The organism is Kitasatospora sp. NPDC008050 (genome assembly GCF_042957465.1).
GTDB lineage: Bacteria > Actinomycetota > Actinomycetes > Streptomycetales > Streptomycetaceae > Kitasatospora.
In genome coordinates this window covers 1-54382 of the sequence record NZ_JBIBIJ010000006.1, presented here as the reverse complement: position 1 = coordinate 54382, position 54382 = coordinate 1, and the positions used below count along the sequence as shown (strand labels likewise).

Genomic DNA, 54382 nt, shown 5'->3' with positions numbered 1-54382 from the left:
CGAGCTGCTCGGGGCGGCGGTGGCCGGGCGGCTCGGGGTCGCCGAGGTCACCGGGGTGGCCGAGGTGCTCGGGCTCGGGGAGTGGGACGGGGCGACCTGGCAGTTGCGGATGCCCTGGAACTCCTGCTGGCCCTTGGGGCCGGTGACCTTGATGTCGTAGGCCGCACCCTCGCCGACCGGGACGACCTCGGTCTGGGTCTGGCCCGGTGCGACCGTGAGCGACGGCATGCCGCTGCCCTCGTCGGTCACGCCGACGGTGAAGGCCTGGTCACCGTTGTTGGTGGCCGTGACAACGACGCCGTTCTTGGTGCAGTCGACCATCGCCGAGAAGGCGAGGACCGGGCCGGCCGGCGCCCAGGTGGCGGTGGTGCTGGCGGTGACGGTGTCGGTCTGGGTGCCCGCCAGGATCAGCGTCTGGCTGTGGTTCTGGGGCGTGTAGCCGAGGCTGGTGAACGCCCGGCCGACCTGGACGTCGGCCGACGCCTTGGCGCTGACCGTTGCCGTACCGGCGTTCGCACCGGCCGGAGCCTTCACGAAGAGCTCGTCGCCGCTCTTGGCAGGCGCGGTCAGGGCGCCGCTCTTGTCGGACAGGACGTTGCCGCTCTTGTCCGTGAGGACCACGCCGGCCGCGCTGGACGCGGAGTCGAGCGAGGCGCTGACGGAGTTGCTCGTGCTGCCGACGGTGATCGGGCCGAGCAGCGCGCCGCTCTTACCGGAGACCGAGGACGGGGACAGGGTCAGCGAGGGAGCCGGCTCCTTGACGTCCTGCACGTGGCTGATCAGGTAGCTGGCGAGGGTCGCCGCGCCGGCGTCGACCGGGACCGCCTTGACGTGGTCCGAGAAGTGCCAGATCGCGGCCTGCGTACCAGCGGCGGCCTCGTCGGCGGTGAGCGAACCGACACCGACCTCGCTGCCCAGCTTGCCGAGGTCGGAGACCTGCGGGTACGAGTTCTGCAGGATCCAGTTGATCTTGCCGGCGTCGGGGTTGGTCGCGAGCGAGGTGCCGGACCAGGCGGTCTCCTGGTACTTGGCGTGCGGCTTCGTCTCCATGTTGAGATCGATGCAGTACGTGTCGAACTCGGTGCCGTCCGCGTTCTTGAGGACGATCAGACCGCCCCCGGCGTTCCAGTCACCGTCATTGATCTTGATCTGGCCGCCGACCTTCAGGCCGTCCTGAAGTGTCGCGGTCGCCCCGGAACCGGTGCCACCGCCATCCGCGACGGCCGCACCCGCCAGAACGAACCCGCCGCCGACCATCACGCTCGACGTGAGCATGACAGCAGCTATGCGGGAGATACCCCGCCGTTGCATGTGGTACATGAATGACCCCTCCGGGCAGGGCCGCGCCCATGACGGCCCGCCGCGCAATGCTGCGCCCGATGTGGCGCTGCCGCACTTGTCTGAACCAGACGCATCATATTGAGAACCCGAGGCGCGCAAACCGAAATTCCTAGGGTTGCAACTTCCGTATCAGAATTGTTATCAAGCCGCTTGCCTGCCCGGCAGACTGACGGGTCGACAGATATTCGTCACTTTATCGACTCTCTGACCTGCCATTGCACGATGGCTGACGACTAGTGTCGATGAAAGCTCAACTAACGCTCAAGAGCTAGAGCCAGTGTGATCGATACCGCCGATGTAGTGGTTGTTACCCGCACTAGCCGCCCATCCCATCGCCCACCCGCACTTCGGAGCTTCGGAGTTTGGGGCCGCACTCGCTCCGCGACCCCGGCGCGAGGGTGGGGGGAGAGGGTGGAGTGGAGCCCCGCGCGTGGACTCGTGCCACCTCTCCCGTCCGACGCCCGTCGACCGGTCGACCCGTCGACCCACCCGTGGACCCACCCGCCGACCCGCCCGACGACCCGCCCGACGCTCCCTCAAGCCCCGCCCCTCCCCGACCTCTCACCTCTACCGCCACCTCCGTCACGCACCCCTCCTCACCACCACTTCCTCACATTGGCCCCACCTCTCCCTCCCACCCCGCCCCGCCCAGCTCCCCGGGCAGCCGCGCTCCGACCCGCGCGTCCGCCTCCGCTTCCCCGACCGGCCCACCAGCAGCGCGACTTGACCGGACCGCCCTAGCCGAGCGGGGCGGTCGCTCCACACCGGCACCATGCGTACTCCGAGCCCAGCGGGCGGCACGCGACGCCCCTTCCGCCGCCGACGCTGCCGCTCCCGCCACCGCTCCCGCTCCCGCTGCCGAGGAAGGCGCAGGCGGCGGCCCGGCCTCCGCAACCCCACCCACTCCGCCAACTGCCCCCGCTCCGACCGGCGCTCGCCCCGCCGACCCGCCCTGCTCGATCGCGGCCCGCCGCGACGGCGGTGCCAGCGCGGCCCCGCCGCCCGCGGGGCCCCCAGCAGCAGCCCCCAACCCCGCCAACTCCCCTGCGACGACCGAACCTCCCGCCGCCACCGGCTCCGCCCGGTCACCACCCGCCGCAGCCACCGCACCGGCCACCCGATGCGCTCGGACCGCCTCCACGATCCACTCCGGCACCGCCTCACCGACCGGCTGCGCCGACGTCAACTCCGCCCTGCCACGGACCGCCCAGCGGAAGGCCGAGGTGCCCCGACCGAGGTCGTGCCCCACCACCCGGGCATCGATCTCCACCACCGATCTCCGCTTGCCGCCGTCCTCCCACTCCCGCACTCGCAGCCGCCCGCTGACCACCACCGGATCGCCCTTGCCGAGCGAACTCACCACATTCGCCGCCAGCCAGCGCCACGCGTTCACCGTGACCCAGTTGGTCTCTCCGTCGACCCACTCACCGCGCGCCCGGTCGTAGCGTCGCTCCGTCGCCGCCAGCCGGAAGTTCGCCATCGGCACCCCGGCGGCGGTCTGCCCGTAGCTCACCGTCGAGGCGACATTTCCGATCATCGTCACCAGAGTCTCGTTCACGGCATGCCCTCGCATTTCTCGTGTTTCTCCTGCATCGGGAGAATTGACCTGCTGTCGACGATGATGCTCCGCCCCACCACAACTCCGGAAAATGGATTTGATTTCTGTGGATAACCGGCCCCTGTGGATAAATTTGCCATCCCTTGGTGATATTATTTCCGGAATTACCTATCGAAATCCTCTGCGTCCATGACAAAAACCCCCGACCCCTCCCCCGCCCACCCCTGAACGAGTGGCCACAAGGACGCTCTGTCCACGTCATCCGACCGGAGGAACCGAAATCTCACCCCGCGCCGCCCCTGCTCAACCGTCACGTTCCCAGCACACCCCGCTACCAGCGCGGCAGGTCCATAACGGGTGAGGAGACATCGCCGTAACGACTGCACAACGTCCGGCGGCAACACCCCCCACAATGCTGCACCCTGCCCCTCCACCTGCGATTATCAGACCGCTCTCGCGAGGCCGACACACCCATCCCGGCGATGGAAAGCCAAGCAAGGCAGCGCCGCCCCCTTATCCTGTCCCCGGCAGGGCAAGGGACTCACCAACCCACCCCCAGGGATTGGGCACCGGACGCCCGCAAGGCCCCACCCGCCCCACCCCGGGCCCACCGCCCGCCCCGCCCCCGTAGCTCAGCGGATAGAGCAGGTGCCTTCTAAGCACTTGGCCGCAGGTTCGAGTCCTGCCGGGGGCACCGCTGCGCCCCGTCGGTCCACACCGGATCGACAGGGCGTTTTCGCAGGTCAGGGCACTGGAGGTGACCCGATTCACTAGCAATACCCCCAGCCACCTAGCAGAACGAACGTCCGGCCATGTACGGCTATGCACGGCTCAGAACGGCTGTCCACGGCACATTCACGGACGCGACAGGCGTGGCGGAGAGGACTCGGACAGCAGTGTCAAGAGGTGTCCTGCTTCGCCTTCGGCCCCGCGGCTTCCCAATGGAGGTTGGCCTCGATCCGGCGCCGGTACTCCGCCTGCTGACCGTCGATGCACAGGGCGTAGTTCCGAAGCAGGACCTCAACGCTGTTCCCTGCCCAAGCGGCCACCTCGGCCGGCGGGACGCTGGCGTTCAGCCACTCCGTCAGCCGGGTGTGCCGAAGGTCGTACACCCGCTTCCCCATGGGTGAGGCAGCCTCCTCGGGGAGCAGAACCTGTGCCCGGGCCCGGTGCCAGGCGCGCCGGTAGACGGACCCGGACAACACCCCGCCGCCCTCCCCTTGAAAGAGCAGATCCCTGGGCTTCAGCCCCTCGTCCTCGATGTGCTGGAGGAGGATCCCCGCGAGCAGGGGTGAGCACGGCACCGGCCGCACTTGCTTCTCCTCACGCCCCTTCAGGTGCCGACGGTCGTGACGAGTCCCGGAATCAGTCCAGCGGCGCCCAACCTCCGGCGTCGCGACATGCACCAGCAGCTCACCCCACTCCCCTTCGCGAAGGGTCACGTCCCCGACGCGCAGGGCGACCGCCTCCTCCGGCCGTGTCCCCGCATAGCGCACCGTCGCAAAGAAGGGGTGAAGCCGGCTGCCACCGCGCGGACGGTTGCGGATCCAGTCGAAGAGGAGAGCGGTCTTCTCCGGCCCGATCAGCGAGCGCTTGTCGATCACGTCACTCGTCTTGACGGCCTTCGCACGCGGCTCGTTGGCCTCCTGGACCGGATTGACTGTCAGTGCCTTGGAACGGACCGCAAAGTCCAGGGCGTTGCTCAGGATCCGGCGGTTCCGGCTTCGCGAGGAGGCCGCAGCGCGCTTGCCGTCGAGCTTCGTCGTGATCGCGGTCATCACCAGCGCGAACCGGGCGCTGTCCTCGATCTCGCTGGCCGGGCGGCTGTGCTGCTGGACCCACCGCAGGATCCGCCTGACCTCCCGCGGCGCCTGGTCCCGGTGCTCCTTGTTGAACGCCCATTCCCGAAGGGCCGTACGGACCTCCACCGGGTCGAAGGTCCCGGGAAGCTCCCGCTTCAGCATCGCCACGGTGACCGGCACCAGCGCCTTGGCGATGTTCTGCCGGTTGTTCGCGGACGCATCGGGCCACTTCATGTCCACGTACGACAGCGCGAGGTCGTACCAGGTCTTGGAGGACGCGGCCGGCCGGTGTGAGACCGGCAGGCCGGTCTCACACCGGAACGCCTCCCCTTTATTGATCGCAGTCTTCAGTTCGGCGTGGAACGACTCGGCCAGCCCGGAACTGGTGAACGTCTCGTTGAACTCCTCTCCTGCGACGATCCACCGGACCTGATGCGTCGTACGGGTCTTGCGCTCCAACGCCCTGATCTTCCAGAGCCGAACGTCGAAGGTGGTCCTGTCGGTCATCAGGCGACGTCCTCGCAGTCGTCCAGCCAGTCATCCAGGTCCATGCGGCGGATCCTCAACTCACCGTTGGGGAGCTTGATGCAGCGCGGGGCCCGGTTCTTCTGGCGCCAGTCGTAGAAGGTGGAGCGGGAGATTTGAAGCTCGTCACAGACCTCGGGCAGCGTCAGCATGTCGCGCGGCCTGCTCTTGATCGTGGGGTTGGGCACGACAACTCCCTTGGGAAGCAAAAGGGCGGGCCGTGGGGTCGGCTCGCCCTGTCTCTGAGCAGCCGCTACCGCCGCTACGCCGCTACCTCCCAGGTCAGCGGCGGTGCGGCGGTAGCGGGAGGGGTAGCGGTAGCGGCTGGGCGGGGTCAGCCGGTGGTGCTGAAGTCGGCCGGTTCGTGCGTGGGGTGGGGCGGGACTTCGTCCGCTACCGCTACCCGGTCCGCTACCGGGAACAGGGGCCTGACCTGGGCGGTAGCGGCGGTAGCGCTGGTAGCGGACTCCTCGGACAGGTCCTCTGAGAGGGGCGGGCAGTACCTGGTCCACGCGTCCGTGAGGTCGGTGGCGTAGTAGCCCTTGAGGACGGATCCGGCGATCTTGATGTTGCGCGGGCGGATGGGGTCGTTGTCGGCGGTGACGTAGTCGCCGAGCATCCGGGCCAGACCGCGGGCGTTGAGCGGTCGGCCGTCGAGGTCGGCCCAGGGGGCGTCGTCCATGGCGAGCAGGCGTTCCAGGATCGAGACGCTGGTCATCCGCTCGGCGCCGTCGAACACGGCGCGCAGGTCGGCGAGCAGGCGGATGCCGATGCTGCCCTTGTCGTTGGCCTTCGCGGCGTTGACGAGGGTGAGGCAGGCGGCGCGGGCCCGCTCGGGCCAGTGGCCGCCGGCGGCGTCGGCGACGGCGATCAGGGGTTCCCAGACATCGGCTGGCCGGTCGGTGATGCCTTCGGGCATTTCGGGCCAGGCACCGTCGATCTGCTCGCGGATCGTGTCGGCCCAGGCGGCGAGGCGGTCGCGCAGCGCGTGGCCCTCGGGCTCGTTGATGCGCTGGCGGAACCCCTCGACCTGCTCGTTGGGGGCCCGGCGGCGCATTCGGATGACCACGGCCCGACTCATGATGGTGTCGGGCAGGTCGCCGAGCCCGGCGGTGGCGAGGGCCGCGTAGACGGGGAACTTCACCACGCGGTGGTTCTCGCCCTCGCGGACGCTGCGCAGGATGCCACCGGTGCGCCGGTACCCGGAGTTGATGAGGCTGCGCAGGTCCTCGTTCCCGGCCGCTTTGGCTCCGAAGATCGCGTCGATCTCATCGAAGAGGATGGTCGGCCGGCCGCCGCTCTCGTCGGAGATGGAGCGGAACAGAGCGGAGGGGCTGACGTCCGTGGTGATCAACGGCCGGGGCGTGAGGGTCTGGATGATCTCCAGCGCGCGGGTCTTCCCGCTTCCGGGCTCGGGGCTGAGGAAGGCCAGGCGCGGGGTGCACTCGAAGGCGTCCATGAGGTGGGTGTGGGCGTCCCACAGCACCACCGCGACGTAGGCGGCCTCGCTGGGGAAGACGTTGAAGCGGCGGTGGTGCCGCTCGACTTCGTCCAGGAGGGCGGCGCCGTCCTCGGGGTCCTGGCTGGGGGTGGGGGTGGGGTGGTTGGTCATGCGGCGGGCCTCGCGGTGGTGTGGGTCAGGCCCCAGTCGAGGCCGGAGCGGATGGTGCGGGCGGCTTCCTTTTCGTGGAGGCCGGCGGCGTGCGCGGCGTCCATGAGGCGGTCTTCGACCTGGTGGCGGGTGAGGGTGTGGGTGGCGATCATGCGGGCCAGGGAGCGGGCGGCGCCGAGCAGGGCGTGGTTGCGTCCGCCCTCGCCGGTGGTGGCGACCTTGTCGCACTCGCGGTCCAGCGCGGCGTTCGCCCACGCGGCGGGATCTGAGATCCGCCCCGGCGTGGGCGCGGGTGCGGGACCGGCGGGGCCGCGCTCTTTGCTGATCAGCAAAGAGCCGGGCAGGGGCAGGGGCGGCAGGTCCAGCTCCACCAGGTAGGACACGCCGTCCACCTGCGAGCCGGCGGCGACGACGTATCCGCCTGTGGCGCGGGTGTCGATCGCCCAGCCGAACGTGCCGACCGTGTTGGGCTGGGCCGGGTGTTCGGGGGCGCGGTAGTAAAGGTGGCGTCCGCCGCTGCGGGTGCGCACCCGGAACGTCTGGTCCGGGACGGGCTGGCCGGCACGGTGGAACAGCTCGGCGAATACGTCGGTGCCGTCGGTGATGCCGGGCTTGTCCCACTCGGCCGGGGGGTGGGTGCCGGGCTTGGGGATGTCGAGGTCGGCGACCACCAGGCGAGAGGGCCCACAGGCGATGGCGATGTTGAACGGGCCGGTGGACCAGCAGCGGCGGATGCGGTCCGGGTCGGTGGTGGCGCGCTGCTCCCAGGCGGCGACGGCCGGGCGCTTGCTGTCGGGCAGCAGCGGGAAGACCTGCCAGCCGCGCTCGGCCGCAGCGAGCGCGGCCGTCAGCAGGTGGGGTTGAGTGGTCATCAGGGCCTCTCAGAGGGCGATGCGGCCGGGGCACCGCCGTGACGGGCGGCGCCCGACCAGGAAAGGTCAGATCTTGAAGAGGGCGTCCGGCTCGACCGGCGGGACGGCGGCCTGCCAGGTCTTGCGGGCGGCGGCGAGGGTCGCCTGGTGGCAGTCGGGGCACCAGGCGGCCAGGGCGCGTTTGGGCAAGGCGGCCTGTCGGTGGTCGGGCAGGAGCATGTCGGCCGGGTCGGCGGGAGCGGCGACCAGGTGGACCAGTCCGCCGCCGTGACGGTGGCGGTAGCCGGCGTGCTCGCGCGGGCAGCGTCCACCGTCCTTGGCGTGGTTCTTGCCGCAGGTGCCGCGACACTGGCAGCGGCCGGCGGCGGCAGCGATGACCTGCTGCCACAGGCCGGTGGTGTCACCCAAGGGCGGGGTCCGGTTCGTGCTCACGCGGCCACCTGCCTGGCTTGGTCGGTGGTGGCTCGGGTGAGGAGCAGGCGCAGCGCGGCCTCGGCTTGGGTGGGGATGACGCCGTTGCCCAGGGCTTTGAGTTGGGCGGTGCGGGACAGGCCGGGTACGGCGGTGACCCAGCCTTGGTCCAGGCCCATGAGCCATTCGACGAAGGCGGGGTTCAGGCGTCCTCGATCGTCAGTTGGCCCGGGAGCGGGTCGGCCGATCGTCGCCTGCCACCGCTGGATCGCGGCCCGGTAGGGGCCCCAATCCGGGCCGCCGCCGAGGGCAGCGTCAGGTCCCCCTTGCTGCCCCGCTGGTTCGGGCCGCCCTTGCTCCCGTCCGTCGCCCTGGGTGTCGGCAGCAGAGCCCCGGCCAGGGTGGGGTTGCCCCGCCCGTACGTCGGGCTGGTCCGCTCGCCGTCGGCGACGACGGGGATGGGCAGCAGCGAGATCGTGTGTCGCGGGTCTATCCCGCCGCCGGCCGCGTGCCCGATCCCGGTGGCCTCCGAGACCGTTGGGGTCGGGAGCAACAGGCCGTCCGGGAAGCCCCGGCCACGCGAGTCGCAGGCCCTGGGGGTGGGCAGACCAGGCGGTGAGGAAGACGCGGGTGCGCTGGTGGGCGGCGCCGACGTCGCACGCTCGCACACTCGCCCATTCCGCATCGAACCCGAGCCCGGCCAGGTCCGCGAGAACGGTGCCAAGTGCCCGCACAGCACGTTCCGCTCCGGTGTCTCCCAGACACCACGGGCAGGGCTGAACGTGGCCGTCAGCGCGGGCGGAGAGGAGCCCTTCGACATTCTCGATCACCACCAGATTGGGAGTCAGTTCCTGGATGGCGCGCTCGACCTCGAACCACAGGCCCGAGCGGGTCCCGGCCGTCAGGCCCGCGCGGTTGCCGGCGCTGGAAACGTCCTGGCACGGGAACCCGGCGGTCAACACGTCGACCGACTCCACCTCGCCCCAGCTCACGGCGGCAATGTCACCCAGGTTCGGCACGTCGGGGTGGTGGTGGGCCAGGATCGCCGAAGCGCCGGGGTCGTTGTCCGCAACCCACGCAACTTCCCCGCCGAGAACGCGTTGGACAGCCAGGTCCAGGCCACCGTATCCGGTGCACAGCGACCCGATCCGCGGCCTGCTCACCGGACCGCGCCCGTCAGGTCATTGATGATCCAGGCGCAGTCGTTGAGGACGCGGAGGAGGGTGTGGACAGTGTCCTTGGCCTCGATCAGCAGGAGGCGGCCGGGTCCCGTGGCGGCCGGCTCGATCAGGTCCTCATGGGGCACCGGCAGGAGCAGGGCGGCGGTGGCGAGCAGCGCGGGGCGGCCCAGCTGATACGGCTCGACCAGCGTCAGCCAGATCCCGGTGTCCCACGGGGCGGGGCGCTCGCGGGTCCAGTCGGCCAGGCCCGCGGGCCGGGAGACGAGAGCGGTCTGACGCAGCGGCACCTCGACTCGCAGGAACAGGTCGCGGTCGTCGGTGAGGTGCGGGGTGATGCTGGCCAGGTCGGGGCGGATGCGCACGTAGCCGGGAGACATGACCGGGCTGGTCGCCACCCGCCACGCGGCGATGGCGAACTCGCCGACCTCCAGCGGGTGGCCGTCCTCGTTGAACCAATGGGCGTGCTGGTCGAGGTAGGCGCCGTACCGCGAGTTGCCGTTACTGGCGTTCTCACGGTCGTAGGCATCGTCGGTCAGGGCGAGCGTGTTCGTGCTGAACTCGGGCATGCTGGTTCCGTTCTCGTATGGAGTGCGGGATTGAGAGGGGCCCCACAGCAGCCCGTCCGTCACCCGGCAAGGTCGACGGCTGCTACGGGGCCCCGTGCTGTGCCTCCGGGGGCGAACCGGCCCTAGAACGGCGGCTCTTCGGCGTAGCTGCCGACAGCCGGGGCGGGGCCGGGGGTGGCGGTGGACCACGGGTCAGCAGCCCGGCCAGTGGCAGCGGTGGCGCCGCCGTTGGCGCGTTGGGCGCGGGTGACCTTGGCGGTGGCGAACCGCAGGCTTGGGCCGATCTCGTCGACGTCCAGGCCGAGCATCGAGCGGTTCTCGCCGGTCTCGGTCTTCCAGTTGTGCTGGACCAGGCGGCCGGTCGCGACCACGCGCATGCCCTTGGTCAGGGACTCGACGGCGTGCTCGGCAAGGTCGCGCCAGGCCGTGGCGCGCAGGAACAGGGCGTTGCCGTCCTGCCACTGGTTGGTGGTCTTGTCGTAGACGCGAGGGGTGGAGGCGATGGTGAAGCGGGCCATCGCGGCGCCGCCCTGGGTGAACTTGAGCTCGGGGTCGTCGGTCAGGTTGCCGACGATGGTGATCGGGGTGTCTCCGGCGGACAACGGAGCCTCCAAGGGCTGGTGTTTGGTCCGGGAGCGGATCCTGTCCGGTCCCCCGCACCGCCCGGGGCCGGCCGCTGGCTGCGGTGGGTCCGGGCGGCGCGGCCGGTCGGGCAGGTGGCGGTGCTGCTCAGGGCGGCCATGAGCCGCCCAGGTGGCCGAGCCAGAGCAGAACGGTGAGCGCCGGCCAGGCGGGTAGTACGAGGTGGAGCAGCAGGTTGCCGAGCCACGCCACGGCCACCAGGGCGATCGCGTCGCAGGTGATGGACTCGGCCAGATCCCACCAACTCCCGCGGGGCGGGGCCGTGTCTCGGGGCCGGCCAGCCTGGGGCGGGTGGTCGATCATCAGTGGTGCGGCCCGTCGCAGGGCGACTCGGGGCAGGAGCAGCCGTCGCACTCGTTGCAGATGTCGTCCTCGCACTCCTCGCACAGCGCGTGGCCCTGGCAGTCGTAGGAGCAGCACTCGTCGCAGTACGTCTCCTCCTCGTCGTCGTAGTAGCTGTCGTCCTGGTCGTACTCGGTCTCGTCGTCCATGGCGTCTCCGCTGATCAGAGGTGGTTGATGAAGGTCGACTTGCCCTTGGAGATCTGCCTGCCGATCGAGGTGGTCTTGGTCGTGGTGTTCTCGGAGTGGAAGAGCGACAGGGTGGTGCCGCTCTTGCCGCTGCGGACCTTGACGGCGGCAACGGCGGCCACGACCAGGGCCACGAAGACGACCATCCACTTGAGGACGTGGACGATGCCGTCCATGGCGGGGGCCATCTGGGCCAGGCCCGCGCCGACCATCCAGAACGCGCCGCCGCCCGCGATGGTGATCAGCGAACCGTAGAGGGCGTACTGCCGCACCGCGATCGACAGGCCGGGGTCGGCCCGCTCCGGGTCCGCGGCGGGTTCGGCCGGCTGCTCGGCGGCCGCGGCGACGGTGGGGGCGGGTTCGGCGATGGGCAGGGCGACGATCCGGCCGTCGGCGGTGAGGGTGGCGATGTAGCCGGGCGGCATCAGGTAGGCGTCCGGGTCGGCCGCAGGCGGGGTGGTGGGGGTCTCGTAGACGCTGTCCACGGGGCAACTCCTGGGAGGCGGAGGGGTAGGTGGCGTACTGGGTGTGTGGCGGCCCGTGGGCGCCCACGGGCGGCCGCCGGGCCCCTGGGTGGACCGGGGGCCCGGCGGCGGGGCGCAAGCCGCAACAGGCGGCTTCTGGCGATCCCTCAGGCCGCTGCGGTTTCGGGGTGGTTGGTGGCCCAGTGGCCGTGTCCGAGGTCGGTGATCTCACCCGCAGCGGCAGCGCGCTTGAGGGTGGAGGAGACGGTGGACAGGGACAGGTTCAGGCGGGAGGCGAGGATGCCGGTGGTGGCTTCGCCTTCGGTGGCGAGCAGGGCCAGGACGGCCCGCTTCTTCTCGCCGCGGGCCGGGGTGCCGGCGGCGCTCGCGCTGACCTGCTGCTCGAAGCCCGAAGCGGCGGCGGAGGGCTTGGCGAACGAGACCGCCACCGGGACGACCTTGCCGCCGGCCGCCGTGGTGAAGGGCTTGCGGGTAGCGGGCTTCTTTCCGCCGCGGCCGCCGGGGGCCGCGGACTCGAAGTCCGCCTCGAAGCCCTCGATCTCGGTCTCGGCCTCGGTGACGCCGGGCACGGGCGGGATCTCACCGCGCCGCCGGGCCGCGAGGCGCTCGCGCCATTCGGTGTAGGCGGGGCCGATGGCCTGGGCGGCTTCGGGGCTGATGGTGCCGGGGGTTCCGGTCTTGGCCCAGCGGGTGGCGACCCCGCGCGGCTCGGGGGTCCAGGTGCGGAACATCGCGGCCCGCTCCTCGGTGCCCTTCAGGTAGCCCATGCCGGAGGTCGGCACTCCGGGCTCGTCCGGCCAGACGGCGGGGATGTCGTTGGGGTCGGCGGGCAGGTTGACCACGTAGCCGGCGGAGCGCTCGGTGGTGCGGAACGCGATGTTGTTGCCCGCGGTGAGCGGCTGGCGCAGCTTGGCCGAGCCGAGCGATTCGAGGGTGGGCAGGTGGGTCATCAGGCGCAGCTTGATGCCGACCTTGCGGCCCAGGATCGCGATGCGCACCGCGTAGTCGATCGCCTCGGGGTAGGCGCCCCAGACTTCCTGCCACTCATCGATGGTGATCGAGATCAGGGGCTGTTCGACGGTGGGGGTCCAGTCGGTCTCGCCCCACATGGTGTCGCCGTCGTCGTCGGTCCAGGTGCTGCTGGCGCGTTGCTTGGCGCGCCGGGTCAGCTCGGTGTCGGCGGCGATCAGCATGCCCATGCACTCGTCCACTCCGGGCGCGAAGTAGGACAGGTAGTCCTGCCAGAACCCGAACGAGGCCCCGTCCTGGGGGTCGCCGCCCCAGGAGGTGATCAGGCCGCCGGAGTGGCGTTCGATCGTGAAGCACTGCCGCAGGAAGGCGGACTTGCCCGCGCCGGTGGCGCCGGAGCCGTGGGTGTGGACGGCGCCCCAGCCCGGCCGCCACATCTGGTACTGGGCGGGCAGGCCGTCGATGTGCAGGCCGAGTTGGGCGATCCCGGTGGTCAGGTCCAGGGCCTGCGGGCCGGGGAAGACCGGCACGGACTTGAGCGGGTTGCGTTCGAAGACGAGAAGCTTGGCCCGGTCCTCGGCGCCGCCGGGCAGGCGGTCGATGGCGATGGAGGAGACGGGCAGGCTGTAGGCGGAGGCGATCATCGTGGTGGCGTTGACCGCCGCGGCGGCGTTCTGCCGGCCGCTGTCCAGCTCGACCAGGGCCTGCCAGGCGCCGTCCTCGGGGCGGTCGACCAGCTCGACCAGCCGAGAACCGGGCAGCGCGCCGCGCGCCGCCCCGACCTTCTCCTCCCAGAGCGCTATGCGCCGATCCGGCCCGGCCGGTGCGGTCTTGGCGCGGATCCGGCGGCGCCACCACCACGGCAGGGCGGTGGCGGGGGTGAGCGCCAGCCACCACAGGCCGGTCATCGGTGCCTGGAACGGGCCGGTGTGGGTGATCGCGCCCGCGGTGAGCAAGAGGCCGGCGGCCCCCGCGGCGGCGCTGGTGCGGATCGTCTCGGCGCGGCTCATGGGCCGGTTCGGCGGGGTCGGCAGTGCCCGGTGGGTGTACAGGAACTTCGTCGCCTTGCCGGTGTAGGGCTTGGTCCGCCGCCAGGCCCGCGCGGCGAGCACCGCGGCCGGCAGGGCGGCGTCCATCGCCAGGGCGCCGCCGATGCCGTTGGGCAGGGCGCTGATGGCCTGTCCGTAGGCGCCCAGGACGAGGCTGGCGGCCAGCGGCGGCAGGTGCCTGCGGTTGCGGTACAGGCGCCGGTAGGCGCCGTGGGCGACGCGCACCGACAGCGGGCCGCGCTCAACGCCGGGTCGCGCGGGCACGGGGGTGGGGGTGTCCGCCTGGCCGGGGGCGGTGGCGAAGGTTCTCAACGTTCTGTCCTCCGGAGCGGTCCAAGGGGCGGCTTGCTGGGGTGGGTTGGGTGCGGGGTGGCACCTCGGCCGGACACCGTCCCGCCCGCCCCCAGGAGCTCGGTGGGGCGGGCGGGACGGTGTTCAACCGGGACGTCACCTCCGGTTGTAGGCCTCGCGGTTGGCGGCCGGGACCGGGGCGGAGGCCACCGCGCGGTCGATGCCGCCGTGGCGCTTTTCGATCTCACGGCCGGCCGTGATGGCCAGGCCGTTCAGCTCGATCGCGCTGTTGGCCGCGGCGGCCACCTTCTCGCCCTGGCCGACCAGGGCCTGACCCACGCTCTGGAAGTCGTTGCCGCTCAGCGGGTCGAAGCCGAGCCGGATGAGGGCGCTGTAGGCGGCTTCGGCCTCCACGACCTTCGCGGTGATCCGGGCGAAGCGCTCGCGGGCGGCCTGCTCCTCGGCCTTGGTGGCCGCAGCGAGCGCCACCAACTCGGACTGGACCTGGCGGTAAGTGATCTCTGCCATGGGTGTTTGGGGTCTCCTGTCGCTGGTGGGCGGTCAGTCGCCGTACGTGGTGGACTCGGCCATCTCCACCGAGGAGGCGTCCACGGCCTCCTGGATGCCGCCGTGGCGGGTCCACACGTTCGCCGACGCCTGCCTGGCGTTGCTCTCGGCCAGGTCGGAGGCGTGCAGGTCCTCCTGACGGGCGGCGCGCAGGGCGCCGAGCCGCTCGGTGATCGCCGCGAGCCGGCCGAGGGTGTCCTTGTCGTACTTCGCGCCGACGGCGGCGGTGTAGGCGGCCTCGGCCTTGACCTCCAGCTGCTTGAGGCGGGCGATGGCCGCCGCCGCGTCGTCCTTCTCCATCCGGGCCCAGCGCGAGAGCTGGGCAAGGTACTGCATCAGGGAGACCACGCCGGTCACCTCGGTGACCCGCGTCGCGGTCGTGGGCAGGGTCGTCATGCTGCTCCTCGGTGCGGTGACGGTGCCACCCGCCGGGGCCGGGCCCACGACGCCGGCAGCGGGCTTGCCGCTGCCGGCAGTAGGCGGGGCGGTGGTGGCGGCGGGCGGGGCGGTGATGGTGTCCTTCACCAGGCGCAGCCTGGGCGGTTCGGGCCTCGGCGGGGCCGCGCTGGCGGACGCCGGTGGGGGTTTCGGGCCACCGCGCGGCGCGGTGGTGGGGCCGGTGCCGGCCGGCGGGTCGGTGGTGATGTGGATGCGCACGGTGGCGTCCGCGCTCGCGGCCGTCGCCCCCGCCTCCCGGGCCGCGCGGGCCACGGTTTCGGGGTCGGGCGGGCGAGGGCCGCCGGTGTTGAGGGGTTCGTCCTCCACGATCTCGGCGTCGATGATCTCCGGCTCGCTCGCGCCCCGGGCAGTGCCGCTAGCGGTCCCGGCGGCGGTCTTGGTGTGGTCGCGGGCGGCTTTGCGTTCGGCCTTGTCGGCCTTGACCTTCGCTCGGCGCTCGCTGATCACGGTCTTCGTGTCGGGCCAGGTCTTGCGCCATCCCTCGCGGGCGCCGGAGGTCCAGGTGTAGGCGCGGGCCACGGTATTGATGGCACTCTGCGCGGCCCGCTGGCCCTTGTCGGTCCAGTCGATCGGGCGCGGTTCCTTGGCGAGTTTGGTCTTGGTGTGCTGCTGGGCGGTCGCGTGCCCGGCGGACACGCCGCCGCCGAGCGTGTAGGCGAGCGCCATCAGGATGAGCCACTCCATCGGGCTGACTCCTCAGCTGCTAGGGCTACTTGACGCCGAAGGCGGAGCCGATCAGGTGGGCGACGCTGGTGACGACCCAGGTCACCGCCATCGCGCAGACGTGCCCGGCCGTGCCGGGGATCGCGGTCAGCAGGCACGGCAGCGCCAGCGCGAGGGCCAGGGTGCGCGGGCCGGCCTCGCCGTCGCGCAGGTCCTTGATGACCACCACCAGCGCCGCCCCGGATACGAGGAACCCGACGCCGCCGCCGACCCACTTCGTCAGCCACGACGCGACCAGGTGGTTGGCCCAGGTGGCCATCGCGTTCAGCAGGTGCCCCGCCCCGGTACCGGCCAGCCCCGCGCCGCCGGTCAGGAACAGCGCGACGTGGACCCGGGGCATCTCCAGACGCCCTAGCACCGCCGACATCGCACCCGACACGGCCCCGCCACCGCCACGACGCCCGCGCCCGGCCATCGCACCCGAACCGGCGAGGCGGCGCCCGCCGCCCGCGGTCATCGACTGGGCGGAGCCGGACGCCAGGACCTGCATCGCGATGGACACGCCCACGCTCAGCACTCCGACCCCGCCACTGACAAGACCGTCAAGCACGGCCATGGTGATCCCCTCCCTGGGGTTTTCGATCAAGCAGAAGGCCGGCCCGATCGGACCGGCCGAAGACTCTCGAAGTAGCCCCTTGCGCTACGCGCAGTGAGCCGTTACTCTCGCGCGCGCCCGTGGGCGCGGCTACGCATAGGGGCCGCGAAATTCGCATCCGGATGCGTATACGCGATGCGAAATTCGCAATCCCCTCACCGTGCGTGATGGCTGGTCAGGTCCCGGGTTCGCTGCCGCAGCAGGTCAGCGACCGCGCTCCACGCGGCCTCTCGGGACTGCTCGGGCAGCCGGCCGATCGCAGCGCGCAGGATGTTCCACTCCGCGGCGGCAACCGCCCGCCCGCCACCCGCGGCGGCAGCCTCCGAGCGAAGCCGCGAGGCGTGAGCGTCGATCCGACGCCCGCTCGCCTCGGCCCGCTTCTCCTCCCGCACCTGCCGCCAAGCCGGTGTCCCGGCACTCACCGGCCCCCCCGGCCGCGCTCGACCACCTGCTTACCCAGGTCGCGGTGTTCCAGCTCCACGCAGTGGCCGAGGTTGCGCAGCCGGTCGGCCAGCGCCATCGCGACCGTGGCCGCCCGGTGGCGGCCACCCGCGCAGCCGACCGCGATGAGCACCGGGCCGTGGGAGGGGTCCAGGTCGAAGGCCTCCACCGTCCAACTGGTGGCCTTGATCAGGAGATTGATGCCCGGGGTGGTCAGGACCGCGCGGCGCACCGGCTCGTCGTGGGCGGTCAGGTAGCGCAGCCGCGGGTCGACGTGCGGGTCGCGGAAGTGCTCGCGCAGGTCCAGCACCAGGTGCGCGCCCTCGGGCGCGGGGCCGTGCAGGAACCCGAACGAGATGATCCGGATGGTGTTTCGCATGGTCAGCACCCCTTTCCGGGGGACGGCTCGGCGGGCTGCGGGGGCGGGTTGGGCTGCGGCTGGTGGCCGTAGCCGCCGTTGATGGTGTGGTCGCTCACCGCCCGACCTCCAACCGGTCCGCGGTGAGGGCGAAGAACAGGACCACGAACCCCCCGCCGTGCTGGTCGCGGACCTTGTCGCACAGGGCCATGAGCACGGACGAGCGGGTCTGGTCGGGCCTGAGGATGAGGACCTCGGCCGTGGTCAGGATCCGGCCACGGGAGGTCTGCACGGTGAGGATCGCGTGGTAGGCGGTGCCCTGCGCCGCGGCCGGGGCCTGCGAGCCGGGGGTGGGGGTGGTCTGGGTCATGGGGTGGGCTCCGTTTCGGCTGGTCAGGCGGTGGCGCCGGTCAGGGCGGGCAGAGTGTGGCCGGCGGCGAAGCGCTCCGGCCGGTTGTTGGTCATCGGTTCTCCGGTAGCCGGGTCCTCCGCGGCCTCCTTGTAGCGGGCCGCGATCCATCCGGTGGACCACCCGGTGCGCTCGACCGCGAGCCGCTGCGGCACACCGGCCACGAACGCCAGCCGGGCCACCTCACGCGCCTCCTTCTCCGCCAGCCGCTCGATCGCCGGCGGACCGGTCAGCAGCCACTCACGCACCTGCTCGGCGCGCTCGCGCTCACAGCGCTCACGCTCGCTCACCGCGCGCTCACGACGCTCACGCTCGTCCCGCTCCTCGGCCGCCCGACGGGCCCGCTCGTCCCGCTCCTCGGCCTCACGACGATCGGCGGCCTCGCGGTCCTCGCGGGCCAGGCGGGCGGCGTGCTCACGCTCCTCACGGGCCAGCTTGGCCTCGTGCTCACGGCGCTCACGCTCGCTGCGCTCAGCCCGCTCCCACTCGGCCAGCCGCTCCTCGCGCTCCCGCTCCCGCCGCTCCTGAGTCAGCCGTTCGCGCTCGGCACGCTCGGCCCGCTCAGCGGCTTCACGGGCGCTCAGTGCCGCCCGGATCGCCCGCCGGTAGGCCAGCGAGGTCTCCGCCGTGACGATCAGCAGCAACGGCGCCACCGAGTGGACCGCCACCCCCACCAGATCGTGGTGAAGAGCCGACAGACCCACGTTGAGCAGCAGCGTCATGACCCCGGTCATCCAGCGCAGCACGTCCGGCCACCGGCCGCCGTCCCCTTCGAGCGTGGCCAAGATGCTGTCCATCCGGACCACGATCACCACCGCCGCGTCTGCCACCAGCGGCAGGATCGGGGCCGTCCACTCCCAGCCCTTCGGGGTGTGTCCGGCGGCAAGCGGAGTCACCGTGAGCACGCTGTAGAGCACCGCCCCGGCCGTGATCGTCCACGTCCCCGCAGACAGGGCCCGCTCCGCCGAACGCACCCGCGGATCCAGGCGCGACACCATCGTCACGACCCCCACCCCCGCACCGATGAGCACGCCGTGAGCACCAGCAGCACCCCCGTGAGCGCCGTGAGCACCGCCGCCTCCCCGGGCAGCGGGGCCGGGTTCGAGGCGGGTTCCTGGCGAAGCGCCACCAGGTGGCGATCGACCATCGCGGTCAGCTTCTCGGTACGGGCCAGCGCCTCGCGCATCGCCTCACCCGACGAGACGACGGGCCCAGCCGGGGCGCTCACCGGGCCACCGCCTGATCCAGCGTGGTGCGCTTCATCCGCAGGTCACCGATCAGGCGACGACGCTCGCGGGCGGTCAACCCGCCCCAGATCCCCTCGGGCTCCGGGCGCCGCACCGCCAGCGCCAGGCACGCACCGCGCACCGGGCACGACCAGCAGATCGCCTTCGCCCGCCGCTCGGCGAACTCCCGCCCGACCACGTCCTGGTAGGCGGGGTCCTCCTCGTCGGGCCCGTAGAACAGGTCCGTGTCCAGCTCGGCGCACGCGGCGCCGTGCAGGTCACTGTCCGGCGGCGGGACGGCCGCCGCGAGCGTCGCGGAAACCGGCCGGGGCGTCAGGTGCGGCGTGCGGCTACCGAGCCGCAGTCCCAAGCGGCGAGGAGCGGGCATCACGCGGCCGCCTTCCAGGTCAGCACCCGGCGCCGGGCCGCGGTGCGCAGCAGCGAGCGGGCGTAACGGGCCGCCTCCGGGTCCAGGTCGTGCATCACCTCGTGGGCGACCGCCAGGCGGGCCTGGCGCGAGAGCGCCGACTCCCCGACGGTGCCGGTGAACAGCTCGGTGTCGATCCCGTAGGCGAGTTCAGCGAACTCGCGCGGCGTGCAGGCCTCCTGGCCTGCAACAATCAATCGCATGGGTCTACCTCCCAGGTGGTGGGCCCGGGGGCTGCTGCTCTCCGGCCAAGGAATGTGCAGCAGCCCCATACAGGGCCGGCCACTCGTCTGTCACGAGCAGCCACAGCCCCCGACACCCGGCCGCCGGACGGCAGATGTCGAGGACTGTGGTCACTGGTGAAGCAGGATGTTCAGGTCTCATCTGGACGCGGACCGCTCACCCCGGGGAGGCCCCTCCCGGAGGTCATCGCTGGCTGAAGGTCTGCCGCGTCGTTCTTTTGAGTCGGTTGCGTTGTCCCCCACACAGAGGGGTCAAGGCCGAAGCCCCTTCTCGGCCGACTGGTCTCCACTCACCCCGCCCCGGCATCGTCACAGGACGGACAGCGGTGGTGGATCACTCTCTGCAGTTGTCAAGGAATCGCGCTTCCCTGGCCGACCCCGAGAGGCCGACTTCCGGACGCATTTGCGCAGGTCAAAGAAGGCCCACTCAGGACCACCAGTTCATCCGCCTCGCGATGCGAGACATGTTGAACATGTCTCTTACGATGGCGCGGAGCCGACGGTCCGTCAAGTCCTTCGCTGATTTCGCCGGTGAGTCTCCGGCGGCGCTGAACCAGACTCGCGCACCCAGGCCCGTCGAGACACGGCGGAGCTGGACGGCTACTGTCCGTCTTGGGTACGGTCAAGTCGTCCCGCATCGTCCAACGCCACAACTCCGTCCAGGGGAGGACGAGATGGCCAATGAACGGCTCCGCGGCGCGATCCTGGCCAGCGGACTGACGGTCGAACAGATCGCCAACGGGCTGGGGGTCAGCTCTCGGACTGTCGAGCGGTGGGTCGAGGCCAAAGATCAGCGACGGCCCTACCGCCGTTTCCAGTACGCGCTGGCCAACCTGCTGAAGCGCGACCTGTCAGATCTCTGGCCGGACGAGCAGACCAGCAGCGAGACGACCGCGGCCGGCCGGGCTGAACTCGTCAGGATGTACCCGCACCGCGCCGTGGTCCCCAAAGAGCTGTGGACCACGCTCTACACCTCGGCGAGCAGACACTTCGACCTGGTGGTCTACGCCGGATTCTGGCTCTCCGAGGATCCACTCTTCTTCCGGCTCATCCGCGAGAAGTCGCAAGCGGGGGTGCCGATCAGGCTGATGCTGGGCGACCCGACGTCGCCACACGTCGCACAGCGGGGAGAAGACGAGGGGATCGGCCCTGCCATGGCGGCCAAGATCCGAAACGCACTGGCCAACTACGCACCGCTCTTCGGGCTGCCCGGTGTTGAGTTCCGGCTGCACTCGACCACGCTGTACAACTCGCTGTACCGCGCCGACGACGACATGCTCGTCAACGGCCACGTCTACGGCGTCGGGGCTTACCTCGCGCCGGTCCTGCACCTCTGCCATGTCCCCGGCGGCGAGCTGTTCAGCACCTACGCGGCGAGCATCGAGCGGGTCTGGGAGAGTGCACGAACCATCACCACCCCCCAACTTGAGAGCGAGGCAGCATGAGCCGCATTGACTACTTCCACGACCCCGACGCGCCGCCGGCGAACTCCGTGGTGCCATCGGTGACCGCCGTCGTTGTGGACGACTCCGGACGGCTGCTGCTGATCCACAAGACGGACAACGACCTGTGGGCGCTGCCGGGTGGCGGGCACGACATCGGGGAGTCGGTCAGCGACACGGTGATCCGCGAGGTGCGTGAGGAGACCGGCATCGACGTGGAGGTGCTCGCGGTGACCGGGCTCTACACGGACCCCGCGCACGTGATGGCGTACGACGACGGCGAGGTGCGCCAGCAGTTCTCAATCTGCTTCCGGGCTCGCCCGGTCGGCGGGGCGCTCCGCACCAGCGAGGAATCAAAAGAGGTCCGCTGGGTTGACTCAGCGGACCTCGACACCTTGACGATCCACCCGTCGATGCGGCTGCGGATCAAGCACGGCCTTGAGGCCGAGCGAGTCCAGCCGTACATCGGCTAACGCTCCACACCGACCTGGGACATGCGACCCTCCACCCGCTCCGCCGCAGCGTGGATCTCAGGCTCGGCCCGGCGGATGAACCGACCGACGATGCTGTCCGGCCCGTACCGGCCCACGATCTCGGAGATCCGGGCCGGCGTCGTGGTCGGCGCGCCGTCCGGCGTGGTGGTCATGTCGCAGTAGATCAGCGCATCGACCAGGCGGGGCTCCTCAAGCGGGAACTCCGAGGCGAGTTCCTCACGGAGCCCGCGCTCCTCGGCTTCCAGCAGCGCGCAGGAGTGGTGGGCGACCAGCCGAACAATCCGCTCGTCGACGCGCTCGGTGTTGCGCAGGAAGCGCGCCCCGTCCAGCGGGTGGAATCCACTGTCGGCGATGTGGGGCGAGTAGCCGATGTCGTGCAGGACCGCGGCGGCTTCGAGCAGCTCGGCGTCCGGGCCGAGGATCGGGGCGAGCGAACGGGCCCGGCCGGCCACCCCTTTGCTGTGCGCCCAGCGCCGGGGAAGGTCGTCTGAGAGAAGCGATTCAGCGAGGTCGTAGGCCCACACGTCCAGGTGCCTTCCTAGGAGACTTGCGAGGTGTCGTGTGTTACTGGCAGGGACCGGACGAATCGGCCCTTGCCGTGCTGTGCTTCGAGGATCCCGGCGCCTTCCAGCTGCGCCAGAGCCTGCCGGACAGTCCCACGTGCGGCGCCCGTCTCCTCACATAGCTTCTTCTCAGACGGGAACGTGTCGCCGATGTTGAGCTTCTCCCGCGTGATCAGACTCGTGAGCTGGCTGAGCACCGAGGGTTTGGCAGCACGCCCCACAACTAGCCATCCGACGCCAGGCTGAGACCTGATCAGCCCCTCGGCTGCCAGTACGCCGAGTGCGCGCTTGACCGTGGTCCGTGCAGCGCCGTATGAGTCCATCAGCGCTGCCTCGGACGGAAGCTTCTCGATGGCGGAGCCATCGCTGATCTGGCCACGCAGCACATCAGCAATCCGAAGGTACGTGCCGCGTGGGTTCCGTTCGGACACTCGTCGCTCCTCCCTGGTGTCTTATGCCCTAACCAGGTTGAAGGATGCTGCAAGCGCTACGGCAGCCTCTTCCCCGGCCCAGCCAGTATGACCGAGGAGGCTGCCGTGGACACTCCAGTCGCTAGCGCCGTGCTGCAACGGCGCTAGCTAAAATGCCTTCCGACGCACAATCAGCGCAGCCGATGCGTTACCTGACCCCCGTACAGTACAGAGTCGGGCACTGTCCTATCCGTGCTTGACCTTGTAGGCGATCATTGCTTCCAGCGTCTCAATACTTTCACGAACCAGCCCGAACGCCTTATTGCAATTTTCACAGAGAAGACCCCGCACTCTTCCAGTCTTGTGACAATGATCGACATTAGCAGTGGTCCTAATACCAGTGTACTGAAACTCATCCCCGCAGATGGCACACTTATATTCCTGATCATCCAGCATCGCATTATATTCGACTGGACCTATGCCATAGAGACTCTTCCGCGAATTGTCGCTATTGCACTTTTTGCACCGCCGAGAACCATCCGGCTTGAACGTCGTATTCTCGTCATCATAGAAATGACCTTGGGCGCAATGGGTCTTTTCCCGATTCGATACACCCCTCACTAGCCGACTGGGATCAAGTCCCTGCGATCTCATGACAGCCTCCCAGCGACACTGCTTACACTGCCGACGTTTACCGTTGGCCAAGTAGATATTATCTCGGGTCAGCTCATGGCCAGCAATGCAACGTTCTTTGCGGGCATTTAAGCCGGCCTGGGTCCGCCGCGCTGTTGCAATTGTCGCTACAAGCAGATGCTCTCGCTTCACGCACAGGGCATTATCGCAAGAATCCTCAACGATCTGCCCTTTTGTCAGCGGTTCGCCATCCTGCTCAACCACCCAACGTCGCACATAGACCAGAGGAGCAGCACCTGCGGCATACCTAGCCGGATCATAATAGCGAGGCTTTCCGTCTCCATCAACAGAGCCCTTCCAGATCCGACAACCACCCTCTGACAATTCGCTCTCCGCATTGATCAGCTCAAAGCCAATACTTGGCTTAGGGCTCTTCCGATCCGTAGTTCCATGCCTTTTCTCGTACCTATAGCAAGCTTGACAGAGGCCCCTACGAGGGGCTGTCTCTAGCTTTTTGCATGCACGGCAGAGAATTGGTGCCTTCCCGGTAGTCGCCACAGAAGCATCTAAGCCCATCTAACCCCGTGGCGTCCTGGGATTCACAGAAACCATCCGGCCTGTCCAGGCGGCAAGTGAAGGGTGCTACTCAGGGCAGAAGCCGACCAAGGATCACGGACTCACCACAATGACGTAGCCGGAGGCATTGAGCCCCACATTCGAGCATGCGGTGCGACTGAATACAACTCAGACGCAAGACCAATAGGGTAGATCACACTCGCATCAAGTAAGGATTTCAGGATTCCACTGCTTGAACGGCAGTCGCTTGCCTAGGGATAGATGTGGCCGATGCGTCTTTCCTATGCATTTCCCAGTGTCGCTTCAGCCACTTAACACGATCGGAGCCAAGGGGCACAGAGATTCGCTTACCGTGCAAGTTGGCGTATTCGGGGAAAGCGGCCAGATCGCCGGCGACATCCAATTTTCCCGTTGCCGGGTTCACTGCCAAAAGACCTAGGTCAAACAGTCGGTGAAGGTCTCGGCGAAGGAGCAGGCCGCCGCCCTTATGGTGTTTCCCGTTAGCGGCATAGCTGTAGAGGTGGGCGGCCTCAAGTGCCTGAGAAGGGGCCGGTCCGGTAAATGCGCAGATCTCACCAAATTCGGTGAGCAGAGCCTTGCGGAAGGCGGGCTGTCCGATGCGGACGCGGACCGTGGCCTTGCGGTGGCCGCCGGCGATGACCTCTCGGGTGGTCTCGATGATGTCGAGGGGGGTGGGTGTCCCGGTCTGAGCGAGGGCGACGGTGAAGTCGTCCCAGCGCAGTTCGCGCATGGCGTGTTGGGAGTCCTCACTGACGCACAGGTTGCGGATCTGGGATGCGGTCAGCGCGCCGCGGAGGTCGATCCAGCCGACTTCGTGTCGGCTGCGGTAGGTCTTGATGACCTTGTGCGTCCATCCGGGCTCGTCGAATTCCTCCTTGCACTTCCAGCATTTGTAGACCGGCGTCTTCGTCTTCCGTGGCGCGACATTGGCGAGCTTGCAGAACGGACAGAACGGGGTGTCCTTCTCGCCATCTCCTACCTCGATCGCCTCAATCACGGACATGCCAAGCAACGTCTCCCTGTCCCACAGCACGATCTGGTCACCGACCCGCAGGTTCCGGGCATTGGGAACGGTACTGTCCCAGCTGTAGTGAGTTGAGGGCTGGTCGTCATAGCCAGATCCCGCTCGCTTGCGTTCCTGTACGGCAAGCACCGCCCACGCAGTCATCTTTCTCCTCACCACGCCCCAGCGACACGTAGGGGATGCCGTGCCGCACCTTCCTCAACGTACCTGCCGACACTGACAGCTTGGGGCGACACAGAGCTTGCAGTTGAACCACGTAGGCCATCAGTCATCACGGACAGGAGCTCAAAACAGCGTAGGAGCGGCCTCGTCGACTCCGGCCACGCCCAGCAGGGAGTCTGCCAAGCCGACGCGCTCGCCAGAGGCAGTTGCCTCATGCTGCCCTCACGGAGGATCAGCGACCGGCGGTCCTTCTCATGATCGTGGACCACTCCGTAGCCAGTCCGACGGGTCGGCATGAGGGCAACTGGCCGACCGCAGGTCGGACACTGAACTCGTGGTGAGCGCATGCCGCAAGGATGCCGCAGCGGGCTGACACAAGTTAGATCACCTAGAATCCCTCCCCGCTCACGTAGCCGTAGAAGCCAGGTCTCGTCGGACAGGGCGCAAGCCAGTATCCGGTGGCCGGCGCCCCGTCGCCCGCTACGACCCGGGGGCCTAAGTCACGGCACAATGACGGTCGCATAGCGCCACCACCGGCCGAAGCGCTGCGATCGGCGCAGGTGAGAGGCTCAGCTAGAAAGAAGCGATCGATCCTCTTCTAAGCACTTGGCCGCAGGTTCGAGTCCTGCCGGGGGCACCACGACGGCCCGCTGATCCTCGGTGATCAGCGGGCCGTTTGCGCAGGTCGGGGGCGTGCGGTGGCTCCCGGGTGCCGGGGTGGCCGGTGGTGGTCCCGGTTGGCCGGGGAGGGGAGGTATCCGACCGTTCGTGCCGGAATATCCAGTCTCGCGATGGTTCGGGGACGGTCCCCATGACAGGTCCCCATGACAAGTCTCCGGCGCAGGCCTCGGGCTCAGGACTTGTGCTCGACGCTGTCCCGGATGCCGCGCATGATCGGGCCGGCGATCGCGGGGGTGATCGCGGAGGAGTGGGAGTCGATCTTGCCGTCCCGCTTGTTGTCGAAGTAGACGGCGCCGAAGGTGGTCGGGGTCAGCCACATGCAGGTGGTGGACTCGACGGCGAGGGTGCCGTAGATGCTCGGGCTGGTCTCCATGGTCTGCTGGCAGATGTCGCCGCCGCCGTGCGGGCCCGGGTCGACCGACTGGTAGGTGGTGCTGAACTTGTCGCCGGCGCCGTCGGCGCTGATGGCGGGGGACTTGGTCAGGGCCTGCAGGGCGTTCTGGTCGAAGCCGCTGCCGTTGACCCCGGTGACGATCAGCCAGGCGTCCTCGGCCGGGTCGTCGTAGAGGCCGGTGACGGTCTGGCCGGTGAGGTGGAGCTGGGCGGTCAGTTTGGCCATGGTGTCATTGATCTTGCTCAGCTGGGCGGCGGTGGGCTGTTGCTGCTGGTAGCCGTTGGCCACCGGCGGCATGGCGATCGTCCAGTGGGCGGCCGGAGCGGCTTGAGCGGCCGGAGCCCCCTGGGCCGGAGCCGCCGGACCAGCGGCGGCCGTGTGACCCGGACCGCCGGACTGGCAGCCCGTCACTGCGACGGCGAGGAGAATCCCGGCACAGGCGACGATGAGCGGACGGGGCAGCGGCATGAGCGGTCTCCGGAAGGCACAGGGCGAGCAGGGAAGCAGGAAGGGAAGAGGGGAGCAGGGCCGGCAAGGACGGGCGGGCGGGCTCGGCGCTCCCACTGTGGCCGACCGCCCGTGGCGCCGGAAGACAGCGCAGCTGCATGCCCCCGGTAGGTTCGCTAACGGTGTGCCGGGCAGCGCGGGGACGAACGCGGGAGAGGCGGCGTGGTGGAGCTCGATCCGAGAAGGCTGATGATCCTGCGGTCGATCGCCGAGGGCGGCGGCGTGGCGGCGGCCGCGCGGGCCCTGGGACACACGCCGTCGGCGGTGTCGCAGCAACTGAACCGGCTGGAGCGGGAGGCGGGCGTCCCGCTGGTGGACCGCACCGGCGGGCGGGCCGAACTGACCGCCGCGGGGCGCCTGCTGGCCCAGGCCGGCGAGCGGATCCAGCAGGCGCTCACCGACGCCACCCGGGAGTTGAACGCGCTGGGCGAGCAGGCCGCGGGGCCGGTGGCGATCGGCGTCCCGGCGACCGCGATCACCTACTTCGCGACGACCGCCCTGCACATGCTCGCCACCACGCGTCCGGCGCTGCGGCCGCGGCTGGTCGAGACGGGGCCGGCCGAGGGGCTGCGTGCGCTGCGGCTGGGTGAACTGGACGTCCTGGTGATCGCCGACGACCAGGACGCGCCCACCCCACTGCCACCCGGGGTCAGGGCCACGGTCCTGCTGGAGGACGAGTACCGGCTCGTGCTGCCCGACGGCTGGGCGGAGCCGACCGGCTGGGCCGAACTGTCGGGGCGGCCGTGGATCGGAGCGCCGGCCGACTCACCGCGCGGTCTGGTCTTCCAGCGGCTGGCCGCGGAGCACGGCATCGTGCCGTCCGTCCTGCACGTGGCCCGCTATCCGTTCGCGGTCTACAGCCTGGTGGCGGCCCGGCTCGGCGCGGCGATCCTGACCGCGACCGCCGCGAGTCAGCTGACCCACGGGGTGGTGGCCGAGCTCGCGGTGCCCGGCGGCTACGTCGTCCGCCTGCTGCGGCGCACCGGTCCGTCGGGGGCGGTGCCGGCGGTGGAGGCGGCGGCCGAGGCACTGCAGCAGGCCGTGCTGCTGGCGGCCGAGCGGATGGCGGGGCTGGGGCTGCTGGAACGCGAGCCCAGGGTCCGGTCACGGCTGGTCGACCCGAGCGAGCGCACCGGAACCTCGTGACAAGGGCAGCGCACCCGACGCGCCGTCAGCCCAGCCGCAGCTCCACCGTCCGCACCCGGACCGCCTCACCCGACAGCCCCAGCGGCCCTGACAAGCCTGCCGGCCCCGGCAACCCCGCCGCCCCAGCCGCCTCACCCGGCAGCCGCAGCGCGATCGCCGCGTCGTACCCGGACGGCACCTCGACCGACCGCAGCTCCCACCCGGCGGGCGGCAGCGCGCCGGACGGCCGCGCCGACGTCTCGAACCCGGGCCCGAGGCCCACGTAGTCGACGGCGACGCCCCGCCCCAGGCCCATGCCGGTCCCCTTCAGGTACGCCTCCTTGCGCACCCAGCAGCGCACCGCCGCGGCCGCCCGGTGCTGCGGCGACGGGTCGGCCAGCGCGGCCAGTTCGGCCTGCTCGGCCGGGTGCAGCTGGGTGGTCACCTCGGCACCGGCGCCGGGCGCGAAGGCGTCCGCCCGCTCGACGTCCGCGCCGACCGGGTCGGCGGCCAGCGCGATCAGCGCGAGGTTGCCGCTGTGCGAGAGCGAGAACTCCAGTCCCGGCGCGTCCACCGGCTCGGGCCGGCCGTGCAGTTGGCCACAGCCCGGGCAGACGGCCCGGCGGAAGGTCACGGCGGCGGCGGCGCGGCCGAGGCGCTCGGCCAGCACGCGGCGCAGCGCCACATGGGCCACCTGGTAGAGCGCCCGGTCCTCGTCCCGCCGGAACGCCGCGGCCCGCTGCCGCTCCGTCTCGTCGAGCACTCCGGCCGCGGCGGCCTCGGCGGCGACGGCGTTCGCCGGCGTGACCGCGACCCAGCCCACCTCGACCTGCCCTGGCACCAGCGCCCCCGTACCCATGCCCATGCCCATGCCCACGCCCGCCCCGCTCACCGTCGCCACCTCATTCACCGTCGCAGTTCCCCCGACCCGAAACGCAGAACCCGAACCGCAGAACCCGAACCACACAACCCGAACCGCAGAACCCGAACCGCAGAACCCGAACCACACAACCCGAAACGCAGAACCCGAACCGCACAAGAGGCCCACCCGCCTCAGATCCCCGAAACCGTCCCGGACACGATCCGCACCACGCCGTCCGCGCGGGCCGCCAGCGCGGCCCGCAGCCGGGGAGCGCGGGCCGGGCCGAGGAGCTCGTAGGCCTGCTCCTCCTCGGCCCACCGGTACTCCTCCAGCTCGGCCTCCTGGAGCGCGATCCCGGTGCCGACCGGCACGCTTCCCGCGTCGAAGAGGAAGTGCACCGAGGGGTGGTTCAGCTGCTCGGAGGGGTGGATCCAGCCGACCACCAGCAGGCGGCCGATCTCGCGGTCCAGGCCGGTCTCCTCGAGCAGCTCGCGCCGCGCGCACTGCAGCGCGTCCTCGCCCAGGTCGATGACCCCGCCGGCGAACTGCCAGCCGGGACGGTAGTTGGGCTTGACCACCAGCACCCGGCCCGCCTCGTCGGTCAGCAGAGTACCGGCGGCGGTGTAGGAGCGGGGCAGCGAGGCGAGCCAGGCATCCCGGGACAGCAGCTCTTCCTGGTCCACTGATCGACTCCTCATCTGCCGGTACGGCGGCTGGGGTTGGTCCGGCTTCGGGCACGCTCTCCGGTACGGCTTCGGGCACGGTCTCCGGTACGGCTCCAGGTACGGCCCCACCGTCCCGCGCATTCAACCATGCCCACCACCGGTGCCCACCGCACCCACCTGCGAGAGTTGGCCGCATGACCGACCAGACCCTCACCGCCGACCGCGCCGAACTCCCCTCCCCCGCCGAGGGACTGCGCGTCTTCCACGACGAGGCCGACGGCGTGGCCGTGCTCGTCCTCGACCGGCCCAAGCGGCGCAACGCCGTGACCCTCGCGATGTGGCAGGCGCTCCCCGGGCTGCTGGCCGGCCTCGCGGCCCGACCGGGCGTGCGGGCGCTGCTGGTCAGCGGCGCCGCGGCGACCTTCAGCGCGGGGGCCGACATCGCCGAACTCTCCACCGTGTACTCCGATCCGGCGCGCGCCGACGCCTACCACGCGCGCAACGTGGAGGCCGAGCAGGCGCTGGCCGCCTTCCCGCACCCCACGCTGGCCGTGGTGCACGGTGCCTGCGTGGGCGGCGGTTGCCAGCTCGCGCTCGCCTGTGACCTGCGGTTCGGCGCGGCGGACGCGCGTCTGGGGATCACCCCGGCCAAGCTCGGGGTGGTCTATCCGGCGGTGCCCACCGCCCGGTTGGCCTCCCTCGTCGGGCCGGCCCGGGCCAAGTACCTGCTCTTCTCCGGCGAGTTGGTGGACGCCGAGCGCGCCGAGCGGTTCGGCCTGCTGGACGAGGTGCACCCGCCGCGGCTGCTCGACGCGCGCGCCCTGGCCTTCGCCCGGCTGCTGGCCGCCCGCTCGCCGCAGACCATCGGCGCGGCCAAGGCGGCACTGGCCGCGCCGGACCTGGCCGCCGCCCGCGCCGCCCTCGCCCCCTGGGAGCGTCGCTCCCGCGAGGCGCCGGATGTCCGCGAGGGCCTGGCCGCCTTCCTGGAGCGACGCGAACCCCGCTTCGCGCCGCCCGTCCCCGCCTCCGACGCTGCCTGCGTCCCCGCCTCCGTCCCCGGCCGGACGGAGTAACGCGAGGCGTGCGAACGGTCGCACTCTGATGGGATGCCCTCAGGAGCTGTCCCCCTTCACCGACAGAACTTCCATCGGCAAATCTCCGTCAGCAGAACTTCCACCAGCAGAATCACCAGCAGAAAAGGAGTCCCGCAGATGCGCGCAGACGTGGGCGACCGGCTGCATATCCACAGCCGGGCGGTCGGCATCGTGGACCGCGAGGGCGAGGTCATCGAGGTGCACGGCGACCAGGGCGAACCCCCGTACCTGGTCAGGTTCGACGACGGTACGGAGACGTTGATCTTCCCCGGTCCGGACTGCACGGTCGAGCAGCACCACCACGACTGACCGGGCCCTGGGGCCGGGCCCTGGGGCCAGCCCCCGCCGACCGGGCCCGCACCGTTCAGGACCCCACCGGCCAGGACCCACCGTTCAGGACCCCACCGTTCAGGACCCCCGACCGGGCCCGCTCGACCGCCGTCAGCGGATCGGCAGCCCCGAGATGGTCCGCGCGATCACCAGCCGCTGGATCTCGCTGGTCCCCTCGAAGATCGTGTAGATCGCGCTGTCCCGGTGCATCCGCTCCACGGGGTACTCGCGGGTGAAGCCGTTGCCGCCCAGCAGCTGCATCGCCTGCGACGTCACCCACTTGGCGGTCTCGCCGGCGTAGAGCTTGGACATCGACCCCTCGGCCGCGGTGAACGGCTGCTGGTTGGCGGCCATCCAGGAGGCCCGCCAGACCAGCAGCCGTGCCGCGTCGATCCGGGTGCGCATATCGGCCAGGGTGAACGCCACCCCCTGGTTGTCGATGATCGGGCGGCCGAACTGCACCCGGGTCTTCGCGTAGTCCAGCGCCACCTCGTAGGCGGCCCGCGCGATCCCGATCGCCTGCGCGCCCACCGCCGGGCGGGAGGCCTCGAAGGTGGCCATCGCGGCGTTCTTGCCCGCCTTGCCCCGCGCCTCGCCGCCGGCCGCCCGCTCCCGGGCGCGGGCCAGCCGCTCGTCCAGCTTCTCCTTGCCGCCCAGCAGGCAGTGCCCGGGCACCCGCACGTTGTCCAGCACCACCTCGGCGGTGTGCGAGGCGCGGATGCCGTGCTTCTTGAACTTCTGCCCCTGCGCCAGGCCCGGCGTGCCCGGCGGCACCACGAAGGAGGCCTGGCCACGGGCGCCGAGCGCGGGGTCGACGGTGGCGACCACCACGTGCACCGCGGCGATACCGCCGTTGGTGGCCCAGGTCTTGGTGCCGTTCAGCACCCACTCGTCCTTGGCCTGGTCGTAGACGGCCCGGGTGCGCAGCGCCGACACGTCCGAGCCGGCGTCCGGTTCGGAGGAGCAGAAGGCGGCCACCTTGACGTCCTCGGGGGTGCCGAACATCTGCGGGGCCCAGGTGCCGATCTGCTCGTCGGTGCCGTTGGCCAGCACGGCGACGGCCGCCAGCGTGGTGCCCACGATCGACAGGCCGATGCCCGCGTCGCCCCAGAAGAGCTCCTCCATGGCCACCGGTATCCCGACGCCGGAGGGGTCGAAGTACTGCTGGGCGTAGAAGTCGAGCGAGTAGATCCCGAGCTTGGCGGCCTCCTGGATGATCGGCCAGGGGGTCTCCTCGCGCTCGTCCCACTCGGCGGCGGCCGGGCGCATCACGTCGGCGGCGAAGCCGTGCAGCCAGTCGCGGACGGCGAGCTGGTCCTCGCCGAGCGCCAGCGAGAAGGGGTTCATGCAGTCCTCCAGGATCAAGATCGCGCCATCCGGTGTCACGCCGTCCGGTGTCGTGCCACACGGGGTGCCGCCCCGGGGTGTTACCGGGGGTAACATCGACGGAGTCTGCTACTGATAGCTCACGGCTGTCAACGCACAGCGCAACGGGGAGCCGAGAGAACGGAGGGCCGGGTGACCGCCCTGGAGGAACCGCGCAGGGAGCAACTGCTCAACGCCGCCGACCGAGTGGTCAGCCGGGAGGGCCCGGGCGCGAGTATGAACGCGATCGCCGCCGAGGCCGGCATCACCAAGCCGATCCTCTACCGGCACTTCGGCGATCGCAGCGGACTCTTCCGGGCCCTGACCGAGCGTCACACCTCCGGCCTGCTGGCCGCCGTGCGCACCGCGCTCGACGAGCCGCTGGAGCGCCGCGAGCGGGTGGAACACGTGCTGGACACCTACCTGGCCGGGATCGAGTCCCGCCCGCAGGTCTACCAGCTGCTCACCCACCCGGAGCCGGGCGACCCGCACGGCGTGGGCAACGCCCTGGCGCCCGCACTGCGGCAGATCGCCGAGGAGATCACCCGGGCGGTCACCGCCCAGGTCGACCTCGGCCCCGACGCTCCGCTGCTCTCCGAGGCCTGGGGGCGCGCCATCACCGGCATGGTGCTGGCCGCCGGGGACTGGTGGCTGGAGCAGCGGCCCTGCCCCCGGGCCCGGATGGTGCAGGCGCTGGCCGACCTGCTCTGGGGGCGGCTGGCCGCCGCCGCGCCACTGCCCGCGGCCCCGCTGCCGGGCGGCAACTCCACGCCCCCGCCGGAGAGCCCGGCCCCGCCGGCGGGCGCCGAATAGGGACGACGGCACTCTTGCGCGCGGCGGCGCCGGTGCGCGAGCATCGGCGCCCGTCCTGCCCGCCGCCCGTGCGAGGTGTCCGTGCGCACCCTCCGTACCGCCGCCGCCCGTATCCCCACCACCCATGCCACCGGCCGCCGAACCACCACCCATGCCACCGCCTGCCGAACCGCAGCCCATGCCGCCGCCCGCCGAACCACAGCCCTGCTGCTGAGCCTGCTGACCGCCGCCGCCCTGCTGATCGGCGCGCCACCCGCTCTCGCCCGGCCCGGCGACCCGCAGCCCGGCAACCCGCAGCTCGGCGACCCGCGGCCCGGCACCACGCGAACCGGCTACCCGCCGCCCGACTTCCCCACCACCGCGAGCCCCACGCCGGACGGCCGGGTGCTCTTCACCGACCGGTCGGGGCGGGTCCTCGAACCACGCGGCTTCGATCTCGACAAGTACGACGAGACCACCGAGGCCGATCTGCGCTCGATCGCCGACCGCGGCTTCACGCTGATCCGGGTGGCGATCTCCTGGGACCGTCTGGAGCCCACCCGCGGCCACTACGACCAGGCCGAACTCACCAAGCTCCAGCGCCTGCTGGGCTGGGCCGACCGGTACGGCCTGCTCGCCGTGATCGACTTCCACCAGGACGTCTACGGCCCGGCCTTCGGCGGCGGCGACCGGGGCATCCCGCCCTGGGCCACCCGGGACGACGGGCTCCCGTTCGTCCCGGACCCGAACGACTGGTTCGCCGGCTACTTCCAGCCCGCCGTCCAGGCCGCCTTCCGCCACCTCTACGACGACCCGGACCTGCGCCGCTGGCAGGCCGAGTTCTATACCCACCTGGCCGCCGAACTGCGCGGCCACCGCTCCCTGCTGGGCTACGACCTGTTCAACGAGCCGTTCGGACCGGTCGACGGCGACCCGAGCGACCCGGCGGTTCTCGTGGCCGCCTCGGCGCAGCTCGAACAGGGGCGCCTGGCGGCCATGTACCAGCGGCTGATCGGCGCGATCCGCGCGGTGGACCAACGCAGTTGGCTCTTCGTCGAACCGACCGTGCTGGTCGGCGAGGGCGTGCCGACCCGGCTGCCGGGCTTCACCGACCCTCGCCCGGGCCCGCCGCGGCTCGGCTACGCCCCGCACTTCTACGACACCGCGGTGGAGAACGGCGCCGACTGGAACCCGGCCGACGGCTTCATCGCCTCCTACACCGCCGCGATCAGCGCCTACCCGAGCGCCCACCGGATGCCGCTGCTGGTCGGCGAGTGGGGCCCGCCGAACTCCCGCACCCCGGGCAACACCGAGCTGGTGCGCCGGCAGATCGCCGCGATGGCGGGCTTCGCGAGCGCCTGGACCATGTGGTACTGGTGCCAGGGCGAGGGCGGCTACTGCGTTTTGGGGACGGACGGGCAGCCCGCGCCCGGGGACGGCCCCGTCTTCGGACCGTACGCGCCCGTCCTGGCGGGCCGCCCCGAGCACGAGAGCTGGGCGGCCGACTCCTACACCGTCACCTTCCGGGCCGACGGCGGCTGGACCGAGCTGGCCGCACCGCCCACCGCCCGGATCGCCGTCACCGGCACGGACCGGGTGACCATCGACACCCGCACCCCGGGGCACCCGCGGGTCAGGCTCCCCCGCGGCACCGAGGCCACCCTGACCGTCACCAGCTGACGGAACGTCTGAGGGAACCCGTGGGGGAACCCGTGAGGGAACCCGTGGGGGAACCCGTGAGGAAGCCCCGGACGGAACCCCTGAGGACCCCCTGAGGAAGCCTCGAAGGAAGGCTCAGAGCAGGTCGGCGCGCGCCGCCTGGATCCCGGCCTGGAACCGGGTGCGCGCGCCGAACCGGTCCATCAGCTCCCGCACCCAGCGCTGCACCGTCCGCGTCGAGACGCCCATCTGCCGCGCGATGCTCTCGTCCGTCAGCCCGGCCGCGAGCAGCGTCAGCAACTGGCGGTGCCGGTCGCGCGGCAGGTCGGTGGAGTCGGCCGCGGGCACCCGCATCGCCCGGGACCAGTACAGCTCGAACAGCCCGGCCAGCGCGTCCAGCAGCGAGGACGGGCGCACCAGGAGCACGCTCTGCAGCTCGGTGCCCGAGCTGACCGGCAGCAGCGCCCAGCGATCGTCCACCAGCGCCAGCTTGAGCGGCAGTTCGGGCAGCACCCGGGCCTGCTCGCCGGCTCCGGCGTACAGCTGGATCTCGGCCACCCGCTCCGGGTCGCGCAGCACCTGGCTCTCGTAGACCACCCGCATCCGCACGCCCCGGCCGAGCGCGGCGAGTTCGAGCTCCGGGTCGGAACGGCGGATGTACGGCGGCTTGTCCAGCACCCGCAACTGCTGCCGCACGCCCACCTGGAGACTGCGCCACAGCTCGGAGATCGACTCGCGCCCGGTGATCACCTCGACCAGCTCGCCCTCGGGGCCGCTGCTGGTACGCCGGTAGGTGCGCAGCAGCTCGGTGATCCGCCCGCGGGTGCGGCGCAGCTCCAGCTCACGACGGAGCAGCAGTTCCTCCAACGCCACGTCGGGGGCCGCCGCGCTCCACACTCCGCCGTCCGCCGTCGGCCGCTCGACCAGGCCGAGTTCGGCCAGCGCGCCGAGCGCGACCTGCGCCTGCTCGACGGCGATCCCGAGCGCGGCGGCGAGCTGACCCACGCTCAGGCCCGGGGTCGACAGCAGATGGAGGTAGAGCAACTCCTGGTCGGCAGCCAGACCGAGACCCCCGAACCGCCCCGTCCACTGCTCGGCCACCTGCCCCCGGCTCCCACTGCTCCGCGACCGGCCTCTCACCTCGGCGTCCGGCCTGTTGTCGACCTGACTTTGGTGTACGTCAGGACGGAAATCAAGAGTTCTGACAGCTGTCATGTTTCCGCCATGTCGCATTCCGGGCCCGGCCGCCACCTTCCAGCCGGTCCGACGGGGCCGCACGCTGAGCCGCATCGCCCGGCAGCCGTCAACCCCACCCGAGGGCTGCCGCAGTGCTCCACCCCCACGGATGAGGAGTACCCCCATGTCCAGCCTTCGCACCGTTCGTGCGCTGCGGCTCGCCGTCGCCGCCGCGCTCACCATCTCCGGGGCCGCGCTCGCCACACCGGCCTTCGCCGCGGCCCCGGGCCCCGCCGTCGCCTTCGGCCCCGCTCACCAGGGCTCGCACGCCGCGCTGCACTACGGCCACGGCTCACGCCGTTACGACGGTGGCGTGTGGGGCGGTTACGTCGCCCAGGGCAGCAACTTCAGCAGCGTCACCGGGTCCTGGACGATGCCGCAGGTCACCTGCAACACCAGCAACGACCTCTTCGCCCCCTGGGTCGGCATCGACGGCTACGGCTCGCAGACCGTCGAGCAGACCGGCGTCCAGGTGGACTGCTCCAGCGGCTCGCCGGTGCTTTCCGGCTGGTACGAGATGTACCCGGCCCCGCCGCAGTACTTCAGCGACCCGGTGAATGCCGGGGACAGCTTCACCGGCAGCGTGACCACCGACGGCAACGGCAACTACACGCTGACGCTGACCGACAACACCCTCGGCTGGTCCGAGAACACCACGCAGAACCTGGGCGCGCAGAACGTCAGCGCCGAGGCGGTCATCGAGTCCCCGAGCCAGAGCTACCCGTCCTTCAACGAGCTGGATTTCTCCAACGTCACGGTGAACGGCCAGGTCTTCGACAGCTTCTCGCCGCAGGCCATCGACAGCGGCCAGTACACCGAGACCCAGCTGCAGAACGGCTCGTTCGCCATCGTCCCGGCGGGCGGCGGCAACTGGACGTCGGCCAGGCACGCCTGACCGTCACCGGCGTCGACCGTCACCGGCCCTGACCGTCACCGGCCCTGACCGCCATCGGTGCTGACGGACACCGCCCCTGACGGACATCGGCGCTGACGGGCACCGGCCCTGACGGTGTGTCCGAGCGGAGCCGGCGCGCCACGGTGATCCCGTGGCGCGCCGGACTGCTGACGGCCCGGCGTCGGTGTGCGCCAGGGCGGCGATCAGGAGCTCTGACCCCTGTCATGTTTCCGCCATGTCGCAATCCTGCCTCGGTTCCCACCTTCCAGCCGATGACCTCGGGGCCGCACGCTGATCCGCACGCCCGGCAGTCATCAGGCCCCACCCGAGGACTGCCCGACGTGTCGACCCCCACGTTTTCGAGGAGCAGCCCCCACATGACCAGCACTCGCCTGCGCAAGCCCGCCCGCGCCGCCATAGCCGCGCTGCTCGCCCTCTCCGGTGCCGCCTTCGCCGCCCCCGCCGCGCAGGCCGCCACCCCGCACTTCTACGCCCCGCACCACACCTGGGGCGGCCAGCCGTTCTCCGGCGACAGCAACTGGGGCGGCTACGTCGCCCAGGGCAGCGGCTTCAAGAGCATCACCGGCTCCTGGACCATGCCGGACGTCCAGTGCAACACCAGCAACGACCTGTTCGCCCCGTGGATCGGCATCGACGGCTACGGCTCGTCGACGGTGGAGCAGACCGGCGTCCAGGCGGACTGCTCCAGCGGCTCCCCGGTCTACTCCGCCTGGTACGAGATGTACCCCGCGCCGCCGCAGTACTTCAGCAACCCGGTCAGCGCCGGCGACACCTTCAACGCCAGCGTGACGAACACCAGCCGCAGCAGCTACACGCTCACGCTCACCGACGCGACCAAGGGCTGGACCAAGACCGTCACCAAGACCCTGCGCGCCCAGGACGTCAGCGCCGAGGCGGTCATCGAGTCCCCGAGCCAGAGCTACCCGTCCTTCAACTCGCTGAACTTCTCCAACCTCACGGTGAACGGCCAGGCCTTCGACAGCTACGGGCCGCAGGCCATCGACAGCGGCCAGTACACCGAGACCCAGCTGCAGGGCGGCGCCTTCTCCATCATTCCCGGCTGATTCCCCGGCTGATTCCGGCCGAGTCCCCCGCTGCCTCCCGGGCCCGACGCCCGGGAGGCAGCGTCGTCCACGGGTCAGCCCGTCAGCCCGCGCCGGGCCAGCAGCGGTGCGGTGTCGGGCTCACGCCCGACCACCGCGCGGAACGCCGCCAGCGCCGGCACCGTGCTGCCCCGGGAGAGCAGTTCGCGCCGGAACAGCTCCCCGCTCTCGCGCACCGGTCGCCCGTTGCCGCGGAACCACTCCACCGTGTCGGCGTCCAGCACCTCCGACCAGATGTAGGCGTAGTAGCCCGCGCTGTAGCCGTGGCTGAACAGGTGGCTGAAATAGGCCGTCCGGTAGCGCGGCGGCACCGCGGTAAGCGCCAGGCCCGCCCGCTCCAGCGCCACGGCCTCGAACGCGCCCGCGTCCTCGACGAGTTCGCCGGCCGGCAGGGTGTGCCAGGCCCAGTCCAGCAGCGTGGCGGCCAGGTAGGAGACGGTCCGGTAGCCCTCGCCGAACTGCTGGGCCGCGGCGAGCCGCTCCACCAGCTCGGCCGGCAGCGGCTCCCCCGTCTCGTGGTGCCTGGCGTAGTTCGCCCGCACCTCGGGCCAGTTCGCCCACATCTCGTTGACCTGCGAGGGGAACTCCACGAAGTCGCGCGGCACCTGGGTGCTGGCCAGCAGCGGGTAGCGCACCGCGGAGAACAGGCCGTGCAGCGCGTGGCCGAACTCGTGGAACAGCGTGCGGACCTCGTCGCTGCTGAGCAGCACCGGGGAGCCGGGCGCCGGCTTGGTGATGTTCAGGTTGTTGTGGACCACCGGCCGATGGCCGAACAGGTCGTTCTGCATCACGAGTTCGTCCATCCAGGCGCCGCCGCGCTTGGACGGCCGGGCGAAGAAGTCGGCCAGGAACAGGCCCAGCGGGGTGCCGTCCTGCTCGAAGACCTCGAACACCCGGGTGTCGGGGTGGTAGCCGACCAGGTCGGGGCGCTCGGTGAAGCTCAGCCCGTAGACCAGGCCGGCCGCGTGGAACACCCCGTCGTGCAGCACCCGTTCCAGCTCGTAGTACGGGCGCAGCGCGGCGCTGTCCAGGTCGTACTCGGCCAACCGCACCCGCTCGGCGTAGAACGCCAGGTCGTGCGGGCCGAAGTCGGTGACGCCGTCGGCCACGGCGGCCGCCCGCAGCCGGTCCAGCTCCCGCTCGGCGTTGGCCACCGCCGGCGGCACCAGCCGCTCCAGCAGCTCGGTGACCGCCGCCACGCTCCCCGCGGTCTCGTCGGCCACCACGTAGGAGGCGTGGCTCGGGTGTCCGAAGAGCGCGGCCCGCTCGGCCCGCAGCGCGGCCATCCGGGCGGCCACCGGCCCGTTGGTGGCGAGCGCCCGGTCCACCGAGGCGGCCAGCAGCCGGCGGCGGACCTCACGGTCCGTCAGCTGGGCCAGCGCGGGCTGCTCGGTGAAGTTCAGCAGGCTCAGCACGTACTTGCCCTCGTGGCCGAGGGCCCGGCCGTTGTCGGCCGCGGCCGCGATCGCCTCCTCGGAGAGCCCGGCCAGCTCCTCGGCGCGCTCCAGCACCAGGGCGCCGGCCGCGTTGGCGGCGTAGAGGTTCTGCCCGAAGGCGGCGGTGGCGGCGGCCAGCTCGGCGTTCAGCTCGCGCAGCCGCTGCTGGTCGGCCTCGGGCAGCTGCGCCCCGGCCCGCACGAAGCGGTCGTGGTGGCGCTCCAGCAGCCGCAGCGACTCGGCGTCCAGCTCCAGTCCGGCCCGCTCGGCGTGCACCGCGTCGATCCGGGCGAAGAGCGCGCGGTCCAGGTGGACCGCGTCGCGGTGCGCGGCCAGCCTGGGCTTGAACTCGGTGTCCAGCTCCTGCAGGACCGGGTCGGTGTCGGCGCTGGTCTTGATCTCGAACACGGCCAGCACCCGGCGCAGCAGCTCCCCGGTGCGCTCCAGGGCCACCATCGTGTTCTCGAAGCCGGCCGGCTCCGGGTTCGCGGTGATCCGGGCGATCTCGGCCAGCTGCTCGGCCATGCCCGCCTCCAGGGCCGGCCGGTAGTGCTCCGCGCGGATCTCGGCGAAGGGCGGCAACGCGTAGGGAAGCTGGCTGGGCGCGAAGAAGGGATTGTCCGTCATTCCGCCGACCCTACGCGCCGCTGTCAGTGCCGCGCGCTACGGTCGGTGTCGAGCCGATGGCTCGCCCGCTATCCCGTCATTTGTCCTGAGCATCCGTCCTGATGCCCGTCCTGAGTCCGTCCTGATGTCCGTCCTGATGCCCGTCCTGATATGGAGGCCCGCCGTGCCCGCCAGGATCGCCCTGGTCCCCGACGCCCACGGGCGCGGCGGCCGCCTGCACCGCCTCACCGACGAGGGCGAGCCGGTCGGCGGTCCGCTGCGCACCGCCGAGCTCGCCGCCACCGTCGCCGAGTTGGAGGCCGCCGAGCACCCGCGCTGGGTCTGGGCGGCGGCCGAGTCGGGTTACGCCCCGCTGCTGCCCCTGCTGCCGCACCGGCTCGGTCGCTGCCACGACCTGCGGCTGGTCGAGGCCCTGCTGCTGGCACACGAGGGCCGCTGGGGCGCGCCGCGCTCGCTCGGCGCCGCGGTGGCCCGGCTGCGCGGCCTGCCGGTGCCCGCCGACCTGCCCGAGGCCGGCCCGAGCGAGGCCCAGGACTCCCTCTTCGCCCCCGACCGCCTGCAACTGCCGCCCGGCGTCGACCCGCTGGCGGCCGTGCTGGAGGTCCACGCCGACCAGCAGCGCCGGTTGCGTGCGATCGAAGGCGACGAGGCCCGCTCGCGCTTCAGGCTGCTGGTGGCCGCCGAGTCGGCCGGCGCGCTGGCCGCGGCCGAGATGGCCGAGGACGGCCTGCCCTGGCGCACCGAGGTCCACGACCGGCTGCTCACCGAGCTGCTCGGCCCCCGCCCGCACATCCCCGGCACCCAGCCGGCCCGCCTGGCGGAGCTGTCCGTGCAGCTCCAGCAGGCGCTCGGCGGCAAGCCGTTCAACCCCGACTCGCACACCCAGGTGCTGCGCGCCTTCGCCGAGCAGGGCATCCGGCTCACCTCGACCCGGGTCTGGGAGCTGCGCGAGGTGGACCACCCGGCCGCCGAGCTGATGATCCGTTACAAGGAGCTGTCCCGGATCCACTCCGCGCACGGCTGGGCCTGGCAGGACGCCTGGGCGCGCGGCGGCCGGTTCCACCCCGAGTACGTGGTGGGCGGGGTGGTCTCCGGGCGCTGGGCCAGCCGCGGCGGCGGCGCGCTGCAGATCCCGCGGATCCTGCGCCGCGCGGTGGTGGCCGATCCGGGCTGGCGACTGGTGGTGGCCGACGCCGCCCAGCTGGAGCCCCGGGTGCTGACCGCGCTCTCCGGGGATGCCGCGCTGGCCCGCACCGCCGCCGGCGGCGACCTCTACGAGGCGCTGGCCGCCACCGCCTTCCAGGGCGACCGGGACAAGGCCAAGCTCGGCCTGCTCGGCGCGATGTACGGGCAGACCAGCGGGGACATCGGCCCGCTGCTGGCCACCCTGCGCCAGCGCTATCCGGCCGCGATGGGCTACGTCGAGGCCGCCGCCCGCACCGGCGAGGAGGGCGGCATCGTCAGCTCCCGGCTGGGCCGCCCCTGCCCGCCGCCCTCCGACGCCTGGCTCGACCTCGCCGAGAGCGCCGCCGAGCCCGGCGGCGAGGGGGGCGATCAGGGCGGGCGCTCCACCCGCGCCCGCGGCCGGTTCACCCGCAACTTCGTGATTCAGGCCAGCGCGGCGGACTGGGCGCTGGCCCTACTGGCCGCGCTGCGCCGCCGGCTGGCCGAGCTGGAGCGCCCCGGGTCCCGCCCGCACCTGGTCTTCTTCCAGCATGACGAGGTGATGGTGCACAGCCCCGCCGACGCGGCCGACCAGGTGGCCGAAGCCGTCACCGCGGCCGCGGACGAGGCCAGCCGGCTGGTCTTCGGGGCGAGCCCGGTGCGCTTCCCGATGAGCACGGCCGTGGTGGAGTGCTACGCCGACGCCAAATGACGCTGCCCCCACGGGAGGTCAGAACTTGCGCGCCTGCCAGGCCTCCTGCGCCGAACGGACCACCTCGGCCAGCGCGGCCCCGGTCGAGGCGGTGACGACCGCGGCCACCGCCCCCTCCACGAACGGCGCGTCCACCAGCACCACCTCCGCCCGCTCCAGGTCGTCCAGCACGGCCCGGGCGGTCAGCACCGAGCTGCCGAGGTCCGGCAGCAGCACCACCCCCGCACCGCCGTCCACCTGCCGCACGCTCTCGGCGATCAGCTCGTAGCTGGTCCCGATCCCGCCGTCCTCGGTCCCGGCCGCGACCGCCACCGCCACTGCGCCACCGCCCAGTTGCTCCACCAGTTCGCGCGCTCCCGCGCCCAGCAGCGGACTGTGCGACACCAGGACGATTCCCACCGAAGTCCTCATACCGACCGAGCTTAGAGGCTCCCCCTGCCGGCGGACCCGCTGAGCGGCTCCGGCACACGGTGGGCGGGTGCCGCGACCCCGCCACGCCACGTCCTGGCGAACGTCTGAGGAACCTTCCCCGCGTGGCGTAGGTTCGGAAGCGAGCCGGTCCAATCGCCCCCACCGGAGACACCGATGAAGAAGCTGATCAACACCCCCGAGTCCGTGCTCGACGACACCCTGGCCGGAATCGCCGCCGCCCACCCGGAGTTGACGGTGGACCGGGAGAACCGGGTGATCCGCCGGGCCGACGCGCCCCGGCCCGGCAAGGTCGCGCTGATCTCCGGTGGCGGCTCGGGCCACGAGCCGCTGCACGGGGGCTTCGTCGGCCCCGGCATGCTGGACGCCGCCTGCCCGGGCGAGGTGTTCACCTCCCCGGTGCCCGACCAGCTGCTGGCCGCCGTACGCGCCACCGAGGGCGGCGCCGGGGTGGTCTTCGTGGTGAAGAACTACACCGGCGACGTCATGAACTTCTCGCTCGCCGCCGAGCTGGCCGCCGAGGAGGGCATCGAGGTCCGCACCGTGCTGGTCGACGACGACGTCGCGGTCAAGGACTCCACCTTCACCGCCGGGCGGCGCGGCACCGGCGCCACCGTGGTGGTCGAGAAGGTGGCCGGCGCGCTGGCCGAGCGCGGTGCCGAGGCGGCCGAGGTCGCCTCGGTGGGCGAGCGCGCGGTGGCCGCTTCACGCTCCTTCGCGGTGGCGCTGACCGCCGCCACCGTCCCGGCCGCCGGGCGTCCCGGCTTCGACCTGCCCGAGGACGAGATCGAGGTCGGCGTCGGCATCCACGGCGAGCCGGGCCGCCGTCGCGCACCGATGCGGCCGGCCGGTGAGCTGGTCGCCGAGGTGGTGGAGACCATCCTGGCCGACCACACCCTGACCGCCGGCGACGAGGTGATCGCCCTGGTCAACGGCCTCGGCGCGACCCCGCTGCTGGAGCTGTACATCGTCTACGGCGAGGTGGCCGCCCGGCTGGCCGAACGCGGCATCAGCATCGTGCGCAACCTGGTCGGCAACTACGTCACCAGCCTGGACATGGCCGGCTTCTCGCTCACCCTGACCAAAGCCGACCCCGAACTCCTGGAGCTGTGGGACGCCCCCGTGCGCACCGCCGCCCTGCGACGCGGCTGACCGGCCGTCACCACCCCGTCCTGACGCCTCCGAGGGAAACCCGCATGCGCAACGACCTGGACCGCGAACTCGCGCTCGCCTGGCTGCGCGCCGCAGCCGCCGCCATCGAGCGGCAGCACGAGGAGCTCACCGCGCTGGACGCGGCGATCGGCGACGGCGACCACGGCAGCAACCTGCGGCGCGGCTTCGCCGCCGTGGTCGCCGCCGTGGACGCACTCGATGCCGACGCCACGCCCGGCACCGTGCTGGGCAAGGCCGGCAGCACGCTGATCTCCAAGGTCGGCGGCGCCTCCGGACCGCTCTACGGCAGCGCGCTGCGCGTCGCCGGGGCCGCGCTGCCGGCGCCCACCGCGGACCTGACCGCGCTGGCCGAGGCGCTGCGGGCCGGGCTGGGGGCGGTGCAGAAGCTGGGCGGCGCCGCGGTCGGCGACAAGACCATGGTCGACGCCTTCGAGCCGGCCGTGGCCGCCCTGGAGCGCGCCGCCTTCGACGGCTTCACGCTGCGCGAGGCGAGCGCGCTGGCCGCCGAGGCCGCCGAGGCGGGCGCCCGGGCCACCATCCCGTTGCAGGCCCGCAAGGGCCGCGCCTCCTACCTGGGCCAACGCAGCATCGGCCACCAGGACCCGGGGGCCACCTCCACCGCGCTGCTCTTCCGTGCCCTGGCCGAGGCCGTCACCGGCTGACCCCCGCCTGACCGCCCCGCGTGCTGCTGGTCAGATCGAGCGGCTGACCAGCAGCAGCAGCGCGTCGTCGTTGAGCTCGCCACCGGTGTGCGCCAGCAGGTCGGCGTACAGCCGCCCGACCGCGTCGTCCAGCTCGGCCACCGAGCCGCCGGCCCCAGCGACGAGCGCGCCGACCCGCTGGTCCAGCGGATAGAACTCGCCGCTCCCCTTGTGTCGGGCCTCCACCACGCCGTCGGTGCACAGCACCAGCACGTCCCCGGCGCCGAACCGCTGGTCCCAGCTCTGCGGTTGCCCGGGTGCCAGGCGCCCGAGCCCGAGCGGCACCCACGGGTCGGGGGCCTCCAGCACCGTCACCGTGCCGTCGGCGCCCACCCACAGCGGCGGCACGTGCCCGTACTGCAGCAGCTCCATCGCGCCGCCGTCGCGCACCTCGACGAACAGCGCCGTGGTGAACTCCCCGTCCGGCGCGTGCCGTTCGACGCTCGCCTCGATCCGGGCGGCCACCTGGCGCAGGCCCGGCTCGTCGTAGGCGGCCTCCCGGAACGCGCCGAGCACCACGGCGGCCGTCTGCACGGCGTCCAGCCCCTTGCCACGGACGTCGCCGACGACCGCCCGGGTGCCGTGCGGGGTGTCGAGCACCGAGTAGAGGTCGCCGCCGATCCGCGCCTCGTCGGCCGCCGAGGCGTAGCGCACCGCGAGCCGCAGCGGGCCGACCTCGGGCCCCGGCCGGCGCAGCAGGGCGCGCTGGGCCGCCTCGGCCACCGAGCTGACGGCGGCGAAGGCCGCCGCCCGGCGCATCCGGATCTCCGCGACATAGGCGCTGAACAGGGTCAGCGCGGCATAGGTGATCATCGAGCCGAACAGGAAACGCTGGTCGTGCACGGCGGTGACCTGGTCGTAGTGGTTGAGTCCGATCAGCGCCGCCAGGCCCACGGTGCAGACCCCGAGCACCCCGATCGCCGACAGGGTGAGTGCGGCGACCGAGGGCACCACGGTCATCAGCGGGGCCAGGTAGCGCTCCCGGCCGGTGGCCAGGTCCGCGATGCAGACGGCGACGATGGCCAGCAACGCCGGGGTGGCCCGGCGCCGCCAGGACAGGTCCCGCAGGTCGACGGCGGCCAGCGCGTTCCCCCGGCGCGCCCGGGGCAACCCCTTGAGGTCGGGGGCCAGCAGCGGGCTGGGGCGGCGGAAGCTGAGCACCCGCCGAACATTACGGACATTGCGCCCGGATGCCCACCTTCGCCTCCCTCGATCGGCGGGTGGACGACCCGGAGCGCAGCCCGTCCGGGGGAGCGCGAGCGGCGGAGAGCGACGCCTGGTGCCAGTGGGGCTACTGTCGGTCGTCGGACCGAGACGACCATCTCACCGCGTCAGAAGTCCACCCTCCCCCTGGAATACCCCTAGGGGGTATCGTGTTCCCGACAGTACGGCGCGCCGCCCCCGGCGCCCACACCCCTTTGGAGGCTGCGATGTCCAGCACCGTCACCTACACCGTCACCGGCATGAGCTGCGGCCACTGCGAGAAGTCGGTCAGCGCCGAGCTCTCCGGCCTGCAGGGTGTCACCGAGGTCGCTGCCGACGCCAAGTCCGGCACCGTCACCGTCTCCTCCGAGCAGCCCCTGGAGGTGGCCGACGTGCGCGCCGCCATCGACGAGGCGGGCTACGAGCTGGTCGGCCCCGCGGCCTGAGGCCGCGCCGCCTGAGGCCACGCGCCGTCAGGCCGCCTGCGGGGGCCGGGGTCGGACCGGCCCCGGCGCCCCCGCTCCCTCCCTCCCCCTCCTCGAAGGTCCCGAAGGAGCCCGCACGATGAGCACCGCCACCTCCGCACCCGCCGGTACCGGCGACCGCGTCGAGCTCGTGATCGGCGGCATGACCTGCGCCTCCTGTGCGGCCAGGATCGAGAAGAAGCTCAACCGGATGGACGGCGTCGCGGCCAGCGTGAACTTCGCCACCGAGAAGGCCCGGGTCGACTTCGGCCCCGGCGTCGGCGTGGCCGACCTGATCGCCACCATCGAGCGCACCGGCTACACCGCCGAGCTGCCGCCGCCCGCCCCCAGCGCGCCCGCCGCCACCGCCGTCCCGGCCGCCGCCGGCACTGCCGCGGCGGCCGACGACCCGCAGCGCGACCGGCTGCTGATCAGCGCCGTGCTCACCCTCCCGGTGGTCCTGCTCTCGATGGTCCCGGCGCTGCAGTTCACCAACTGGCAGTGGCTGGCCTTCGCGCTCACCGGCCCGGTGGTCGCCTACGGCGGCCGGCCCTTCCACCAGGCGGCCTGGACCAACCTGCGCCACGGCGCGGCCACCATGGACACCCTGGTCTCGCTCGGCACCCTGGCCGCGTTCGGCTGGTCGACCTGGGCGCTGTTCCTGGGCGAGGCGGGCCGCCCGGGGATGAAGCACGAGTTCACCCTCGCGATAGCCCGCGGTGACGCCGGCTCGGCCCTCTACCTGGAGACCGCGACCGCCGTCACCACCCTGATCCTGCTCGGCCGCTGGCTGGAGTCCCGCGCCAAGCGCCGCGCCGGGGCCGCGCTGCACGCCCTGCTCGATCTGGGGGCCAGGGACGTGGCGGTGCTGCGCGAGGGCCGCGAGGTCCGCGTCCCGGTGGCCGAACTGACCGTCGGCACCCGCTTCGTGGTCCGCCCCGGCGAGAAGATCGCCACCGACGGCGTGGTGGTCGAGGGCAGCTCCGCGGTGGACGCCTCGATGCTGACCGGCGAGTGCGTCCCGGTCGAGGTCACGGTCGGCGACCAGGTCACCGGCGCCACCGTCAACGCGGGCGGGCGCCTGGTGGTCCGGGCCCGCCGGATCGGCGCGGACACCCGGCTCGCCCGGATGGCCGAGCTGGTCCAGCAGGCGCAGAACGGCAAGGCCGCCGCCCAGCGGCTGGCCGACCGGATCTCCGCGGTCTTCGTGCCGCTGGTGATCCTGATCGCGCTCGGCACCCTGATCGGCTGGCTGCTGATCACCGGCAGCGCCACCGAGGCGTTCACCGCGGCCGTCGCCGTGCTGATCATCGCCTGCCCCTGTGCGCTGGGCCTGGCCACCCCGACCGCGTTGCTGGTCGGCACCGGGCGCGGCGCCCAGCTGGGCATCCTGATCAAGGGGCCCGAAGTGCTGGAGACCACCCGGCGGGTGGACACCATCGTGCTCGACAAGACCGGCACCGTCACCACCGGCGCGATGGCGCTGACCGCGGTGCACACCGCCGAAGGCGTCTCCCGCGAGCAGGCGCTGCGCCTGGCCGGCGCCCTGGAGCACGCCTCCGAGCACCCGATCGCCCGGGCCGTCGCCGCCGCGGCCGTCGCCGAGCTGGGCCCGCTGCCCGCCGTCGAGGGCTTCCAGAACCTGCCGGGACGCGGTGTCCAGGGCGTGGTGGACGGGCACGAGGTGCTCGCCGGGCGCCCGGGTCTGCTGGCCGACCGGGCGCAGCCGCTCACCCCCGAGCTGGCGGCGGCCCGGGCCGCCGCCGAGGCGGCCGGGCGCAGCGCCGTCGCCATCGGCTGGGACGGCGCGGCCCGCGCGGTGCTGGTGGTCGCCGACACCGTCAAGCCGACCAGCGCGGCCGCGGTGCGCGAGCTGCGCGAACTCGGCCTGCGTCCGGTGCTGCTGACCGGCGACCACCGCGCGGTGGCCCTGACGGTGGCCGCCGAGGTCGGCATCGAGCCGGCCGACGTGATCGCCGAGGTCCTGCCCGAGGAGAAGGTCGCGGTGATCAAGCGCCTGCAGGGCGAGGGCCGTTCGGTGGCGATGGTCGGCGACGGCGTCAACGACGCGGCCGCGCTCGCCCAGGCCGACCTGGGCCTGGCCATGGGCACCGGCACCGACGCGGCGATCGAGGCCGGGGACCTGACCCTGGTCCGGGGCGACCTGCGGGTGGCGGCGGACGCGATCCGGCTCTCCCGGCGGACCCTGGGCACCATCAGGGGCAACCTGTTCTGGGCCTTCGCCTACAACCTGGCCGCCATCCCGCTGGCCGCCGCCGGCCTGCTCGACCCGGTGGTCGCCGGCGCCACGATGGCCTTCTCCTCGGTCTTCGTGGTCGGCAACAGCCTGCGACTGCGCCGCTTCGGTACCTGACGGACGGGCACCTGACGGAGGCGACCGCGGCAGGCTCCTCGGTCAGCGCCCGAGCAGCTCGCCGCCGTTGCAGTGCAGGATCTCGCCGGTGATGAAGCCGGCCTCGGGCGAGGCCAGGAAGTGCACGGCGGCGGCGACCTCACCGGTCTCCCCGATCCGGCCCAGCAGCGTGCGCGCCGCCCGCCGGGAGACCTCGGCCTCGTCCAGCCGCGGCCCGAAGAACTCGGTACCGGCCACCGTGCCGGGCGCCACCAGGTTGGCGGTGATCCCGGAGGGGCCGAGCTGGGCGGCCAGGAAGTGGTTCCAGGCGTGCAGCGAGGCCTTGGCGGCCCCGTAGGAGCCCGCCCCGCGCAGCGCGGCGATCGAGCTGATCGTGATCACCCGGCCCTCGCCCGGGGTGAGCCGGTCGCGGACCGACTCGGTGAGCAGCACGGCGGTCAGCACATTGCGCTCGAAGTCGCCGCGCCAGCGGGCCAGCAGCGCGTGCGGGCCGGCCCCGAAACCGGTCTCCCGGCTGCCGGCGTTGTTGACCAGGACGTCGATCCGGGCCGGCAGCCTGGTCAGCGCCGCCTCCACCTCGTCCGGGTCGGCCAGGTCACAGACCAGCGGGGTGACGGTGGCGCCGAGCCGCTCGGCCGCCGCCTCCAGCACCGCGCGGCGCCGCCCGACGATCACCACGGCGTCGCCGGCGTCGGCGAACCGCCGGGCGATCTCCAGGCCGATTCCGGTGCCACCACCCGTGACGACAACGTTCCTGGCCATCTGTCTCTCTCCCGCCCTGTCCGTACCGGAATGCCACGATTCCTATCACGCTGGGTTGCCAACGCTGCGGGGAGGGTGACGCCGGGCGGCCGGAGTCATGTGGTATGGGCGGGTGAACCAGGGGGCGCGGAACAGAGCGAGAGACAACTCACACCCCCCGGACGTAACTTTGCCGACCCAGATACGTCTTACCTTGGTGAGTGCGGCTGTACGACTGTGGAACGGCACCGCGCGTCCCGCCTCCCCCCGGGGAGGGGCGCGCGCCCGCGGTCGGCACACCGCCAAAGGGGTCCCGGCGGGCCCCGGGAAGACCGTCGCCTCGGTGGCGGTCGGCGCGCACGGCGCCGGGCAGTGGGGTGACCGGGAACGCTTTGAGCGGCCGTTCCCGGCCTCGTCCACTCCCGGTCGCCGTGCGTTGTTGTTTCTCGTGCCACGGCACCTGTGCCGTGGCACGCCGAAGGCCCCGCAGCGCTGCTGCGGGGCCTTCGAGGTGCGGTGCGCGGGTCGGTCAGCGCTTGTCGAGCGCGACGTAGTCCCGGATCGCGGTGCCGGTGTAGATCTGGCGCGGGCGGCCGATCCGGCTGGTCGGGTCGTTGATCATCTCGTGCCAGTGGGCGATCCAGCCCGGCAGCCGGCCGAGCGCGAACAGCACGGTGAACATGCTGGTCGGGAAGCCCATCGCGCGGTAGATCAGGCCGGTGTAGAAGTCGACGTTCGGGTACAGCTTGCGGGAGATGAAGAAGTCGTCGCTGAGTGCGTGCTCCTCCAGCTTGAGCGCGATCTCCAGCAGCTCGTCCGACTTGCCCAGCTGGGCCAGCACGTCGTGCGCCAGGCCCTTGACCAGCGCGGCGCGCGGGTCGAAGGCCTTGTACACGCGGTGGCCGAAGCCCATCAGCTTGACGCCGTCCTCGCGGTTCTTCACCTTGCGGATGAAGGCGTCGACGTCGCCGCCGTCCTTCTGGATCTGCTCCAGCATCTCCAGCACGGCCTGGTTGGCGCCGCCGTGCAGCGGGCCCCAGAGCGCCGAGATACCGGCCGAGATCGAGGCGAACTGGTTGGCGTGGCTGGAACCGACCAGGCGGACCGTCGAGGTGGAGCAGTTCTGCTCGTGGTCGGCGTGCAGGATGAAGAGCTTGTCCAGCGCGTTGACGATCACCGGGTTGAGCTCGTAGTCCTGGGCGGGGACCGCGAAGGTCATCCGCAGGAAGTTCTCGACGTAGCTCAGGTCGTTGCGCGGGTAGACGAACGGCTGGCCGACCGACTTCTTGTACGCGTAGGCCGCGATGGTCGGCAGCTTGGCGAGCAGGCGCACCGTCGACAGGTGGCGCTGGGCCGCGTCGAACGGGTTGTGGCTGTCCTGGTAGAAGGTCGACAGCGCGCCGACCACCGAGGAGAGCATCGCCATCGGGTGGGCGTCCCGGGGGAAGCCCTGGTAGAAGCGCTTGACGTCCTCGTGCAGCAGGGTGTGCTGGGTGATCTCGCTGTTGAACTCCGCCAGCTGGTCGGCGGTGGGCAGCTCACCGTTGATCAGGAGGTACGCGGTCTCGATGAAGCTGCCCTTCTCGGCCAGCTGCTCGATCGGGAAGCCGCGGTAGCGGAGGATGCCGTTGTCGCCGTCCACGAAGGTGATCGCGGACTTGTAGGCAGCGGTGTTGCCGAAGCCGTTGTCCAGGGTGACCAGGCCGGTCTGCGGGAGCAGCTTCGAGATGTCGAAGCCGGCGTTCCCAGCAGTGCTCTCAACGACGGGGTACTCGTACTCGCCGCCCTGGTACCGCAGTACTACAGATTCCTGACTGTTCTCGCTCACGCGCTTCCTCACCTACGAAATGAAAATCCGCTTTCCAAGGTGCCCTGCCCGTCCACCCTCCCCCATCCGGAGGACGACCGCGCACCCGGGGTGGCCCAAAAGAGCCCTGTACTACAAGAACCGATGCTCCCGCCCATACGAACCGGACAAGATCGTGACAAGACTAGGCTGGTCCATCAATTTCTTCACGTCAAGATACCCCCGCAGGAGCCCCTGACCCCATTCGCCCTCAGACGGCCAGCCGGTGATCGAGTGCCGAATGGCGGCGTCCCGCGCTCACCGTGCGCACCGCCTGGCCGATCGCCTTGCGCGAGCCCACCAGCACCACCAGCTTCTTCGCCCGGGTGACCGCCGTGTAGAGCAGGTTGCGCTGCAGCATCGTCCAGGCCGAGGTGGTGACCGGAATCACCACCGCCGGATACTCGCTGCCCTGCGAACGGTGGATCGTGACGGCGTAGGCGTGCTGCAACTCGTCGAGCTCGTCGAAGTCGTACGGGACCTCCTCGTCCTCGTCGGTCAGCACGGTCAGGCGCTGGTCCTCCACGCTCAGTGCGGTCACCACGCCGACCGTCCCGTTGAAGACGCCGTTCTGGCCCTTCTCGTAGTTGTTGCGGATCTGGGTCACCTTGTCGCCCACCCGGAAGGTCCGCCCGCCGAAGCGCTTCTCGGCCAGCCCCTCCCGGCCCGGGGTGACCGCGGCCTGCAGCAGCGTGTTGAGGTTGCCCGCACCCGCCGGCCCGCGGTGCATCGGGGCCAGCACCTGCACGTCGCGTCGCGGGTCCAGCCGGAACCGCTGCGGGATCCGGCGGGCCACCACGTCCACCACCAGGCCGGCCGCGCGCTCGGTGTCGTCCTCCACGAAGAGGAAGAAGTCGGGCAGGCCGTCGGTGAGCGGCGGCTGCCCCTCGTTGATCCGGTGCGCGTTGACCACCACCCCCGACTGCTGGGCCTGGCGGAAGATCCGGGTCAGCCGGATCGAGGGGATCGGACCGCCCTCCGCCAGCATGTCGCGCAGCACCTCCCCCGCACCGACCGAGGGCAGCTGGTCCACATCGCCCACGAAGAGCAGGTGGGCGCCGGGCGCCACCGCCTTCACCAGCTTGTTCGCCAGGATCAGATCCAGCATCGAGGCCTCGTCCACCACCACCAGATCGGCGTCCAGCGGGCGGTCCCGGTCGTACGCCGCATCGCCCCCCGGTCGCAGCTCCAACAGCCGGTGCACGGTGGAGGCCTGATGCCCCGTCAGTTCGGCCAGCCGCTTGGCCGCGCGCCCGGTCGGGGCGGCCAGCAGCACCTTGGCGCGCTTGGCCAGGGCGAGCGTGACGATCGACTTCACGGTGAACGACTTGCCGCAGCCCGGCCCCCCGGTCAGCACCGCGACCTTCTCGGTCAGCGCGAGCCTGACCGACTGCTCCTGCTCGGGCGCGAGCTCCGCCCCGGTGCGCTGGGCCAGCCAGGACAGCGCCTTCGTCCAGTCCACGGCCGCGCCGTGTCGACCGGAGAAGGCCGGCATCCGGTCGGTATCCGAACGCAGCAGCCGCAGCAACTGGTTCGACAGCGAGATCTCGGCCCGGTGGAACGGCACCAGGTAGACGGCGACCACCGGCTCGCCACCGTCGCCCGGCAGGCTCTCGCGGACCACCCCCTCCTGCGCCACCAGCTCGGCCAGGCACTCGATCACCAGACCGACGTCCACCTGAAGGAGCTTCACCCCGTCGGCGATCAGCCGCTCCTCGGGCAGGTAGCAGTGGCCCTGGTCGCTGCTCTGCGAAAGCGCGTACTGCAGCCCGGCCTTCACCCGCTCCGGGCTGTCGTGCGGGATCCCCACCGCCTGCGCGATCCGGTCGGCGGTCAGGAACCCGATGCCCCACACGTCCGTGGCCAGCCGGTAGGGCTCGTTCTTCACCACCCCGATCGAGCTGTCCCCGTACTTCTTGTAGATCCGCACGGCGAGCGAGGTGGAGACGCCCACCCCCTGGAGGAAGACCATCACCTCCTTGATCGCCTTCTGCTCCTCCCAGGCCGCGGCGATCATCTTGGTCCGCTTCGGCCCGAGCCCGGGGACCTCCACCAACCGGCCCGGCTGCTCCTCGATCACGGTCAGCGTGTCGACGCCGAAGTGCTCCACGATCCGCTCGGCGAAGCGCGGCCCGATGCCCTTGATCAGGCCCGAACCGAGATAGCGCTGGATGCCCTGGACCGTGGCGGGCAGCACCGTGGTGTAGTTCTCGACCGTGAACTGCCGTCCGTACTGCGGGTGCGAGCCCCACCGGCCGTGCAACCGCAGGGACTCCCCCACCTGAGCGCCGAGGAGCGCGCCGACCACCGTGAGCAGGTCGTTGCTGCCACGCCCGGTGTCGATCCGGGCCACCGTGTAGCCGGTCTCCTCGTTGGCGTAGGTGATCCGTTCCAGCACACCCTCGACCTCGGCGAGCTGCCGCTGGGCCGGCAGCTCGCCCGCCTGCCCCTGCGTCGCCTGGGACCGCTGCCCGGCCATCCGGGAACCCCCTCATGCCACTGCCGGTGCCACTCGCCCGGTGTCACGTGTTCGGTGCCAATGCCGAACCCTGCGTGAGGCACGCTACCTCGCCGCGACGACACCGCGCCGACACGCACACGGCCTGCGGGCGGCCGCGATTGTCCCCGCCCGGTGCAGGGCCGAGGATGAACCTGGAGGACCCATCCCGTCCTGCCCGGCCCGGTGCGACCGCCCGCGGCCGCAGACCACAGCGCCGGGCCCGCAGAGAAGCGGAAAATCACCATGCTGACCACCAGCTACATCCCCGGTGCTCCGAACTGGCTCGACCTCGGCAGCCCCGACACCAGAGCCTCCGAGACCTTCTACACCAGCCTGTTCGACTGGACCTTCGAATCCGCCGGCCCCAACGCGGGCGGCTACGGCTTCTTCCGCCTCGGTGAACGGACCGTGGCCGCGCTCGGCCCGCTCACCGAGGAGGGCGCCCACCCCGCCTGGACGCTCTACTTCAAGACCGACGACGCCGAACAGACCAACAAGCTCGTCCAGCAGGCCGGCGGCACGGTGCGGTTCGGCCCGTTCGACGTCTTCACCGACGGCCGGATGGCCGGCTACACCGACCCGACCGGCGCCCGCTTCGCCGTCTGGCAACCCGGCGAGACCGCTGGCCTGGAGGCCGTCACCTCGGTCGGCACGCTCTGCTGGACCGAGCTGCACACCAGCGACCCCGCAGCGGCCAAGCCGTTCTACGCGAGCGTCTTCAACTGGCAGACGCAGGACGTTCCGTTCGGCGACTTCACCTACACCGTGGTCGCCCCCACCGGCGGCGGCACGGACGCCAGCCAAGGCGGCATCGTCAGCCTGCTGCCCGAGGACAGAGCGGCCGGCGGCTCGTACTGGCTGCCGTACTTCGAGGTCGAGGACCCCGACGCCGTGATCGTCCGCACCCAGGAACTCGGCGGCGCGGTACGCGCCCCCGCCGTGGACGCCCCGGGTGTCGGGCGGCTCGCCCAGCTCGCCGACCCGCACGGGGCGGTCTTCTCCATCATCAAGAGCGTTCCCGCCGACACGTGAGCCATCGCGCCTCCGTAAGGTGGCCGGCATGAACGATCTTGTGATCCGGCCTGCCACTCCCGAGGACATCCCGGCCATCGTGGCGCTGCTCGCCGCCGACTCGGTAGCCGTCTCCCGTGAGAGCCCCGACGACCTGGCGCCCTACTACGAGGCCTGGGAACGCATCGCCGCCGACCCCAACCAGCATCCGAGCGTCGCCGTCCGCGCCGGCCGCGTGGTCGGCACCCTGCAGCTCAGCGTGATCCCGGGCCTGTCCCGGACCGGCGCGACCCGGGTCATCGTGGAGGCCGTACGGGTCCACTCCGACGAGCGGGGCAACGGCCTGGGCACTCTGCTGATGGAGTGGGCCGTCGAGCGGTCCCGAGAACTGGGTGCGAGCCTGGTGCAGCTCACCTCGGACCGGAGCCGCACCGGCGCGCACCGCTTCTACGAGCGGCTGGGATTCACCGGATCGCACATCGGATTCAAGCGGCAGCTCTGATCCTCTTTCTGAAAACGGCGGTGAACGCAGAGAAGCCCCCTTCCTGACGGAAGGGGGCTTCTCTAGAAGAATTGTTCGGCGGCGTCCTACTCTCCCACAGGGTCCCCCCTGCAGTACCATCGGCGCTATGAGGCTTAGCTTCCGGGTTCGGAATGTAACCGGGC

At 71.5% G+C, this 54382-nt stretch carries 55 protein-coding genes, 1 tRNA gene, 1 rRNA gene and 1 pseudogene (1 of these 58 cut by a window edge); 17 read left to right on the top strand and 41 right to left on the bottom strand.

Going from position 1 to position 54382, the window contains the following annotated elements; all coding sequences use genetic code 11:
* Both ACFZB9_RS14135 and ACFZB9_RS14130 read right to left on the bottom strand, forming a co-directional pair.
* A protein-coding gene (locus ACFZB9_RS14135) for a Cys-Gln thioester bond-forming surface protein (RefSeq protein WP_391446865.1) crosses the window boundary here: on the bottom strand, nucleotides 1–1275 show its 5' portion. 201 nt of this gene lie to the left of the window's left edge; 1275 of the gene's 1476 nt are visible here — the first part of the coding sequence; its start codon is at nucleotides 1273–1275; its stop codon lies beyond the left edge, outside the window.
* Between the two features lie 676 nt (nucleotides 1276–1951).
* Nucleotides 1952–2878, bottom strand: coding sequence for a single-stranded DNA-binding protein (locus tag ACFZB9_RS14130; RefSeq protein WP_391447379.1), 927 nt, complete (start codon nucleotides 2876–2878; stop codon nucleotides 1952–1954).
* A gap of 642 nt (nucleotides 2879–3520) precedes the next feature.
* Between ACFZB9_RS14130 and ACFZB9_RS14125 the strand changes: the two genes are divergently transcribed.
* Nucleotides 3521–3593, top strand: a tRNA-Arg gene (locus ACFZB9_RS14125).
* Between the two features lie 205 nt (nucleotides 3594–3798).
* On the opposite strand, the gene ACFZB9_RS14120 is transcribed toward ACFZB9_RS14125, so the two are convergent.
* The 23 genes and pseudogenes from ACFZB9_RS14120 to ACFZB9_RS14010 all read right to left on the bottom strand — a co-directional run bounded on the left by ACFZB9_RS14120 (nucleotide 3799) and on the right by ACFZB9_RS14010 (nucleotide 19242).
* The gene (locus ACFZB9_RS14120) at nucleotides 3799–5208 is read right to left on the bottom strand and encodes a tyrosine-type recombinase/integrase (protein WP_391446863.1); all 1410 of its coding nucleotides are present in this window, start codon (nucleotides 5206–5208) and stop codon (nucleotides 3799–3801) included.
* Nucleotides 5208–5378, bottom strand: a complete 171-nt coding sequence (locus ACFZB9_RS14115; protein ID WP_391447378.1) for a helix-turn-helix transcriptional regulator — start codon at nucleotides 5376–5378, stop codon at nucleotides 5208–5210. Before ACFZB9_RS14115 ends, ACFZB9_RS14120 begins: the two co-directional genes overlap by 1 nt.
* A 182-nt stretch (nucleotides 5379–5560) precedes the next feature.
* A complete protein-coding gene (locus tag ACFZB9_RS14110; RefSeq protein ID WP_391446861.1) occupies nucleotides 5561–6838 on the bottom strand; it encodes a DUF3631 domain-containing protein in 1278 nt (425 codons plus the stop codon).
* Entirely contained in the window at nucleotides 6835–7710 is an 876-nt protein-coding gene (locus ACFZB9_RS14105; RefSeq protein ID WP_391446859.1) for a bifunctional DNA primase/polymerase, read from the bottom strand. Before ACFZB9_RS14105 ends, ACFZB9_RS14110 begins: the two co-directional genes overlap by 4 nt.
* 66 nt (nucleotides 7711–7776) lie before the next feature.
* A complete protein-coding gene (locus ACFZB9_RS14100) occupies nucleotides 7777–8142 on the bottom strand; it encodes a hypothetical protein (RefSeq protein WP_391446858.1) in 366 nt (121 codons plus the stop codon).
* The gene (locus ACFZB9_RS14095) at nucleotides 8139–8300 is read right to left on the bottom strand and encodes a hypothetical protein (RefSeq protein WP_391447416.1); all 162 of its coding nucleotides are present in this window, start codon (nucleotides 8298–8300) and stop codon (nucleotides 8139–8141) included. The genes ACFZB9_RS14100 and ACFZB9_RS14095 overlap by 4 nt, the downstream gene beginning before the upstream one ends.
* Before the next feature lie 23 nt (nucleotides 8301–8323).
* Nucleotides 8324–8674 (bottom strand): hypothetical protein, encoded by a 351-nt coding sequence (locus ACFZB9_RS14090; RefSeq protein WP_391447414.1) that lies wholly within the window; start codon nucleotides 8672–8674, stop codon nucleotides 8324–8326.
* Nucleotides 8675–8786: 112 nt separating this feature from the next.
* A pseudogene (locus ACFZB9_RS14085) lies at nucleotides 8787–9284 on the bottom strand (DNA cytosine methyltransferase); the annotation flags it as partial.
* On the bottom strand, nucleotides 9281–9868 hold the full coding sequence (locus ACFZB9_RS14080) for a hypothetical protein (RefSeq protein ID WP_391446856.1): 588 nt from the start codon (nucleotides 9866–9868) through the stop codon (nucleotides 9281–9283). The pseudogene ACFZB9_RS14085 and the gene ACFZB9_RS14080, both read right to left, overlap by 4 nt.
* A gap of 122 nt (nucleotides 9869–9990) precedes the next feature.
* A complete protein-coding gene (locus ACFZB9_RS14075) occupies nucleotides 9991–10470 on the bottom strand; it encodes a single-stranded DNA-binding protein (protein ID WP_391446854.1) in 480 nt (159 codons plus the stop codon).
* A gap of 127 nt (nucleotides 10471–10597) precedes the next feature.
* A complete protein-coding gene (locus ACFZB9_RS14070) occupies nucleotides 10598–10813 on the bottom strand; it encodes a hypothetical protein (protein ID WP_391446853.1) in 216 nt (71 codons plus the stop codon).
* Nucleotides 10813–11001: a hypothetical protein gene (locus ACFZB9_RS14065; RefSeq protein WP_391446852.1), complete on the bottom strand. Its 189-nt coding sequence runs from the start codon at nucleotides 10999–11001 to the stop codon at nucleotides 10813–10815. Before ACFZB9_RS14065 ends, ACFZB9_RS14070 begins: the two co-directional genes overlap by 1 nt.
* A 14-nt stretch (nucleotides 11002–11015) precedes the next feature.
* Complete coding sequence (locus ACFZB9_RS14060; protein ID WP_391446850.1) at nucleotides 11016–11525, bottom strand: hypothetical protein; 510 nt, start codon at nucleotides 11523–11525, stop codon at nucleotides 11016–11018.
* Between the two features lie 146 nt (nucleotides 11526–11671).
* Nucleotides 11672–13855 (bottom strand): hypothetical protein, encoded by a 2184-nt coding sequence (locus ACFZB9_RS14055; RefSeq protein ID WP_391446849.1) that lies wholly within the window; start codon nucleotides 13853–13855, stop codon nucleotides 11672–11674.
* 135 nt (nucleotides 13856–13990) lie between these two features.
* Complete coding sequence (locus ACFZB9_RS14050; RefSeq protein WP_391446847.1) at nucleotides 13991–14362, bottom strand: hypothetical protein; 372 nt, start codon at nucleotides 14360–14362, stop codon at nucleotides 13991–13993.
* 33 nt (nucleotides 14363–14395) lie between these two features.
* Entirely contained in the window at nucleotides 14396–15544 is a 1149-nt protein-coding gene (locus ACFZB9_RS14045) for a hypothetical protein (protein ID WP_391446846.1), read from the bottom strand.
* Between the two features lie 25 nt (nucleotides 15545–15569).
* Entirely contained in the window at nucleotides 15570–16139 is a 570-nt protein-coding gene (locus ACFZB9_RS14040; RefSeq protein WP_391446845.1) for a hypothetical protein, read from the bottom strand.
* Nucleotides 16140–16596: 457 nt separating this feature from the next.
* Complete coding sequence (locus tag ACFZB9_RS14035) at nucleotides 16597–16998, bottom strand: ATPase (RefSeq protein ID WP_391446843.1); 402 nt, start codon at nucleotides 16996–16998, stop codon at nucleotides 16597–16599.
* A gap of 94 nt (nucleotides 16999–17092) precedes the next feature.
* Nucleotides 17093–17347 (bottom strand): hypothetical protein, encoded by a 255-nt coding sequence (locus ACFZB9_RS14030; protein WP_391446841.1) that lies wholly within the window; start codon nucleotides 17345–17347, stop codon nucleotides 17093–17095.
* Between the two features lie 23 nt (nucleotides 17348–17370).
* Nucleotides 17371–18384 carry a DUF2637 domain-containing protein gene (locus ACFZB9_RS14025; protein ID WP_391447376.1) on the bottom strand — a complete coding sequence of 338 codons (1014 nt, stop codon included), beginning with the start codon at nucleotides 18382–18384 and terminating at the stop codon, nucleotides 17371–17373.
* Between the two features lie 2 nt (nucleotides 18385–18386).
* Nucleotides 18387–18614: a hypothetical protein gene (locus ACFZB9_RS14020; RefSeq protein WP_391446839.1), complete on the bottom strand. Its 228-nt coding sequence runs from the start codon at nucleotides 18612–18614 to the stop codon at nucleotides 18387–18389.
* Entirely contained in the window at nucleotides 18611–19000 is a 390-nt protein-coding gene (locus ACFZB9_RS14015; protein ID WP_391446837.1) for a WhiB family transcriptional regulator, read from the bottom strand. Before ACFZB9_RS14015 ends, ACFZB9_RS14020 begins: the two co-directional genes overlap by 4 nt.
* The gene (locus tag ACFZB9_RS14010; RefSeq protein ID WP_391446835.1) at nucleotides 19000–19242 is read right to left on the bottom strand and encodes a hypothetical protein; all 243 of its coding nucleotides are present in this window, start codon (nucleotides 19240–19242) and stop codon (nucleotides 19000–19002) included. The genes ACFZB9_RS14015 and ACFZB9_RS14010 overlap by 1 nt, the downstream gene beginning before the upstream one ends.
* Before the next feature lie 713 nt (nucleotides 19243–19955).
* On the opposite strand from ACFZB9_RS14010, the gene ACFZB9_RS14005 reads away from it, so the two are divergent.
* Both ACFZB9_RS14005 and ACFZB9_RS14000 read left to right on the top strand, forming a co-directional pair.
* Nucleotides 19956–20726 (top strand): helix-turn-helix domain-containing protein, encoded by a 771-nt coding sequence (locus tag ACFZB9_RS14005; protein ID WP_391446833.1) that lies wholly within the window; start codon nucleotides 19956–19958, stop codon nucleotides 20724–20726.
* The gene (locus ACFZB9_RS14000) at nucleotides 20723–21196 is read left to right on the top strand and encodes an NUDIX hydrolase (protein ID WP_391446831.1); all 474 of its coding nucleotides are present in this window, start codon (nucleotides 20723–20725) and stop codon (nucleotides 21194–21196) included. The genes ACFZB9_RS14005 and ACFZB9_RS14000 overlap by 4 nt, the downstream gene beginning before the upstream one ends.
* Here the strand turns inward: ACFZB9_RS14000 and ACFZB9_RS13995 are convergent.
* From ACFZB9_RS13995 to ACFZB9_RS13975, 5 genes are all read right to left on the bottom strand, one after another.
* Complete coding sequence (locus tag ACFZB9_RS13995; protein WP_391447374.1) at nucleotides 21193–21747, bottom strand: HD domain-containing protein; 555 nt, start codon at nucleotides 21745–21747, stop codon at nucleotides 21193–21195. The two genes, ACFZB9_RS14000 and ACFZB9_RS13995, sit on opposite strands and share 4 nt — an antisense overlap.
* Before the next feature lie 8 nt (nucleotides 21748–21755).
* Nucleotides 21756–22211 (bottom strand): GntR family transcriptional regulator, encoded by a 456-nt coding sequence (locus ACFZB9_RS13990; protein WP_391446829.1) that lies wholly within the window; start codon nucleotides 22209–22211, stop codon nucleotides 21756–21758.
* Between the two features lie 225 nt (nucleotides 22212–22436).
* Nucleotides 22437–22646 (bottom strand): endonuclease domain-containing protein, encoded by a 210-nt coding sequence (locus ACFZB9_RS13985; protein ID WP_391447372.1) that lies wholly within the window; start codon nucleotides 22644–22646, stop codon nucleotides 22437–22439.
* Between the two features lie 970 nt (nucleotides 22647–23616).
* Nucleotides 23617–24588, bottom strand: coding sequence for an HNH endonuclease (locus ACFZB9_RS13980; RefSeq protein WP_391446827.1), 972 nt, complete (start codon nucleotides 24586–24588; stop codon nucleotides 23617–23619).
* 871 nt (nucleotides 24589–25459) lie between these two features.
* Nucleotides 25460–26149 (bottom strand): hypothetical protein, encoded by a 690-nt coding sequence (locus tag ACFZB9_RS13975; protein WP_391446825.1) that lies wholly within the window; start codon nucleotides 26147–26149, stop codon nucleotides 25460–25462.
* A 228-nt stretch (nucleotides 26150–26377) separates the two neighbouring features.
* Between ACFZB9_RS13975 and ACFZB9_RS13970 the strand changes: the two genes are divergently transcribed.
* Nucleotides 26378–27334 (top strand): LysR family transcriptional regulator, encoded by a 957-nt coding sequence (locus ACFZB9_RS13970; RefSeq protein WP_391446824.1) that lies wholly within the window; start codon nucleotides 26378–26380, stop codon nucleotides 27332–27334.
* Nucleotides 27335–27359: 25 nt separating this feature from the next.
* On the opposite strand, the gene ACFZB9_RS13965 is transcribed toward ACFZB9_RS13970, so the two are convergent.
* Together ACFZB9_RS13965 and ACFZB9_RS13960 are read right to left on the bottom strand one after the other, a co-directional pair.
* Complete coding sequence (locus ACFZB9_RS13965; RefSeq protein WP_391446823.1) at nucleotides 27360–28214, bottom strand: 4'-phosphopantetheinyl transferase family protein; 855 nt, start codon at nucleotides 28212–28214, stop codon at nucleotides 27360–27362.
* Nucleotides 28215–28366: 152 nt separating this feature from the next.
* Nucleotides 28367–28858: an NUDIX domain-containing protein gene (locus tag ACFZB9_RS13960; protein WP_391446821.1), complete on the bottom strand. Its 492-nt coding sequence runs from the start codon at nucleotides 28856–28858 to the stop codon at nucleotides 28367–28369.
* Nucleotides 28859–29034: 176 nt separating this feature from the next.
* Here ACFZB9_RS13960 and ACFZB9_RS13955 point away from each other — a divergent pair, with 176 nt between their 5' ends.
* Entirely contained in the window at nucleotides 29035–29913 is an 879-nt protein-coding gene (locus tag ACFZB9_RS13955; protein ID WP_391446819.1) for an enoyl-CoA hydratase/isomerase family protein, read from the top strand.
* A gap of 138 nt (nucleotides 29914–30051) precedes the next feature.
* A complete protein-coding gene (locus ACFZB9_RS13950) occupies nucleotides 30052–30243 on the top strand; it encodes a DUF1918 domain-containing protein (protein WP_391446817.1) in 192 nt (63 codons plus the stop codon).
* Nucleotides 30244–30375: 132 nt separating this feature from the next.
* Here the strand turns inward: ACFZB9_RS13950 and ACFZB9_RS13945 are convergent, their stop codons facing one another.
* Nucleotides 30376–31611 (bottom strand): acyl-CoA dehydrogenase family protein, encoded by a 1236-nt coding sequence (locus ACFZB9_RS13945; RefSeq protein WP_391446816.1) that lies wholly within the window; start codon nucleotides 31609–31611, stop codon nucleotides 30376–30378.
* Between the two features lie 171 nt (nucleotides 31612–31782).
* Between ACFZB9_RS13945 and ACFZB9_RS13940 the strand changes: the two genes are divergently transcribed.
* Both ACFZB9_RS13940 and ACFZB9_RS13935 read left to right on the top strand, forming a co-directional pair.
* Nucleotides 31783–32442 carry a TetR family transcriptional regulator gene (locus ACFZB9_RS13940; protein ID WP_391446814.1) on the top strand — a complete coding sequence of 220 codons (660 nt, stop codon included), beginning with the start codon at nucleotides 31783–31785 and terminating at the stop codon, nucleotides 32440–32442.
* 81 nt (nucleotides 32443–32523) lie between these two features.
* Nucleotides 32524–34101, top strand: a complete 1578-nt coding sequence (locus ACFZB9_RS13935) for a glycoside hydrolase family 5 protein (RefSeq protein WP_391446813.1) — start codon at nucleotides 32524–32526, stop codon at nucleotides 34099–34101.
* 114 nt (nucleotides 34102–34215) lie between these two features.
* Here the strand turns inward: ACFZB9_RS13935 and ACFZB9_RS13930 are convergent, their stop codons facing one another.
* Nucleotides 34216–35181 (bottom strand): LuxR C-terminal-related transcriptional regulator, encoded by a 966-nt coding sequence (locus tag ACFZB9_RS13930; protein WP_391446811.1) that lies wholly within the window; start codon nucleotides 35179–35181, stop codon nucleotides 34216–34218.
* Between the two features lie 259 nt (nucleotides 35182–35440).
* Between ACFZB9_RS13930 and ACFZB9_RS13925 the strand changes: the two genes are divergently transcribed.
* Nucleotides 35441–36211, top strand: coding sequence for a G1 family glutamic endopeptidase (locus tag ACFZB9_RS13925; protein WP_391446810.1), 771 nt, complete (start codon nucleotides 35441–35443; stop codon nucleotides 36209–36211).
* A 377-nt stretch (nucleotides 36212–36588) separates the two neighbouring features.
* Nucleotides 36589–37296 carry a G1 family glutamic endopeptidase gene (locus ACFZB9_RS13920; RefSeq protein ID WP_391446808.1) on the top strand — a complete coding sequence of 236 codons (708 nt, stop codon included), beginning with the start codon at nucleotides 36589–36591 and terminating at the stop codon, nucleotides 37294–37296.
* A 74-nt stretch (nucleotides 37297–37370) separates the two neighbouring features.
* On the opposite strand, the gene ACFZB9_RS13915 is transcribed toward ACFZB9_RS13920, so the two are convergent.
* Entirely contained in the window at nucleotides 37371–39398 is a 2028-nt protein-coding gene (locus tag ACFZB9_RS13915; protein ID WP_391446806.1) for a M3 family metallopeptidase, read from the bottom strand.
* A 136-nt stretch (nucleotides 39399–39534) separates the two neighbouring features.
* Here ACFZB9_RS13915 and ACFZB9_RS13910 point away from each other — a divergent pair, with 136 nt between their 5' ends.
* On the top strand, nucleotides 39535–41274 hold the full coding sequence (locus ACFZB9_RS13910) for a bifunctional 3'-5' exonuclease/DNA polymerase (RefSeq protein ID WP_391446805.1): 1740 nt from the start codon (nucleotides 39535–39537) through the stop codon (nucleotides 41272–41274).
* A gap of 18 nt (nucleotides 41275–41292) precedes the next feature.
* Here ACFZB9_RS13910 and dhaM read toward each other — a convergent pair whose 3' ends face one another.
* Nucleotides 41293–41685, bottom strand: a complete 393-nt coding sequence (gene dhaM / locus ACFZB9_RS13905) for a dihydroxyacetone kinase phosphoryl donor subunit DhaM (RefSeq protein ID WP_391446803.1) — start codon at nucleotides 41683–41685, stop codon at nucleotides 41293–41295.
* Between the two features lie 174 nt (nucleotides 41686–41859).
* Here dhaM and dhaK point away from each other — a divergent pair, with 174 nt between their 5' ends.
* Together dhaK and dhaL are read left to right on the top strand one after the other, a co-directional pair.
* Entirely contained in the window at nucleotides 41860–42855 is a 996-nt protein-coding gene (gene dhaK / locus ACFZB9_RS13900) for a dihydroxyacetone kinase subunit DhaK (RefSeq protein ID WP_391446801.1), read from the top strand.
* Between the two features lie 44 nt (nucleotides 42856–42899).
* Nucleotides 42900–43538, top strand: coding sequence for a dihydroxyacetone kinase subunit DhaL (gene dhaL, locus ACFZB9_RS13895; protein WP_391446799.1), 639 nt, complete (start codon nucleotides 42900–42902; stop codon nucleotides 43536–43538).
* Between the two features lie 30 nt (nucleotides 43539–43568).
* Here dhaL and ACFZB9_RS13890 read toward each other — a convergent pair whose 3' ends face one another.
* Entirely contained in the window at nucleotides 43569–44738 is a 1170-nt protein-coding gene (locus tag ACFZB9_RS13890; RefSeq protein ID WP_391446797.1) for a PP2C family protein-serine/threonine phosphatase, read from the bottom strand.
* Nucleotides 44739–45007: 269 nt separating this feature from the next.
* Here ACFZB9_RS13890 and ACFZB9_RS13885 point away from each other — a divergent pair, with 269 nt between their 5' ends.
* Both ACFZB9_RS13885 and ACFZB9_RS13880 read left to right on the top strand, forming a co-directional pair.
* A complete protein-coding gene (locus tag ACFZB9_RS13885) occupies nucleotides 45008–45226 on the top strand; it encodes a heavy-metal-associated domain-containing protein (protein ID WP_391446795.1) in 219 nt (72 codons plus the stop codon).
* 118 nt (nucleotides 45227–45344) lie between these two features.
* The gene (locus tag ACFZB9_RS13880) at nucleotides 45345–47618 is read left to right on the top strand and encodes a heavy metal translocating P-type ATPase (protein ID WP_391446793.1); all 2274 of its coding nucleotides are present in this window, start codon (nucleotides 45345–45347) and stop codon (nucleotides 47616–47618) included.
* Nucleotides 47619–47660: 42 nt separating this feature from the next.
* Here the strand turns inward: ACFZB9_RS13880 and ACFZB9_RS13875 are convergent, their stop codons facing one another.
* The 3 genes from ACFZB9_RS13875 to ACFZB9_RS13865 all read right to left on the bottom strand — a co-directional run bounded on the left by ACFZB9_RS13875 (nucleotide 47661) and on the right by ACFZB9_RS13865 (nucleotide 52684).
* Complete coding sequence (locus ACFZB9_RS13875) at nucleotides 47661–48380, bottom strand: SDR family NAD(P)-dependent oxidoreductase (protein WP_391446791.1); 720 nt, start codon at nucleotides 48378–48380, stop codon at nucleotides 47661–47663.
* Between the two features lie 508 nt (nucleotides 48381–48888).
* Entirely contained in the window at nucleotides 48889–50199 is a 1311-nt protein-coding gene (locus ACFZB9_RS13870; protein ID WP_391446789.1) for a citrate synthase, read from the bottom strand.
* Nucleotides 50200–50416: 217 nt separating this feature from the next.
* Complete coding sequence (locus ACFZB9_RS13865; RefSeq protein ID WP_391446788.1) at nucleotides 50417–52684, bottom strand: ATP-dependent RecD-like DNA helicase; 2268 nt, start codon at nucleotides 52682–52684, stop codon at nucleotides 50417–50419.
* 264 nt (nucleotides 52685–52948) lie between these two features.
* Between ACFZB9_RS13865 and ACFZB9_RS13860 the strand changes: the two genes are divergently transcribed.
* Together ACFZB9_RS13860 and ACFZB9_RS13855 are read left to right on the top strand one after the other, a co-directional pair.
* A complete protein-coding gene (locus ACFZB9_RS13860) occupies nucleotides 52949–53737 on the top strand; it encodes a VOC family protein (protein WP_391446786.1) in 789 nt (262 codons plus the stop codon).
* 28 nt (nucleotides 53738–53765) lie between these two features.
* The gene (locus ACFZB9_RS13855) at nucleotides 53766–54218 is read left to right on the top strand and encodes a GNAT family N-acetyltransferase (RefSeq protein WP_391446784.1); all 453 of its coding nucleotides are present in this window, start codon (nucleotides 53766–53768) and stop codon (nucleotides 54216–54218) included.
* A 73-nt stretch (nucleotides 54219–54291) separates the two neighbouring features.
* On the opposite strand, the gene rrf is transcribed toward ACFZB9_RS13855, so the two are convergent.
* A 5S ribosomal RNA gene (rrf, locus tag ACFZB9_RS13850) occupies nucleotides 54292–54382 on the bottom strand; the annotation flags it as partial.

What these genes read in the sequence shown, in the direction of transcription:
- ACFZB9_RS14130 (WP_391447379.1), bottom strand. Translation starts at nt 2,878, where the DNA reads ATGATCGGAAATGTCGCCTCGACGGTGAGCTACGGGCAGACCGCCGCC.
- ACFZB9_RS14120 (WP_391446863.1), bottom strand. Translation starts at nt 5,208, where the DNA reads ATGACCGACAGGACCACCTTCGACGTTCGGCTCTGGAAGATCAGGGCG.
- ACFZB9_RS14115 (WP_391447378.1), bottom strand. Translation starts at nt 5,378, where the DNA reads ATGCTGACGCTGCCCGAGGTCTGTGACGAGCTTCAAATCTCCCGCTCC.
- ACFZB9_RS14110 (WP_391446861.1), bottom strand. Translation starts at nt 6,838, where the DNA reads ATGACCAACCACCCCACCCCCACCCCCAGCCAGGACCCCGAGGACGGC.
- ACFZB9_RS14105 (WP_391446859.1), bottom strand. Translation starts at nt 7,710, where the DNA reads ATGACCACTCAACCCCACCTGCTGACGGCCGCGCTCGCTGCGGCCGAG.
- ACFZB9_RS14095 (WP_391447416.1), bottom strand. Translation starts at nt 8,300, where the DNA reads ATGGGCCTGGACCAAGGCTGGGTCACCGCCGTACCCGGCCTGTCCCGC.
- ACFZB9_RS14080 (WP_391446856.1), bottom strand. Translation starts at nt 9,868, where the DNA reads ATGCCCGAGTTCAGCACGAACACGCTCGCCCTGACCGACGATGCCTAC.
- ACFZB9_RS14070 (WP_391446853.1), bottom strand. Translation starts at nt 10,813, where the DNA reads ATGATCGACCACCCGCCCCAGGCTGGCCGGCCCCGAGACACGGCCCCG.
- ACFZB9_RS14065 (WP_391446852.1), bottom strand. Translation starts at nt 11,001, where the DNA reads ATGGACGACGAGACCGAGTACGACCAGGACGACAGCTACTACGACGAC.
- ACFZB9_RS14050 (WP_391446847.1), bottom strand. Translation starts at nt 14,362, where the DNA reads ATGGCAGAGATCACTTACCGCCAGGTCCAGTCCGAGTTGGTGGCGCTC.
- ACFZB9_RS14045 (WP_391446846.1), bottom strand. Translation starts at nt 15,544, where the DNA reads ATGGAGTGGCTCATCCTGATGGCGCTCGCCTACACGCTCGGCGGCGGC.
- ACFZB9_RS14040 (WP_391446845.1), bottom strand. Translation starts at nt 16,139, where the DNA reads ATGGCCGTGCTTGACGGTCTTGTCAGTGGCGGGGTCGGAGTGCTGAGC.
- ACFZB9_RS14035 (WP_391446843.1), bottom strand. Translation starts at nt 16,998, where the DNA reads ATGCGAAACACCATCCGGATCATCTCGTTCGGGTTCCTGCACGGCCCC.
- ACFZB9_RS14030 (WP_391446841.1), bottom strand. Translation starts at nt 17,347, where the DNA reads ATGACCCAGACCACCCCCACCCCCGGCTCGCAGGCCCCGGCCGCGGCG.
- ACFZB9_RS14025 (WP_391447376.1), bottom strand. Translation starts at nt 18,384, where the DNA reads ATGGTGTCGCGCCTGGATCCGCGGGTGCGTTCGGCGGAGCGGGCCCTG.
- ACFZB9_RS14015 (WP_391446837.1), bottom strand. Translation starts at nt 19,000, where the DNA reads ATGCCCGCTCCTCGCCGCTTGGGACTGCGGCTCGGTAGCCGCACGCCG.
- ACFZB9_RS14010 (WP_391446835.1), bottom strand. Translation starts at nt 19,242, where the DNA reads ATGCGATTGATTGTTGCAGGCCAGGAGGCCTGCACGCCGCGCGAGTTC.
- ACFZB9_RS14005 (WP_391446833.1), top strand. Translation starts at nt 19,956, where the DNA reads ATGGCCAATGAACGGCTCCGCGGCGCGATCCTGGCCAGCGGACTGACG.
- ACFZB9_RS14000 (WP_391446831.1), top strand. Translation starts at nt 20,723, where the DNA reads ATGAGCCGCATTGACTACTTCCACGACCCCGACGCGCCGCCGGCGAAC.
- ACFZB9_RS13985 (WP_391447372.1), bottom strand. Translation starts at nt 22,646, where the DNA reads ATGCTGGATGATCAGGAATATAAGTGTGCCATCTGCGGGGATGAGTTT.
- ACFZB9_RS13980 (WP_391446827.1), bottom strand. Translation starts at nt 24,588, where the DNA reads ATGACTGCGTGGGCGGTGCTTGCCGTACAGGAACGCAAGCGAGCGGGA.
- ACFZB9_RS13975 (WP_391446825.1), bottom strand. Translation starts at nt 26,149, where the DNA reads ATGCCGCTGCCCCGTCCGCTCATCGTCGCCTGTGCCGGGATTCTCCTC.
- ACFZB9_RS13970 (WP_391446824.1), top strand. Translation starts at nt 26,378, where the DNA reads ATGATCCTGCGGTCGATCGCCGAGGGCGGCGGCGTGGCGGCGGCCGCG.
- ACFZB9_RS13955 (WP_391446819.1), top strand. Translation starts at nt 29,035, where the DNA reads ATGACCGACCAGACCCTCACCGCCGACCGCGCCGAACTCCCCTCCCCC.
- ACFZB9_RS13950 (WP_391446817.1), top strand. Translation starts at nt 30,052, where the DNA reads ATGCGCGCAGACGTGGGCGACCGGCTGCATATCCACAGCCGGGCGGTC.
- ACFZB9_RS13945 (WP_391446816.1), bottom strand. Translation starts at nt 31,611, where the DNA reads ATGAACCCCTTCTCGCTGGCGCTCGGCGAGGACCAGCTCGCCGTCCGC.
- ACFZB9_RS13925 (WP_391446810.1), top strand. Translation starts at nt 35,441, where the DNA reads ATGTCCAGCCTTCGCACCGTTCGTGCGCTGCGGCTCGCCGTCGCCGCC.
- ACFZB9_RS13920 (WP_391446808.1), top strand. Translation starts at nt 36,589, where the DNA reads ATGACCAGCACTCGCCTGCGCAAGCCCGCCCGCGCCGCCATAGCCGCG.
- ACFZB9_RS13915 (WP_391446806.1), bottom strand. Translation starts at nt 39,398, where the DNA reads ATGACGGACAATCCCTTCTTCGCGCCCAGCCAGCTTCCCTACGCGTTG.
- ACFZB9_RS13910 (WP_391446805.1), top strand. Translation starts at nt 39,535, where the DNA reads ATGCCCGTCCTGATATGGAGGCCCGCCGTGCCCGCCAGGATCGCCCTG.
- dhaM (WP_391446803.1), bottom strand. Translation starts at nt 41,685, where the DNA reads ATGAGGACTTCGGTGGGAATCGTCCTGGTGTCGCACAGTCCGCTGCTG.
- dhaK (WP_391446801.1), top strand. Translation starts at nt 41,860, where the DNA reads ATGAAGAAGCTGATCAACACCCCCGAGTCCGTGCTCGACGACACCCTG.
- dhaL (WP_391446799.1), top strand. Translation starts at nt 42,900, where the DNA reads ATGCGCAACGACCTGGACCGCGAACTCGCGCTCGCCTGGCTGCGCGCC.
- ACFZB9_RS13885 (WP_391446795.1), top strand. Translation starts at nt 45,008, where the DNA reads ATGTCCAGCACCGTCACCTACACCGTCACCGGCATGAGCTGCGGCCAC.
- ACFZB9_RS13880 (WP_391446793.1), top strand. Translation starts at nt 45,345, where the DNA reads ATGAGCACCGCCACCTCCGCACCCGCCGGTACCGGCGACCGCGTCGAG.
- ACFZB9_RS13875 (WP_391446791.1), bottom strand. Translation starts at nt 48,380, where the DNA reads ATGGCCAGGAACGTTGTCGTCACGGGTGGTGGCACCGGAATCGGCCTG.
- ACFZB9_RS13865 (WP_391446788.1), bottom strand. Translation starts at nt 52,684, where the DNA reads ATGGCCGGGCAGCGGTCCCAGGCGACGCAGGGGCAGGCGGGCGAGCTG.
- ACFZB9_RS13860 (WP_391446786.1), top strand. Translation starts at nt 52,949, where the DNA reads ATGCTGACCACCAGCTACATCCCCGGTGCTCCGAACTGGCTCGACCTC.
- ACFZB9_RS13855 (WP_391446784.1), top strand. Translation starts at nt 53,766, where the DNA reads ATGAACGATCTTGTGATCCGGCCTGCCACTCCCGAGGACATCCCGGCC.